The organism is Bacillus salipaludis, from assembly GCF_004358205.1.
Genome location: NZ_SMYO01000026.1, coordinates 1 through 46,678, shown reverse-complemented (window position 1 = coordinate 46,678; position 46,678 = coordinate 1). Strand labels below are relative to the sequence as shown.

The following is a 46,678-nucleotide window of genomic DNA, read 5'->3' as shown; positions in this document are numbered from 1 at the left end:
ATTATACAAGTAGGGGGTGGACAGTTTACTTGACGGGTTCAAGACCCACGGGTGCTACGTCCTCCCCCGACTACCGATATAATAAAACCAATTAAAAAAAGGTCAACCAGAAAAATCTGGCTAACCTTATATTACGAACGGGTGCAAGAGTTGTAGATCAAGCTGTCATTGTGGCAGCTTTTTCTTATTGCACTAAAGGGGCAGTTTAGTTGAACAATCGCCATTAGCTTTTTTTCAACAATCGGGCCATTATGTGGAGTAAAAGTCGAAAGGGACTGGACAATTATGGTAAAATATAAGAATATAGGAGCCCCCAAAAATACCTTTAATGTGAGGTGTGATAATGAATTTATTAACCAGTTTCTGTATAGCTGCCGTCTTCTTAATTATTTCTTATTTAATTTGGAAAAAGAAAATGCTTTTTCTTATTATCGGATATAGTGACAATAATTTTTTTGGCGATAAGGACAAATTGGCAAAAAGAGTCGGTATCATTACTGCTATAATTGGTGTCTTATCTCTATTTTTTCCTATTTTGATAACGATATTTGGTTCTTTTGTAATATATGTTTATGTAGGTGTTGTAGTTTTTTTAGCTGTTTTAGGCTCCCTTTTTCATACCCTTCCTTATTTTCAGATTAAGTGATAAGAAGATTCTTTTTCCAGAAAAGGGCGCATTTCTAGAATAAGAAATGCGCTCTTCTTAATGAATTGGGCCATTTAGTTCAAGAAGGAATTTTATTTACAAAGTGTTATCTGTATATTAGAATGTAATGCATTAAATCTTGGAGGAAAAAAATGGGTGAAATTGCTTTAATTATTATAGATGTACAAAAAGCATTTGATGATAAAAAATGGGGAGAACGAAATAATCTAAACGCAGAAAAAAATATTAGCAATATATTAAAGTTTTGGAGAGAAAAAAATTGGAGAGTTATTTACATACAGCATATGTCTGATACCCCTTCTTCGGTTTTTTACCCTAAGAATGAGGGATTTGAATTTAAAGAAATGGTTAAACCTATTAATGGAGAAGTAATTATAACTAAGAAAGTAAATAGTAGTTTTATTGGTACTAATTTAGAAGAGTATTTAAGAGAAAATCAAATATCAACAGTAGTTATAACTGGTTTAACTACACCTCATTGTGTATCTACAACCACTCGAATGAGCGGAAATTTAGGTTTCAAAACTTACCTGATTTCAGATGCAACTGCAGCCTTTGGTATGAAGGACCAAAATAACACTTATTATAATGCTGAAACTATCCATAATGTATCTTTAGCTACATTACATAATGAATTTGCTACGGTACTTACAACAGAGAAATTAATTAATAAATTTAGTAACTAAACGTCTTAAACGAGGGCATTACTTCAATAATGGGGAATGCCGTTTTCTTATTCAAGTAAAGGGCAGAATTGTTGAAGAGTTAATTCCAAATGGTTGTCGAATTTAGTATTATTAAGAATTAAATTTCTAAAGGGGAAAAAGCATGAAAATAGGTCAATTAGAAGTTTTTAATCTTCATAAATTAATCCAAGACAAAACTGAATATACAAATTTTATCGTAAGTGAAGTTAATGATCACGCACTTAGAATAGCCGTTATAAATGGGGAATTTCATTGGCATAAGCACGAGGATTGTGATGAATTATTTTATGTATTAGAAGGTGAACTATTTATAGACTTAGAAAACAATGAAACAGTATCATTAAAACCAGGTGAAATATTTACTGTTCCTGCTAATACAATGCATCGAACTAGTTCAAATGAACGAACAGTTAACTTATGTTTTGAAAAGTCCAGTACTAATATTAACGGATAGCTAACTGCAAATACTACGTATTTATTTCATTAACGGGTCAAGAGCAAAAAATCAGCTGCCATTTTTTCGATGCTTTTTTATTGAAGTCAATACAGAAGTTATAAAGTGTACTGATGGTGCAAATATTTTAATTCCCTTATTCAACAATCGGGCGCTTTTCTTTAGTAAGAAGGCGTCTTTTTTATATGCTCTTACACAAAACATTGTGAAGATTTTCACTTAAACTATAGGGTGCAAGAGTTAAATAAGATTGGGCTGCTGCGGTAGCCTTTTTTGCTTGTTCCACTAACGGGCAGGATAGTTGAAGAAGCAACCTTGTTTTTTGTTAAAATAAAATCAATAAATATGTTCGTTAGAGGGGAATGCTTTAATGGATATAAACGAACGCAAGGAAAAGATTAAGTTACTTCAAATGAAGAGTAAAAGAAATAATATAATTAAAGATATGAAAACTAAAGAAATTCATTTAAATCTTGATTCATTTATTGAACCTCAATATTCCTATGATTTACTTAGAAAATTATTTAACAAAATAGATAACCTTGGTGAAAATAAAGAGGAATCTAAGTTTGAACATAGCACCTATAAAGCTGTAAATCAGCTAAGAATACTATGTAAGAAAATTCCTAAACAGCTTCAAGAGAACCAAGTTATTTTGTTTCATTTAAATTATCTTGATACAGGTGCAATTATTTTAAGTTTAGAAGACATCTTTAGAGATATTAATTGGATAGTTAATTTTAGTGGATATTCAAATGGTGAATTTGATTTTGTCGTTGTTGAACCGACATTTAATTTTGGAATTTGTATTGAAGGGTTTGAATATTGGGATATCCTTACTATATGGGGTTTGTTCAAATAATGGTGGCAAAAGTTGTAAAAGGAGTTGCTTTGGCGACAACTCCTTTCTTATTGAACAAACGGGGCAGGTTACTTAAAGAAGGATTATTTTACTGAGACGGTACTGGTGCGAACTTATTTGTTTTTTTACCTGACGGTTAGATAGTCGTTGATGATAAAATTGATGAAACAAAAAGTATTGGGGATATTTTAATGAGTGTATCAGAAGAAAACAAAATACTTGCACAAACAGCTGTTAAAGCATTTGAAGGAAAGCCTAATGTTTTTAAATATTATGATGATAACCATAAGAGTTCAGTCGATATTCTTTCTTGTGAAGACAAAAATTTTGAAAGTATCTTATCTTATTCTACGCTTGGTTTATCCGATTTTTCTATTGGCTACGAGGGAAACAGGTTACCTTTAAGGGTTGAATTGGTGGGGGCAAGTGATTTTGAATGCTTCCCCAATATTTTAGCAACTTGTGCATTCAATATTATTAATTCTAAATTTGAATGTTCATTTGGAACGATTTTTAAGAACGTAATTGATATGTATCTGCCTGATAGTCCTATGAAACATATTTTATTTTTATCTCCTTTTCTTTGGGAAGATACGTTGAAAACAATAAAGTTCAAGAAAAAACAAGTGGCTTGGTTAATGGCAATTCCAATTTCGGAAGAAGAAAAACAATTTGCGGATAATAACGGGATGAAGGCTTTAGAACAGCTATTTGAAGAATATCAAATAAATGTATTTGATTTGGAAAGGACTTCAGTAATATAAATCTTATTGTGCTTATGATAAAGATGGGGATGACTGTTGACGGTCCCTTTTCTTATTCGACTAACGGGGCAGTTTACTTCAAGAAGGTTTCGCCATTTTTTATTAAACAATCTTTTCAGATTAGCATAGAAGGAAAACACTTCATATATGGAGAAGTAATTATAAATGGCTGCATTGGCAGCCTTTTTTGTATTTTTCAGAGAAAAGTCTTGTATTAAAATAAAAAATTATTATAAGTTAAACCATTTTGTATAAATAAAAAACAGTCTAATAAAAGCATATAATGACAGGTTTTATTTACATTTAATTATTATTATTTAACTAAGGAGGAGCTATATGGAGTGGATTGAATCTTTACAAAAGGCAATAGATTTTATGGAAGAACACTTATTAGAGGAGATTTCAATTGGAGATATAGCAAAGGAGGCCAAAGCATCTGTTTTTCATTTTCAACGAACTTTTACGATTTTAACTGATATTTCAGTTGGTGAATATTTACGACGAAGACGTTTAACCTTAGCTGCACAGGAACTTTCTAATACAAATAACAAAATCATTGATATTGCCTTCAAATATGGCTATGAAACTCCTGAAGCATTTTCAAAAGCATTTCGCAGGCAGCACGGGATAACACCCAGAGAAGCACGGTCTAATAAAGGAATCCTTAATTCTTATAACCGCCTGGTAATCCAGGTGAGTCTGAAAGGGGCAGAGCCGATGAAGTATAAAATTGTGGAAAGAGAAAGTTTTCAGGTAGTGGGTGTAAAAAAAGAGTTTTCTACCTTGAATGATGACAACATAAAAGGAATACCTAAAATGTGGGGTGAAGTCCATAAAGACGGAACAAATGAATTATTATTTAAGATAAACAACGGAAAAATAGAGGGTATCCTTGGTGTGTGTGTTACTAAAAAGGAGTACCAAGGTGACCAATTAATTGATTATTGGATAGCTACGGAATACGTAGGTGAAACACCTGACGGTTTAGAAATCCTTGACATTCCATCTTCCAAGTGGGCAGTTTTTGAGGTCCACGGGCCAATGCCAGATGCTATGCCTAGAGTCTGGAAGCAGATTTATCAAGAGTGGTTTCCATCTAATGCGTATGAGCACGCTGGAACCCCTGAATTAGAAGTGTATTCAGATGAAGACCCTTCAAGTGAGGACTTATATTCTGAGATATGGATTCCTTTAAAGCAAAGGTAAATTAAATGTCCAATAATAGGTGAATAATAAAGGGTTGCCAAGGCACCTTTCTTGTAAAATTCGCGGTAAATACTGAGTAGATTCAGGTATGGAAAGTTACGAAGAATCAACGGATTTAAAGCGAGAAGATAAGTGTTTGTGAAGTATTTCACTTAAACTATAGGGTGCAAGAGTTAAAGATTGGGATGGCTGAGGCGATCCTTTTTTCTTGTGGCACTAAAAGGGCAGGGAGTTGAAGAAGGAAATAACTACTTTATATTGAAATTATCCCTTAAATTAAAAAGTTAATTAAAGATATACCCCTCACTAATGAAGGGTATATCTTATTTATCTTGTGCAAGTTCTTTTCTATTGGGAGCAAGTGGTGGCTGTTCTAACCACTTGTTTTTCACCATAATATCGAACCAGTTTTTTGTCAATGCTAATGTTTTTAGAATTGATTTTTCATAAACTACAGCTAGGTCTGTTCGCATGGCTGATGCTAGACCTGTCCCGTAATATACTTGTGCAGTTTGAGCCAAGAAACCCATATGATACAACATTAATTTATCTGAAAAAGGAGAGTCTTTTGACGTTGTAACCTCTGATTCCCACGACATTGGTATTGGCAAATTATCCTTGTGCATAATTTTTGACAGGGCTTGTATGTTTTCATCTGCCTTTTTTTCTAATTCCTCAAAAAACTTTCTTATTTCTTCCGATTCAGTGACTTGACTGAATCCGATTGAAAGAGTTTTTGCCATAATGCTCTTTTTAATGTTAAGAGAAATACTGATTATTTCTGTAGCAGATAATACTCTCCCTTTTCCGAAGAATCCATCAGTAAAATCTTTGGTAGATATAAATTCAGGGCTTTCGTTAGGATAAAAATAGGGGTCTCTTTGGAATTTTCCTTTTTTAAGCAATAACTCAATGGTTAAATCGTACATACTTTTTGCATCATTATCACATGAATTGTAAAATTCCCGTAGGTCCTTTCTGACAGAAACACTAAAAGCAGTTGTATGACCCAACAAACCATGTATAGTCATAATATGTAAATAATTTAAGCAGAATGTGTCAGAAAACAATCTCTTTGCACCTTTATTAAGGTCGGACTCAGTAAATCCAATAGGAACTGGAAATCCCTCTTTCTCAATGAAGGAAACAAGATTCTTCTTTTGCTTTTCCCATGTCTCAATGGCAATTTCAAAAACTTTTTTTATTGATTCGTCTTCCAAAATAGAAATCATATACCTATTTACTATCTCGGTCATAGTTCCGTTAACATACTCCCCCCATAGTGTTCCTATTTCGGAAGATGTAAGTTTTAAATTATCATTTTCCATTTGTTCTCACCTCTTCCGTATTTTTTACTGACACAGAAATAGATATGCGTTTCCTTGAACTTAAACCTTTTAGATGATAATAGTTGAGAAGTTTCTTGTTGAACTAACGGGTGCAAGAGTTGAAGATCTGCTGCCATTTTTGGTGGCTTTTTCTTTTTCAGCTAACGGAGCAGCTTAGTGAAAGAAGGAAGTGGGCAATCTCTGCGGTGAATGGTATCAAAATATATCCTCAGCATGCAAAGGGGATTATTTACCATAGGCTAAAGTCACGGCAATTTCTTTATGTTTTTGGACCCTCTTGCTATAATAAATACTACAGTTGTAAAAGTAGGAGGGCTATCATGAAAGATATTCCACAAATATCAGAAGCAGAATATGAAGTGATGAAGGTTATATGGAACTTTGAGCCAATTTCGACTCCTGAGGTAGTGGAGAAATTATCGAATAAGAGTGATTGGAAGCCAAATACCATCCACACCATGCTGGCGCGCCTAGTTAAGAAAAGGGCTTTACACGCAAGAAAAGATGGCCGAGTGTTTATTTATTCTTCACTGGTTGAAAAGCACGAATATGTTGAGCAAAAAAGTAAATCCTTTCTGCAGCAGTTTTTCGGCGGCACGTTAAATTCAATGATATTAAATTTTATTGAAAATGATAAGTTATCTAATGAAGATATTTCGGAATTAAAGAAAATATTATCCATGAGAGACAAGAAAGGGGAAAAATAATGGATACCATGTTGCTGCGGATTTTAGTTAGTACAATCGTGGTATCCCTCCTTATTGTCATCATTCTGTTAATCAAAAAGCTATTAAACAATCATATGACGGTGAAAGCACATTATCATATTTGGTATTTTCTTTGCATTCCAATCCTTGCTACCTTTATACCTTGGAATTATTTTCGCCTTGGAGAAGGAACGCGCTATTTTAAAAGCTTACTTTTTTTTCATAGAGACGCGCCATCGAAGAGTGAAAGAATTAATGGAGTGGATGCCTCTCAGGCGCCAAACAGCGATTTATTACATGATTTCACGGTATCGGTAAACAAGTCAACGCCCGATTTCGTCTACCATACATTTTTTACAGTTTGGGTCATTGGAGTGGTTCTTTTTGTTGGGACTGCTGTTTATTCAAACTATCAAATCTATCAGATGAAAAAGTCAGCTGCGGCTGTTCATAACCAAAAGTTAAATGAACTATTAGAAGCGTGCAAAGAGTTGGTTGGGGTGAAAAGAAACATAAGGCTGCAGGAGACCTCTCTTATTACCTCGCCTATCACGGTGGGGATTTTTCAACCCTATATTTTTTTACCAAGCAAAACGGGAGAAGCATTCTCGTTAAATGAATTAAAGTACGTGTTTTTGCACGAGCTGCACCATCATAAAAGCAAGGATCTGTTCGTGAATTACGTCATGTGGTTGTTTCGTATTATTTATTGGTTTAACCCGTTCGTTTGGTATGCCTTAAAAAGGATTCGATTCGATCGGGAATTAGCCTGTGATGCTTCCGTTTTAGATCTCTTGGATGAGATCGGATATATCGAATATGGGCATACCATCATTCGGTTTGCAGATAAAAAATATGATCGTACCCTTGAACATTTTGCTCCAGGTATAGGTGGCACAAAAAAACAAATCACACAAAGAATCCAGTGCATTGCAAGCTTCTCTAGTGATTCTCTATTATTGAAATGGAAAAGCAAGGTCATCTTCGCTGTTTTAGGAATTGTTGTGCTATTGCTTGCTCCAATCACTACCGTTATTGCCAGCCCAGATAATGTGTATCGATTTAGCGGCAATAATACGGTCTATGAAAATCTAAGCTCCTATTTTAAGGGCTACAAGGGAAGCTTTGTTTTATATGATCCCTCTAAAAACCAATATCAAATTTATAATCGAGAGATGAGTAAACAGAGGATTTCTCCTGATAGTACCTATAAAATATATTCTGCCTTATTTGCATTGGAATCCAATGTGATTTCCGCGAATAACAATGAACAGGTTTGGGACGGGAAAATTTATCCCTATTCAGAATGGAATCAAAATCAAAATTTAGCGACTGCCTTAAGCCGTTCAGTTAATTGGTATTTCCAAAATACCGATCGGGAGGTAGGGAGAAAGCAGCTGCAAGATTATTTTCACAAAATAAAATACGGGAATGAGGATCTTTCAGGGAATTTGGATAGTTACTGGATGGAATCTTCCTTAAAAATATCACCCATTGAACAAGTCCAATTATTATCCCAATTAGTAGAAAATCAATGGGATTTTAAAGCGGAAAATATCAAAGCGGTAAAAAAGGCAATTTTAATCGATGTCCAAAAGAATGGACGGTTGTATGGTAAAACGGGAACCGGCATGATTAATGGAAAGAATGTAAATGGCTGGTTTGTTGGCTTTGTCGATAAAGGTGATGAAAGTTTTTATTTTGCCATTAATATTCAAAATATGAATGGACAGGCTCTAGGAAGCAAGGCAGCGGAGATTGCCAAGCAGATCCTGCATCATAAAAAGATATATTAATAATTAACCCCAGAAAGGATTACCCCACCTTTTTGGGACTTTTTTGGACCAAATACTACGATTGTAATATTTTAATGACCTTGTACACAAACTTCCCAATATGAAAGGGCTGATGCGTTTTGAAATCTTTCTTTTGCTGGTTATGCTCCATTCAATGATCCCGAGATTGCCATTGCCGTTATTGTACCAAATGCCTACCGTGATGGTTATGCTCAGCCACACAGTGCAGCTAATATCATCAGCCAGCGGGTTTTTCGGGCATATTTTGACCTTAATGAAAAAGGACAGCTAACTATAAAATGATATTGACATCTTTTTATTACACGTGTAGTATTACATGCGTAACCAAATACTACATATGTAGTACTTTGTGTGTAATCTAATCTTACACATGTTTCAAATTGAAGAAAGGAGGAAATTCTCCCCCAGCATTTCGGGGCAGAATAAGGTTATGAAAATGATATTGAAGATGGTTAAATAAGCTGCTAACGGAATAAATTTTTCGTTGCATAAATAATGGAATTGAATCTGAGTGTAATACACAATTTTTAGAATCTGTTGGTTAATAGCCGATCGGTGTTAATTAAAACATAATGATTAAACCCGCTTATTCTATTTTCAGGACATCTAATTTTAATAGAAAGAGGTTAAGATCTTGAGGAAAACAAATGATATTTTCAGCAAAAATAATTTTATATTTGCCCTGCTTTTGCTAGTGGTTGCAATTGTACCCCTCACCGGTTGGTCGATGAGCACCCATAACCTTTCTGACAAGTCCGAAAAGGCAGTCACAAAAACACCAGCGCACCAAACACACCGTGAGTTTGCAGAACTCGAGAACAAATATGATGCCCGGGTCGGAGTCTACGCTATTGATACAGGTACAAATAGGAAAGTCTCCTATCGATCTCAAGAGCGGTTCGCTTTTGCATCTACTTACAAAGCTCTAGCCGCAGGTGCATTGCTGCAGCATTACTCAATTGGTCAACTCGACGAGCTAGTCACATACAATAGCGAGGACATAGTTCCATATTCACCCATCACACAGCTTCACATAGATACCGGGATGACTCTTCGGGAAGTTATTGAGGCTGCTGTTCGACATAGCGACAACACCGCAGGGAACCTTTTATTAGAGAAACTGGGAGGCCCTGAGGGATTTGAAACAGCATTGAGGAAGATTGGAGATAACGTTACCCAAGTTGATCGGTACGAGACGGATTTGAACTCAGCTGTTCCAGGAGATACACGTGACACAAGCACACCAAAAGCGCTTGCTACGAGCCTCAAGGCTTTCGCAGTTAGCGACTTGCTCCCTGCTGAAAAACGTAAGATCCTGACAGATTGGATGCGGGGAAATACCACTGGAAATGCATTGATTCGTGCTGGCGCACCAACAGGTTGGGAAGTCGATGATAAGAGCGGGGCAGGAAGCTATGGAACGCGGAATGACATTGCGATTGTTTGGCCGCCGAATAGAGCTCCCATTGTCATCGCAGTTCTATCTAGCCGCGATACACAGAATGCCACCTATGACAATACGCTTATTGCAGAAGCTGCCAAGGTCGCACTTAACGCTCTGAAGTGAAGAGATAAATAAATTTACTCATCATTAATTCTCGATTGCATCAGTGAACAGGCTTATCATCAGTCATCATATACAATCATTAGAAAGGTTAGTATGTGATGACTGATATTTTTGCTTTACAATAATAGAAATATGACATCATTTAAGCAAGGGCTGTATACTCTCTTTTGCCCCCTTTTACTCTTTAGAGAAGGATTTATCATGATGCACAAATAGCGTTGAAATATATCCAACCAGATGAAATCCTGACATACAATATTTTTTCACCAGTAGAAGAATTCGCAAAAAAATATGTAGAAATGGAAGGCGAGCCGTTGTCCGATTTTAACAAAGGGAATGTGAAGGCACGGATGCGCATGATCGCTCAATATGCAATATGCGGAATGCACGGTTTATTAGTGATTGGCACGGATCACGCTGCAAAAGCGGTTACAGGTTTCTTCACGAAATTCGGTGACGGCGGAGCCGATATCCTCCCTTTAAGCGGTTTGACAAAGCGTCAAGGAAAAGCACTTTTGAAAGAATTAAAAGCTCCAGAAAAGCTGTATTTGAAAAAACCGACGGCAGACCTTTTGGATGGTACGCCTCAGCAAGAAGACGAAACGGAACTAGACATCACTTATGAAGAATTGGATGATTATCTGGAAGGAAAGAGCGTTTCAAAAGGGATAGAGGAGAAAATCGAGAATCGATATCTCGCTACCGAACACAAACGAAGACTCCCAGTGTCGATGTTTGATACTTGGTGGAAATGAATAAAAAGCAAATTGTAGTGGATATTATGAGCACTAATCCAAAATCATCATAATCTCAAAAACAAGGAAACAATCGAAGAACAGGACTCTTTATCTGCTTCTTTCAAAATACGATAAAAAATTTGTACAAATAAATCTTTATTCTTGTAACGAAGTTTGTAATCTTTACTTTAAAGCTACGATTTTAAAAGCAGATATATTGATTTAAATTAGACAATTCGGTTCCTTGAATATGCAGTCTTTAGGGGTAAACCAACATCTATTCATTTGAAGCTGTAAATTTAGTAGAATCAAAAGCAATAAAAAACTCTAGCCATGATTCGGTTAGAGTTTTCTTTATAGCTCCTTCTTTTTTACTCTTTAATATCAAAATATTTATTAATATATATGGCTAAGTATATTTCGATTTTACTATATATAATGTTATATATTGCATTAATAAACAACATATATAATATCATGTATTTATTTATGATATATATACAATACCTGCAATTTTCCAAGAGCCGAAAACCTTTAATACGTTGGCTCCTCGCCCAAACCCAGCCAACGGTAGCCCGTCAGTCCTTTCAACGTAACCGTTCCGTTGACCGGAATCCCGTTGAGATAATTAAAAAGCCGAAGTGGAATTGCAATCAATATAACAATGCCAGTCAATATGATTCTGAGAGCAAGAAGCAATTGCTTACATAGATTAATCATTGCCGTCGCTACCTTGAAAAAAAGGGGTATGCAATATCAAGGAAAAACATTAAATGGATTGTAATTCAAAAAGTCCAGACTAGAACATTCGTTTGGGTATTTCTACATGGTTCCATTCTACGGTAAACCCACTATAATCCTTTATCAATTGCAGAAATTCCTGTCCTTCTTCCCCCTCTAAACACTAAAAAGAAGATGAAGGGAGGTGCTAGTAATAGAACATGGATATTAACAAATTCAGTGCTGACACGGCTGCGGGCCACATTCAGCGAAACTTCAATATGACTCTACACCATTTATATAAAAAGTAAACTTTCGTACCTTACATGGAATGTTTTAACATCTTATAATAATACTCAAACAAAGCTAAGGAGGATGAAACATGGAACAAGATAATCACTTGCTTAACAGCCAGGAGCCTTACGTAAAGATTCCCGGAAGTGAGCGAAAACCGTTACCCTATGCCGTAAAATCAACTCCCATCCATCCTGATGAAGAAATATCTGCAACCTTGCTTATCCGCCGTCCGCCAGTTACCAGTTTCTTAGAAAAGAAAAGCACTTCTCCGTTAACACCGATACAGCATCTTAGCCATGAACAATTTATGGCGACTCATGGTGCTGACCAAGAGGATTTAAACAAAGTTGAAAAATTCGCTGCAAACAATGGACTTACCATTAAAGAAGTGAATGCTGCCGCTGGGACTGTATTGATTGCCGGGCCTGCGTCAGCCTTTAATAAAGCCTTTAAAGTACAGCTTGCCATCTACGAACATCAAAACTTTACTTATCGGGGCCGTACCGGGCCGGTCCATATCCCACAAGATCTCTCCGATATTGTCGAAGCGGTTATTGGATTGGACAACCGTCCGCAGCTGCGGCCGCATTTTCGTATTTTGGAGGAAAAGAGTGAACCACATAGAAATCAAGTAGCTACAAAATCCTTTACTCCTGATCAAATAGCAAGCCTTTATCATTTTCCACAGAATATTGATGTCAGTAACCAATGTATTGCGATTATTGAATTAGGCGGAGGCTATCACCCCGATGAAATGAAACAATATTTTTCATCCCTCGGAGTAGCCCAAGCCGTCTTAACCGACGTGACAGTGAGTGAAGCAGCCAATCAGCCGACGGGAGATCCAAACGGTCCGGATGGTGAAGTGGCATTGGACATTGAGGTAGCAGGAGCGGTTGCCCCCGGCGTGAAAATTGCTGTTTACTTTGCGCCCAACACAGATGCAGGTTTCCTTAATGCCATTACAACGGCGATTCACGATACGGTAAATAAGCCTTCTGTTATTTCGATTAGCTGGGGTGCACCGGAAAATCAATGGACAAGCCAGGCAATGCAAGCGATGGACCGCGCCTTTCAGGATGCCGCTGCTCTCGGTGTCACCATCTGTTGTGCCGCTGGTGACCGCGGTTCATCCGATGGTGTGACCGATGGGACTGTTCATGTAGATTTCCCTGCTTCCAGCCCTCATGTTCTTGGATGCGGAGGAACAAAGCTTTTTGGCTCTGGACAAACTATTACACGAGAGGTTGTGTGGAATGAAGGACCTGACAGCAGTACTGGAGGAGGAGTAAGTGACGTATTTACTCTGCCTTCCTGGCAGACAGCTGCTCATGTCCCTCCTTCGGCAGACCCTCAAACCAATAATGGCCGTGGGGTACCTGACGTTGCCGGAGACGCTGATCCAGCTACTGGTTATCAGGTTCTTGTTGACGGGCAGCAAGCTGTGTTTGGAGGAACAAGTGCAGTGGCTCCACTTTGGGCCGGGTTGATCGCATTAATTAATCAGCAGCTCGGCCATCCGGTAGGGTTTTTGAATCCAACCCTATATAATCTACCGGCCAGCAGTAAAGCGTTTCATGATATTAAAACCGGAAATAATATATCCAGTAATGAACGGGACGCCTATAAGGCAAAAAAAGGATGGGATCCTGTGTCTGGGCTGGGAAGCCCAAACGGAATAAACTTGCTTAATGCACTTATGGGTTTGCAAAGTCCCTAAACAACTATGTTTAAGAAGAAGGCCATGTCCTAGACATGGCCTTTACTTGCAGGTACACAAGTACGTTGAATGGACGCCACCTTTTTTGAAAATTTATATTAAATGAACCCTTGGGCACAGTATACAGTTCTGACTAAGCGGGACATAAAATCTTCGTTATTGCTACATACTATATTTATCAAAATATTTTAATGAATTGAGGTTTTTGAAAGTGGATGAAATGAGAACAACTAATCAAGTGGAAGAAGTAAATAAACACCTTAAAGAAATTCCTAAGGAAGTCGAAGCAAGAAGCATTGAAAATCAGCCTCAAACTGGTAAAAACGAGAAAGCCATCGAGCCTTTTTAAGCAAATAAGACCTGTAGGAAAACCGGAGGTCTGATCTGGTATGGAGAACAATAGAAACAGAGTATGGGAAATTTCCTATACTCTGCTTTTATTTTATGGAATTGTTTGCTTTCCTATAAATCCATTAATGATAAAATCACCACAGAACTTCAAATGTCCGATGCAGTGGTCAATAAAGATTTATTACGGTTCTATACACCAAAAGGATTTAAACCGATTGATCTTAATAATTACCAATCTCTAGGTCCTAGTGGAATTACGAAACAACCTAAGGTTCAAACAACTGGGGCTGAATAGCAGTCACAAGAGAGAAATAAGCCAAATGATATAAAACCAATCGGAAAAGAAATCGTATTTATTATAGAGCCCATCTTGAAAAATGATGGGCTCTTTTCTTGGGTAAGATGTTTAAGGGAGCGAAGGATGGTACGCTGTTAGAATACAGATAATTTATGTTGAAATCTTTCAAAAGAGTGGAATGTTATTTTTTATCTTATTTAGGCGGAGGCGCATGTAAATGAAATGGTCTGAAGCACGTAAGCATATTCCAGAACGTTGTGTCTTAGTAGGAGCATTAAAATCAGTAACAATAGGTAAATAAAGAGTCATTGGAAAAGTGTCGTTTATCGATGACTTTGAAAACGGCAATGGAGTATGGAAAGTATATAAAAAACTCCATTCAGTAAACTGCGTTTTCAATGTATGCTCTGAGAAGGCATCAAATACCTTATCTTAGATAATAAGGGCTTGAGAACGCCCTATTGTGTGTGGTATTCGCCTTCAAGGCTACTAACCGTTGTGAATTTGATGATGGAAAGGCTCGTTATCAAGACAAATACTTCAGTATAGATAACCGAATTTTGTTGGCGGTACCCCGTTAACCAATGTCTAATCCAAGGGTTTAACATTATTAAATAAAGAACAAAAAGAAGAAACACACTGAAATCTCAGTGTGCTTCTTTAAAAATGGAGTCTTTATGATCTAAATATCCTTATCCCTTTCCTTATTTTCGGTATTTTCCCCGTATTTCTTTGTTTTTACGCAGATGATGACCCCAGAATCCGTTATGAGCTTTCTGGCAGCAAACACCGCAAGCGAAGAATTATCCAATTTCGGCGATATTTCTACCACATCAAATCCAATGATCGGCAGTTCAAACAAATCGTACAATAAGTCAAGGAGTTCACGGCTATCTAACCCGCCAAATTGAGGAGTTCCGGTACCCGGGGCATAAGCGGGTCAAGCGAATCGATATCAATAGTAATATAAATATTCTCAAAACGGGCCATTTTTTCCTTAATGGTTTCTAGTGCTTTGTCAACACCATCATGGCGAACTTCTAAGGCTTTAATAATGTTCATCTTATTTTGCTGAATAAATTGAAGTTCTTCCGATTCCACCGAACGGATTCCAACAAAAAAGATACTCTCCGTATCCGGGACATTTTCTAATTCTAACGCACGGCGTTCAGTAGAACCATGGGACAAATGATCTCCTCCCATTTCGTTGCACAAATCAAAGTGGGCATCAATATGAATAATTCCAAAAGGCTTATTCAAGGCTCGGTTAATCCCTCGCATAACCGGTATGGTAGTTGAATGATCTCCTCTTATCATGGTTAACATCTTTCCTGCTTTTATGATAGAAAAGGCTGTTTCTTCAGCTTGTTGAAACATTTTTTCACGGTTTTCACCATTGATATCACCGACTTCTAGAATACGTAGTGAGGAGAGATCTTCCCATCTTTCCGTTGTCGGAGGAATGGTATATGTGATTTCGCGGACGGCCCGGGGACCTTCTTTTGCTCCAGATCGGAAGCTGAGGCCTCCGTCATAGGGAATCCCATAAAAAACAACATCGGCATCATCGAAATTCATATCAGGTCGATTCAGTCCGGCCCAGATTGCAAGAAATAGGTGTTAAAAAGACCACTTTTTATAAGTTAGTTAAGGAGTACGAAAGAGAAGCGAAAAGTATCAGTATATATATAGAAGAAACTCGTCAAAATAATCTTTTTTAGCAAAAGCAAAGGCCTTTTCAAATCAAGGAATTCAACAAACTGGCCAGATTGTAATGGCGTTTGGGAAAAAGATGTGGGTTGGATGGAAAGCGTGGCCATCAGTGGTATCAATCGTAGGATGGGGCAAATATTAGGGTAGGAGCTAAAAGGCTCTTTTTATTTTGTCTTTTTTAGTATATTACAACAAAAAAACACTCTTAAGAGTGTTTTAACGAAGCTTTAGCTTTAAAGATATTAAAAAGGTATCCCAAAAATGATATGCCTTATCGTGACTAAAGTGTTCAAGGAAAAAATTAAGCCATTAGCATAAATTCTTCCACGAACTGAAATGCGGTTTGCTGGTGGTACCCCAATATATGTTTATTTGGCTTGCTCTTTTTTGATAATACCGAGTATGTAGCTACTCAAGAGGAAACCTGCAGCTGCAAATGCAGCCATGATTAGGAAAATAGTTTTGTATCCGGATAAACCAGGCATATTGTCTAGAATGCTACCATACACGGTGTAGAGGAATGCTCCAGGCAAATAGCCGATAAATGCGCCTAAAGACATTGCAGAGCCAGTAATTTCACGGGGTACATTTATCTCTTCCATAGGTGCAAAGAATACCGCACGCATACTGAATACACAAGCGCCAATGCTAAGAGTCGAAACTACACCAACATATACATTGATACTTCTGTGTGGCAGAAAAGCAAACACGACCAGTGCCACACCTGTAATCACAAAAACAATGCGCATGAACCTAGTTGGAGAATGTAGTACCTTATCTGTAATAAGGCCACCTATTGGACCGCCAAGCATTTTAAGACCGTATTGGTTGATAATCCCATAAGCTCCAATAAGTACGACAGGAAGTGCATAGACTTCTTTTAGGAAAGGAATGAAATAAGTAAGACCACAGTATACACTGTAAACTGAAAATACGTTGAATGCCACTAGCCAAATGTTCTTATTCCTCAGTGCACGCATCATGCCACCAAGAGCAATTTTGTTCTTGCCAATCTTTTCACCTTTTGCGTTAGTATCGGAGATTACATCTGGCTCTAATAAAATATAAGAAATTAAACCTATGACAAATGGAACAGCAGAGTAGAAAAGGATAGCAGCCTTTAAGCCTGATTCATTGCTTCCAAAAGCGGCAAAAACGCCCAGAGCGCCAAAGGCAGTAATGGTATCTATGAGTCCGCGTCCGCCTTCCAGAATACCGAACATACGCCCCTGTTCATACTCGTTTCCAAGAAGACGTACTGATTTTAGCATTGTTGGCCAGAACAACATATCAGCACACACAGCCAACAAACAGTAGATAACAAGGAACATACTATAACTAGGAAAAGTAGACAATGTCAAGCCTAGCAATCCTGTACCTACTAGAGAAAGTGGAATCATAATTTTTTTTGAAATCCGGTCGGTAAGATAAATAGACGCTAAAAAGCCAAAAGTGGAAATGAGGCCAGCAACGCTCATTGCAACGCCGATTTGTGTGTTGGAAAGTCCCATAAATTCCTGCATGGGCACATAGAAAGCATCTTTCAAGGCACCCAACTTGTAAATAGTGCCTGCCCCCAACATTAAAGTACCAAAGGAAAGCCATTTTACAGAACTTTTCTTTTCCAAATTCGTCTCAACCACAGCCATAGACTCACTCTCCATTTAATAATTTTTGCAGCAATATTACTTGACCACATTATATATGCGTTTGTGTGTTAATTCAAGTCTTTTTGTGTTTTTTTGTGTGTTTATGTGTTAATGTGTGTATATTTTTGTGTTTTTGGGTGAATAAAATTGAGTTATCATGTTATCCTGTGGTATTATAAGATACGAAGTCAACTTCTATTTACCAAAATGAAAGATGGTGCAAGTATGCTGGTAGAACAACGATATCGCGAAATACTCAATTTGATGAAAGAAACCGGCAGTATCAAAACTTCTACACTTAAAGAAAAACTTGATGTGTCTTCTGAAACAATAAGGCGAGATCTTGAAAACATGGAATCTCAAGGACTTTTGCAGCGTACACATGGAGGGGCCATACTTTTGGAGCAGGATTCAAGAGACAGTATAATAAGCAGTAACATATATGAACCTTTCCACCAACGTGGGGAGCAAAACATAAAAAGCAAAATAGAGGTTGCAGAGTTGGCAGCTCAGTATATTAAAGAGGGGCAGTCTGTAGCGCTCGACTCCGGCACTACTTCATACCAATTAGCAAGAGTAATAAAGAGAAAATTCCATTCATTGACTATTGTTACAAACTCCTTGGCTATAGCTAACGAGCTATCCGATGCCCATGGAATTACATTAGTTCTTACAGGCGGTATATTCAAACCGGATGAAGCTGCTTTTACATCAGATATCGCAACTTTAATTTTCGCAAAGCTAAGAATCAACACATTTTTCCTTACTACTTGTGGCATTTCCGTTGAACATGGTGTCACCTACCAACGTGTGGATGAGATTGAAGTACAAGGGAAAATGATGGAGTGCTCCGATAAAACAATTGTAATAGCTGACAGCAGTAAGTTAGGTGTTAATTCACTTATAAAAATGTGCGATGTAAACAGAATTAGCCAAATTATAACGGATTCTTATGCCACAGAGCTACAGATGGGCCCCTTTGAAGATGCACATATTCCAATTGTACGTCCATGACAAATTAATCTAAAAGAACTGGGATCTATGTGTCATAGCATCCCAGTTCTTTTAGTATCCATTGACGCATTGAAACCTAAATTTGTTTTTGAGCAGGTAAAGTCATGACCACAGTTCAACGGGTGGTTATAAATAATTGTGCAAAATTCTCTTGCATCCCACCGATAATGGCAAATGCGATTGGAAGCCCTAGCATTCCTCCCTGTACAGCTGATTGTGGGTTACCGCCGCTTGCGACCTTTATGCTTGCGGAATAATGTTACCAATACTTTGTTTCAGAACCAAAATTATTTTTTAATCTTTGCTAAATATCGATAAACACTTGGTTCTGACATCCCGATTCTTTTAGCAACTTCAGTAATTCCACCTTTAAGTAGAAAAACACCTTTTTCATTTAACTCAGAAATAATTTTATTCTTTTGTCGAGGACTCAATTCATTTATATCGGTATTATAATTTTCTAATACTTCTTCAATCAGTGAATTCATTAATTCTTCAAGATTTTGCCCAAGAGTTTCATCTTGTTTTGTAGATGGGCTATTAGATAGGTCAATAAATTTAGTTAATTCATTTAAGTGAATTAACTCATCTATCTTATTTCGAATATCCAATAAAGGAGATACTAAAATATTAATACACAATATCCCAATTAAATTACTTTGTGAGTCTTTTATAAAAAAAGTAGAAGATCGACAAACCCTTCCGTCACTGGTTATCGATTTATAATTTGTAACGTGGTCCTCCGTTAAGTACCTTTTACTTTTTAGTATTTTTAAAGCCATATCTGTTAGGGGGCCACCTAGGCAGCGTCCACTCAAGTTACCAGATAAAGCAATAATGGAAGAATCCGGTTTATTAATATCATGAAGAATAACTTCACAATTAGGTCCAGTGATTTCATAAATAAATTTCACCATTGGTTTATATTTCTCTAAAGTTTCTTTGTTTGGCATCTTAATAATAGTCCTTTCAAATTAAAATGTGTATTTTAATTTTGTAAATATTGCGTCTTGTCTTTTGTCTCATTTAACAGTATACTATATCCTAAGTGATAATAAATTATTATTATTGATAATTTTTTATTATTATGTAAGCGTTTTTAAATTTATTTGGGGGTGATGTTTATAGAAGTAGCAAAGACGCAGGTTAAAAAATGGTTTACCTTATGTATTTTAATTTTGGGTGGAGGAACAATATATAAATTATCATCCTTAAAAGATGCTTTTTACATTCCAATGCAAAAATATTTTCACCTTTCACATACGCAAATAGGTTTTGCAATATCTGTATATGCTATTGTACAAGCAATTGGTTATGCATCCTCCATTTACATCGCTGGTAGGTTTTCTAAAAGGACGTTAATTCCGATTGGATTGGTTGGCGTGGGTGTAACTGGGATTTATTTATCTACTTTTCCTGGTTATTATGGAATTTTAGCTTCTTGGGGAGTAATGGCTTTATTTACAGAGACTGCTTTTTGGCCTGTGTTGATAAAATCCGTTAAATTACTTGGAGAGTCCGATCAACAAGGCAGGATGTTTGGATTTCTTGAAGCTGGCCGAGGTATTGTAGATACAATCGTTGCATTTTCTGCCTTAGGTATATTTATATGTTTAGGGTCTAAGTCATTAGGTTTCAGAGCTGCAATTTTATTTTTTGCCTTGATTATAATTATTGTCGGTATTATAAGTTATTTCTTTTTAGAGGACGATATAATTCTTCAAACATTTGATAAGGGTGGAGAAGAAATTAGTAAAAATAAAGTAGCTTTGAAAGGTGCGATTCAAGCAATTAAAAATCCCATTCTGTGGTTTGCCTCATTTACAATATTTTGCGTTTATACGGTTTACGCAGGTTTAACTTACTTTATTCCGTTTCTGAAAGAAGTTTATGGGATGCCGGTAGCATTAGTTGGTGTATACGGAATCATAAATCAATACGGATTAAAAATAATAGGAGGTCCCATCGGTGGATTCTTAGCGGATAAAAAATTTAAATCGGCGACAAAATACCTTAGATTTGCTTTTCTCTTATCCATTATTGCAATGGCAATTTTTATTATGCTTCCACATGGAAAAATGAATATTTATATAGGAGTGATAACAACACTTGGCTTTGGAGCGATTGTATTTACTCAACGGGCTGTGTTTTTTGCCCCATTAGATGAAATTGATATTCCGAAAGAAATAAGCGGTGCTGCCGCTTCAGTAGCTTGTTTAGTTGGTTATGCTCCTCAAATTTTCGCCTTTACCATGTATGGTTATATTCTGGATCACAAACCTGGAATTGCCGGATATAGATATGTATTTTTGATAATGATTGCTTTTGCAGGTATGGGTTTTATTATTAGTAACCATTTGGTTAAAATTGTAAACAAGAAAAAACACAATATCCAAAATTAGGATAATAGTCAAATGAATTCTTAATTTTTTATTACTAGAAAAATATTATAGATAAAAAGGAGTTTTTATTATGAAAGAAGCAGTTTTAACAAGTAATGCACCACAACCTATTGGGCCATATTCCCAAGCGGTACTATCAAAAGGGAATCTCTATATTTCGGGGCAACTCCCTTTAAATCCTAATACTAATAAATTAGCTATAGGCATTGAAGATCAAGCAAGACAATGTTTAGAAAATTTAAAGCATATTTTAATAGAAAAAGATCTTGAAATGAATTCAGTTTTGAAAACAACTATATTTGTAACTGATTTATCTGATTTTCAAACTGTAAATAAAATTTATGCTGAATATTTTTCGGAGCCTTTTCCAGCTAGGAGTACCATTCAGGTAGCAAAATTACCTATGAATGCAATGATTGAAATTGAATTGATTGCTGAGGCAAAAAGTTGATCTATTATTCTTTTTTTGAGAAGGATTGTGTTTAGTTGTTTTGTTGCTAGTTCTTCCCCAATTTAAGAGCTTTTATAAATTAACATAAAGGTGTGTGAAACATGAAAATTGGATTAGAAACAGAAACCTTTCACTTGCAGTTTATTACGGGCCGAATGAATATTTTCGATTTTATCAGAAAAACTGCTGAATTAGGATTAGACGGAGTCATGATCAATATTATTCCATGGCCGGGGTTACCAGGGTGGGGTACTTTAGAATCACTTGATCCCGAGTATTTAGAGAAAGTAAGAAAAGAAATTCAAAAGTATGGATTTTTCGCTGAAATCGATACAAATGGATTCGATCCGGAACATTTAACTACGGTCATTGAAGCAGCCCATCGAATTGGCGCGGATGTAATTCGTACATATGTCTGCATGGGAGAGTATGATCAGGAAAGACTGAGGAGAGCACCTGAAGATATTAAAAAAATCGTACCGTTGTTAAAGAAATATAGAATCAAGCTTGCTGTGGAAAATCATGAGGAGGAAACATCAGATGAAGTGATTCAAATGATTAAGGAGGTCAACAGTTCTTGGGTTGGTGCTCATTGTGATTTCGGGAACGCAATGATGGCATGGGAGGACCCGGTTGAAGCTGTAAGAAAATTAGCACCATATGCTTTTACAACTCATTTTAAAGATCATATTATCGTCCATGATGGCGAAGAATACAGGGTATGTGGCGTACCTGCTGGGACAGGCAATATCGATCTGGAAGAAAGTTTTAAAATATTGGTTGAGAATTCAATGTTAACTAGAATCAACGTTGAAATGTGCTTCCCGTATGCCATCCATTTTAAGAGAGAACTTGGTACAGGTGGAGTCTTTGCAGTTGGCGAAGGAGCATTTAAAGTGCAACAACCTCCTTATGATTTAAATGTAATTAAACCATTAGATTACTATTATCCACCAGAAGAACTTTTAGAACAAATGATTGAGGATCAAGAAAAAGGTGCAGAACAATCTGTTAGGTATGCTCTTGCATTAAGAGATAAATATTGCCGCTAAAGACTAAAAAGGGAGAGGTTCTTTCGGGAATCTCCCTTTTTGGGGTAGTACCAGCGAAGCTGTCACCACCCGCAATAAGAAGACATCAAAGATCTTACTGAAGAACGCTAATGCTACATAACGGACACCGACATACAATGTAGCAATATGCTAAATATTAATACAGATAAGGGAAGGATGTTTTTTTTATGAAAAAATCAAAATTTAAACTGTTATTTAGTAGTATAGTATTGAGTTTAGTTCTTTTATTATCAGTAGCTAATCCTTTCGCACTAGCTATTGCCTCAGATACTAACAGATCTTCAGCAATTACCTACCATGGACAAGTTTTAGACAGTGGCAAATGGGCACCAAATACATATAAAGCTATTAATAATTTAATCCAGGAAAATCGCACGCATAATAGTAAGAGAAAACCATACGCTGTTTTTGACTGGGATAATACCTCTATTTTTCAAGATACAACAGATAACGTTTTAAACTATCAAATTAACAATTTGAAATATAAAATGACACCGGAACAATTCGAATATTCTTTTACGCATGGAGACAATAAGCCTATTCCTCAAGAAAATTTTGTAGAGCCCTACAAGAATGTAAATGGTCAATCTGTCAATATTTATAAACTTTCTATAGATGTTGTTTCCGATTATAAATATTTTTGGGCCCATTATAAAGGATTAAATCCTAATGCTGATGGTACATTATCAGATATTGCAGCTGTTCAAGCGACAGATCAATTTAAAGACTTTAAGGCGAAAATATGGTTTGCTTATTCTGCTCTTATAGACACATTTGGTGAGGATGTTGCATATACATGGCAGCTTAACATGTTTGTGGGTTATACTCCTGATGAATTAATACAATTATGCAACGAAGGCATTGCTTATTACTTAGCAGAAAAAATACAAAACGTGTATTTTGACAGTCCTGCAACGCTGCCTGGTATAGCAGGGGAAGTTAAAAATAGTGTAATAGGCAACTATTTTACACAAGGACTTCGTATTATCCCTGAAATGTCAAACTTAATGAATACTTTACGCAAAAATGGGATTGATGTCTATATCTCTACTGCTGCCATGGATACAGTAGTTAGATCCTTTGCTTCAAATCCATTGTATGGCTACAATGTACCTGAAGCAAATGTGCTTGGCTTGCGTTTAAAAGTAGATAATGCAGGTCGATATAAAGCAGAAATTCCAGATAAGAAGGATTATGCTATTAATGTTAAACACGGAAAAGCATATAATATTAACAAATATTTAGTTCCGAAGTACCGAGCAAATCCTATTTTGATTTGTGGTGATAGCAGTGGTGATTATGAAATGATGACAGAGCTTTCAGGATTTAATAATGTTAAAATGATTAATGATAAAGAACCCGTAAAAATGGTGCTTATTTCGAATCGTATCAAAGGTGAAGGTTTAGGGGAACTTAGTAAAATAGCTGTATCTCAATTGGGTACTCCTAATCCTTCCATTGTTCTTCAAGGAAGGAATGAAAATACCGGTTTGTGGATACCTGATGAACGAACTTTAAGACTTGGCAAAACCTCTTTACAATTAACAAAATAAGTTTTTTAAGAGTTGAAAAATGTTTATTTTAGCTTGAAAATAGTAACTATCCACTGGGCCACGATAAAAAACAATTCGCAACGATCTTCTGAAGAACGTTGCGACTAATAGATTCTTTCATTACAAAGAGATTCCTATCATGGAATCTCTTTGTTTTTTTAGGCATTGGATTAGGGAGATATGAAAACTGGGTGAACATTGTCAAATGTGCTGACTATAAAATATAGAACTTTATGACAACATCGGGCGTGTATTTTATGCTTCTGTTTCTTTACAACTTTCAAAACTGATGGAAGCAGCATGATTTATACTGCAGTGAGGAAATAGGGATCTAGGTTGCTGATAATCTTCAGCTGTTTCAGGTAGATATCGACACCTGTAGCTAATTTAGGAGTAAGTCCGCATGCCTATCAAGCTAAAACACATCAATACCCAAAAGGCGAGAAAAACAGGCTATCCTATGTGAAAAGAAAGTAGCTCGAATGGCGCAGCTTTTCGGCTGTAACGTAATTGTAAATAGCCAAATATGAATAGTTTTGTGGACTGTTAGGTTTTTATTTGTTTTAAAGACAATGATATTAAAAATGATGATTGCAATAATGAGTCCGATTATAACGTTCACTTTTTTCTAAAACCATTTTATAATTTTGGACCCCAAAAAGTTAGAATTTCACTCTAACTTTTGGGGTGCAGTACATTCACTCAGTATTAAAATAGAGAAATTGGGCTTTTTTCGTTTCACCAATAAGTGCCCTTTAATGGAATATAAAATGATTATTGTAAATGACTGATTTTATTTGTTTTTTAATTAATGCAGGAGTTACGCCTTTTAATGTCAAATTAAGACAAAAGACAATAATTTACGCCAAACATTTACATATTGTGAAATATTTACACTAAACTTGGATAAGACAGAAGGGATTAATATATCATGAAGCATTCTTTTTTAACAAAAGGTAAAATCCTTTTATTCCTTACACTCATCTTTATTGCCGGATGTGCCGCCAACACCACCCAGCAATCATCGGCCACTTCTTCGCCAAAAAAGAGAAAACAATTAGAACTAATAAAACAAATAGAACAAAAAGTACATAAAGAACACCTATTAGCAAAGGCTAAAGCCTCAGCCCAACAATATGATTATCAAAAAGCTTTAACACTTTTAAAAAAATCAAGTATTTTAAAAGATGAAGACATTCAAAATGCAATAGATACATACGAAAAACAAAAGAAAAACCTTGTGACATGGCCAGACAATAGCAAGATTCCTCATTTATTTTTTCACTCATTAATCGTTGACCCATCCAAAGCATTTGACGGGGATGACATGGCCCAAGGTTATCAAGATTACATGGTAACGATCGCTGAATTTAAAAATATTTTAAATCAATTATACGAGAAAGGGTTTGTCCTAGTGAGTATTCAGGATATAGCGAAACTTAACAAAAATGGGAAAATGGTTTATCAAAATATTAAATTGCCATCAAATAAAAAACCATTGGTATTGTCTCAGGATGATGTTAGCTATTATGAATACATGAAAAATGACGGATTTGCCAAAAACTTAACACTTGATGCCAATGGAAATCTTACAAATACCTACATAAATAAAAAAGGGAAAGTCGTTCAAGGAGCATACGATTTAGTTCCTATCTTGGATCATTTTGTTGACAAACACCCAGATTTTTCTTATAAGGGAGCAAAAGGAATTATTTCGTTAACGGGGTATAACGGAGTGTTGGGATATCGAACGTCGGAGAGTCAATATGGCCCAAATAGTGATAAACCAAATCCAAATATCAAAAAGGATCGGCAGCAAGCGAAAAAAGTAGCCGATGCTATGAAACAAGAAGGATGGGAATTTGCCTCTCATACTTGGGGACACCTAAATGCAGAAAAAGTATCCCTAGATCTTTTAAAAAAAGATACCTCTAAATGGAAACAAGAGGTGGAGCCGATTGTCGGACCCACGGAAACCATTATTTTCGCTTTTGGCAGTGATATTGGAGACTGGAGGCAATATTCTAATAATAAATATCATTATTTGAAAAGCCAGGGCTTTGATTACTATGCCAACGTTGACGCATCAAAAATTACCTGGTCTCAATTAGGTCTAAATTACTTCCGACAATCCCGTATTAATGTGGATGGCTTAAGGATGCGTGGAGCATTGACCGGAGAAAACGAGGTATTAGAACATTTTTTTAATGTCAAACTTGTTTTTGATTCCTCACGACCAAATGCTAAAACATTAATTCATTAAGGTCTCACTGTAGGCATAGGCAAGAATTTATTCTTATTTGAACCATTCACAAAAAACAATTGTCGTAACGATTAAAAAGAATACAAAGAAAATTTAAAGCCATTCTTGTATAGAATGGCTATTTATTTAATAATCAAAAGGTCTAAATTTGACCACAATGTTTGTTTTTGTTGTACAATCGCGCCAGTTTGTTTTTAGATTTAGTGTATATAATTAAGAATATGTATATATATGTATGTTGAAAAATTTATAACCATAAAACTAACTATATTTTCAACAAATAAGTTAACATATATAATATCATATATTTGTATTACATTAATATTGATATATGTATATAATAGGTGAACGATTTTCCAATTTTATAAAAATATCATTATATAACTACTTAATTTCAATAAGGAGATGTCAGAAGTTCATTTGCCATGAACAAAAAACGGTTTACCATTTGGGTAATTTTTAAGCGAGTTTTAATGACTAAACTTAAAATAGTAGTTCCTTTTCTTAACGTTTTTATGAATTTTCAATTAAATCCACCCTTTTCCTTTTCATTCCACGACCTATATTCATATAAAATTCTTCCCCTTTTGTTTCATGCCGTCCACAAAGCATTAAGGCTACGACTTTTTTCAGAATTTAACATTTTAAAATTTAAAACTAGGTCCAAAGAATATCGAACTTCTTTTAGGCGGCAGCACTACGGACTGATCAGAAAGGAAAAAGCACCCTTTCTGTCATTCCGTACATGTCGCTTCGGCATTAAATGGACCGATAACCACGGACTGTACGGCTCGCACCTACATTCCGTAGGTTCCTGTTCCATTTACGGCTAACGCCGCCATACCGAACGAGCTGAAAACCAAAATCAAAAGATTGAAAGAATAAAAGAATAAAGAACAAATGGAGAGCAGCCGTATTGGCTGCTTTTATTGTTGATTTTTCCCTTTTGCCTTCCGAATCGTAAAACAGCGCAAACTTTCTAACCTTCCAGCCGGTAGGACACCCGAACCTTTCCGGCTAGAAACTAAGAAAGCAAGTCAATCGGTCAAGGGGCAAAAAACTTTTTTGCTTAAAGACACTGTCGCAACAGCAAAAAACTTTTTGTGCTAAGAACGCCCTTGACCCATTGCCTATGCGTGTTTTTCGTTCTACTTGCAAAAGGGGAAAAATCATCCCCTTTTGGGGACGTTATTCGCCTCTCAAGGCAAAAGAAAAATGGAAAAACGAAAAACAAGAAGGAAAGGGAGTTTAGAGAAATGGAATTCATGTCAATCTTTGAAGTTGTGCGAATCAAGCAGGAAATTAAGGAGTCGCAGGAACCGTTTGTAAAATATCTATCCGTTCACCTGAAGATGCTCATCAATTAGCGGCCTCTTACATTGCAGATGAAGACAGGGAAGTACTCCTTGTGTTAATGCTTAATACGAAAAATCAGGTAGTGGGGTTACATAGAGCTCATATTGGGAGTTTAAATGCCAGTATTGTTCATCCTAGAGAGGTGATGAAATGCGCTATTCTCAATAATGCTGCCTCTATTATTGTCAGCCATCAACATCCAAGCGGAGACCCCACCCCGAGTAGGGAGGATATAGATATAACTAAACGTCTTGCAGAAGCGGGTAAAATTCTAGGTATTGAAGTTCTTGACCATGTTATTGTTACTCATACCGGGAACCATGTAAGTTTAAGGGAAAAAGGACATCTATAAAAATACTAATTATCAGGAGGAGTAAGATTTCAGATTTCATAAAGATATGAAAGTAGAAACAATTGAAATGGGAGACTTTATTATTAGAAAAATGAACCAGCATCGGATGGATCACCACCAATGTTGGTTCACGAATAGATAAAAAACAGATGTTTTTTCTTGATTATAGAACGCAGGCATCGAGCCTGCTTGACGGTTGCTGATGCAACTTTTTGCAGGATGACTCAGAGTAGAAAGGAAACCATTTGCTGAAGCAAATGGTCATTACCATAGTTAAGTATGCAACGGGTGAGAATAGACCCAAGTGAATAATCTTCACTTGGGTGGTGCTTTAAGTCGCGATAGAGATCTTGTTCATTAAAATATAAGAATATTTTTGTGAATTCTTACAGAAATAAAATAACCTTGGTACGTGTGGAATGGATATGTTAAATTGAATTAATAAAATAAAGTTTCGATTAGATTATAAATTTACTTAATATTGTAAGGGTTTACGTTTTTTTGTGAGGGGGGCTGATATGTTTTTTTCCTTACGGAATCGTTTATTTATCGTATTTACTTGTTTATTAACCATACCATTAATCATACTTTCTATTATTATCCCAAGCTGGTTTACTTCCATAATTGAAGAACAGACTCAGGAGTTAACTGTGGAGGCAATGGACCAATATTCGCTTTTTATTGACTCGATCACCACACAAGCGAAAGATCTAGGGAAACAGGTACTTGTGAACCAGACGACACAAAAATGGCTAAAACAGGAAAGTGAAAATGCAAATATACCTGAGGTACAGAGATTGTTACAGAAGAATCAATTAAAAATGCTGTTATCTTCAATGATGGTTAACAATTCAAATGGAATGTCTATTTCAGTTGTTCTTAATGATGGTACGAGTACTTGGGGGAATATTCCTAATTTAAATCAAGTGGATTGGTATAAGGACTTTACTCAAAATAAGCAGCAATTTATTAGGTCACATATTGATTCATTTCAGCCAACTCAAGGTAATATTAATAGCTATATTTTGCCCCTCTTTGATATGAATACATTTGTTCCATATGGGATTATAAAGGTGAATTTTCCATCGGATTTGCTTAAAACACCTTTAAATAAAACCAAGATTGGCAGAAACGGCCATGCCTATTTGATCAATCAAAATGGAGAGAGTATATTGCCGGGAAAGATACGTACACCTAAGAAGGTCTTAAAACAAACCTTAGTCAAAATAAATAATGATAAAAATCAAAAGGGATTAATTGAAACGAATAATAATGGAGAAAAATACTTAGTTTTTTATAAAAAGTTAGGAGTGGGCGATTGGATTTTAATTAGTGAAGTGACTAAATCGGAATTGTTCGCCAAAGTTACACATTTACAAAGGAACCTGCTATTAACAAGTGCCATCGTGTTTTTAATAACGATTCTAGCATCATACATGATTTCTTCCAATATTGTTAGTCCATTGGGTAAACTGGCAAAAGCAATGAGATATATAGAAAGTGGTGATTTTTCCGGCGCTAAACGCTTTATGCCGACTATAAAATCAGCTAAAAACGAAGTTGGTTACCTTATAACGGTATTCAATCAGACGATTGATCGGTTAAAAAACTTGATTGAAACCGAATATGAAGCCAATTTACGCCGGAAAGATGCCGAATACAAAGCTCTATTGCTGCAAATTAATCCTCACTTTTTAAATAATACGCTTGAAATTATTGGCGGTTTAGCTATGCAAGAGAAAAATAAACAAGTGATGGATGTTAGCATTCACTTAGGTAAGATGATGAGATATTCTCTAAATACCCAAAGTGACGTAGTGAATTTGGGAGAAGAGTTAAAATATATCCGAAGTTACACTGAAATATTAAAGGTTAGATATGAAGATGCAATTACCATTGATATTGAAGAGGATATAGGGACAAGAAATCTTCCCATTATTAAATTTGTTTTGCAGCCGCTCGTAGAAAATGCTGTGAAATATAGTTTTATAGAAAAGACATCAGCAGAAATTTTTATCAAAACCAAACAAAGTAATCATTTGGTATTTATTGTTATTGAGGATAAGGGCATCGGAATGTCTGAGGAATTGATTTCGGATCTGATGAGTATGGAAACGAAAAATGACATCAAAAATGTACTTATGAGTAAAGGAAGCAGCATCGGCCTTAGAAATGTCATCGGTCGTTTGAAACTTTACTATGGTTCAAATTTCACTTACAGCATTGAATCTGAAAGGAATTCAGGAACACGGATTACGTTATGTATGAATGTTGATCGGGGTGAAGGACATGATGAAGGTGATCATAACGGATGACGAGGTACAAATTCGTAAAGGTTTACGAATGAAGGTGAATTGGGAAGAAGAAGGGTTTCAAATAGCAGGGGAGGCATCCAATGGGGTGGAAGCACTTGAATTGCTCCGTTCTTTGGATATCGATGTAGTTATTACGGATATGAGAATGCCGATTATGGATGGGATTGAATTTGCAAAACGCTGTCAACTGGAATTTCCAAACGTAAAAGTGGTTGTTTTATCTGGTTATTCGGATTTTGAATATGTAAGAGGATCGCTGAAGGAAGGGGTAAAAGATTACCTGTTAAAACCAGTTGCCCCGGATGAATTAATAGAGATACTAACTAAGATTCGTAAAGAAATAGAGGTAGAGAAGAGGAATCAAGCCGAATCAGCTCGATTGCAAAGGCTTGTACATTCCCAGCTCCAGGAAGTCCAGGAGCAATTTCTGCTTTATTTAGTAAAAGAGGAATGGCTGGAGTTAGGCATGGTAACAGAGAGATTGCGTCAATTACGGTTGGAAGAACTTGTGAATGAAAATACAGAAGTACAATTTGTTACGGTTGAAATTAGAGAGAATACAGGTAATCCGAATAGATTAAAGGAACTTTGGCTCACCTTTCAGATGGTTTGTAAGGAAATTGCGAAGGGACATTTCAGAACGTATTCTTTTTATGACCCCAGTTATGCAAATATGATTCACTTTATATTACTTCTTGATTCAGAAAAGGAAAATAGTCCTGTAAGTTTAGTAAAAAAATTACAAAGGTCTGTAAAAGAACTTTTGAATTTGGAAACTGTTATTGGAATTGGTAATGTAACCAGTGGAATTGCAAATTATAAGACAGGTTATATTTCTAGTTTACTAGCTTGGAGTCAGAGTCAACTTGGTTCACAATCACAGGTGATGGATGGGTCGAATGTAAAAAAGGAAGTATTTGAATTTTCACCTGATATGGAAAGAAAGTTAACAAATGGAATTGAAAGTGTTAATTATGATGCGTTTAAAGAAAATATTCACATTTTATTAGGCGGAGACCGGAATCTCTCGATTATGTCCTTTACATTTGCAGCTAATCGCGTGTTATTTTTGTTAGGATCGCTCGCAAGAAAATATAATATTGAAACAATCGATTTTCAAAATTTAATGTGGAAGTGCCAGCAAAGTATTTGGGAGCTCAATTCGCATAATAAAGTGATTGAGTATCTCCTACAATTAGCAAAGCTAATTATAGAAAAGGTGCAAATGGCCCGCTTTTCTAATGGAAAACTAATTGTTGCTAGTGTTCAGCAATATTTGGACCAGCATTATGCAAGTGAAATTTCCCTTTCCTTGTTATCAGAACTTTTCCATATCAATAGTGCTCATTTATCTGAAACATTTAAAAATACGGTTGGACAGAATTTTAGTGATTATCTTGTTCAATTAAGATTAGAGAAAGCCAGGGATTTCCTGAAAGATAGACAGCTTAAAATCATTGATGTAGCGAACTTAGCAGGCTTTTCAAACTCAGGCTATTTTAGTACCGTCTTTAAAAAATATTTTGGACAAACACCTGTGGAATTCAGGAATTCAATAGATTCATAAGTTTTATTTTTAAAAGCAGGAAGATGAGGGTATGTAAATGAAAAAGTGGATATTTTTGATTATTTTTGCCTTCATACTTATAGGCAGTTTCCTGTATGCGCTATCTTTTTTGGATACATTCTCAAAAAGTAAAGCTGGACATGGTAAAAAAACAAATAAAACGAATCAAATCCATCTGACCTTCTGGCGTAATAACGGAAACGCAGCGGAAAATAAAGCATATGAAGAATTAGTTTCTTCTTTTGAAGCAGTCAATCCTAATATAAAAGTTCATATGAGGTCATTCCCATATGGTGATTATGAAGTAAGGCTGAGAACCGAGCTAGCTACTGGAAACCCTCCCGATATTATGACGATTGACAGTCCAACCTTGGCCCTTTATGCCAATACAGGTTCATTATTATCAATCGATTCCTATATGAGAAAAGAGGGAAAGATTGAAGACATCCCCGAATCGACACTAAAAGGAATGAGTTTTCAGAATAAAATTTACTTGGCCCCAATTGTTGAATCCAGTATAGCCCTATTTTATAATAAGCACCTTTTTAAGAATGCAGGTATCCCATTTCCTTCTGGAGACCCCAATGAACCAATGACATGGGAGGAAGTGCTAAAGATTGCCAAAAAACTTACCAAACCAAAAAAGGGAGTGTATGGAATTGATCCCGCACAAGGGTTTAATGATGGCGAGTCTCCTGCCTATTTTAAAATGCCGCTTTTATGGCAGTTTGGGGCGGATGTTTTAAGTCCAGATGGATCAACCGCAAGTGGATATTTGGATTCAAAAGAGGCATTAAAGGCATTGCAATTTTACCAGGATTTATACCAGAAAGATAAAGTTGCAGCTTATGAATTGCCACCAGACCCATTTGTATCGGGTAAAGTCGCGATGACTGTCCTTGGCTCTTGGACATTAGCAGAACTGGAGAATAATGATTCTACATTTAAGTTAGGGAGAGATGTAGGAGTTGCCCCATTGCCTAGGGAAAGGTTTCAGGTCGTTCCAAATGGAGGATGGGCACTCGGGATCTCCTCCAAGACAAAATATTCAAAAGAAGCATGGGAGTTTATCAAGTATGTTACGAGTTATGAAGGGATCAAAACATATGTGAAAGAAACTGGTGACATACCTGCCAGATACTCTGTAGCTAAAGATTTTCCTGAATTTAATCAATATCCTAAAAATATTTTCTTACAGCAAGCACAAAAATTTTCAAAAAATCGCCCTATTACTCCCGCATATCCTGTAATCAGTGACGCAATAAAGACCTTATTTGAAGAAGTTGGTCTTGGTGGATATGATGTAGGAGTTGCTGCAAAGGAAGCAGTGGAGAAAATTAACATAGGTTTAAAACAAATACAGAAGCCATAAAAATGAAATCCTCTAGTTAAAGACTAGGGGATTTTTTTATCCTTAAAAATAGCTTCACTATGGCCGCATGCATATCAAGCTTGTTGTATAAAGGGTGAAAACGATTTCAAATGCCGAAAATATTAAATGCTCCAAACCAAAAAAATTGAAATATTCTTTTCAGTCTCTTTGTTAAAGTAAAGCCAGAAGAAATAAATCAAGAGAGGAGGAAGCATTGTGGAACAGGTATACGAAAAATTAGAGAAGCGTCCAAACGAAGTTAGGAAAGCAAAAGTAGGAAGTAAGATGTCGAAAAACTTAAAGTATATAAAGAACAATTATCAATTATACCTTCTTGTTCTTCCCGCATTGATCCTACTTATTATTTTTAAATACGTACCGATGTACGGTGCCATTATTGCATTCAAGGATTTTAATCCATTGCAAGGAATTATGGGAAGCCCGTGGATTGGGTTTAAGAATTTTGAGAAGTTTATGAGCACTCCCGATTTTATGAATCTATTAAAGAACACTTTAAAACTGAGTGCATTTGGATTAATTTTTGGCTTTCCAGTACCGATTATTCTAGCACTTATGATGCATCGAATTAAAAGAGTAGCTATTAAGAAAAATATCCAATTGATATTATATGCACCAAATTTTATCTCAGTGGTAGTTGTCGTCGGTATCGTGTTTATCTTTCTATCTCCCGTTGGACCAATTAACCGTTTAATCACTTTTTTTGGTGGAGAGAGCATCTCCTTCATGACAGAACCTGGTTATTTCAGGACCCTTTATATTATTAGTGATATTTGGCAATTTTCTGGATGGGCCTCTGTTGTTTACTTAGCTGCGCTTTCCAATGTAAGCCAAGACCTCATTGATGCAGCGAAAATAGACGGAGCGAATATTTTACAGCAAATATTTCATATTGATTTGCCAACCATTAAACCGATTATGGTGATTCAATTTATTTTAGCTGCCGGGAATATCATGAGCATTGGTTTTGAAAAAGCCTATTTATTGCAAACCTCGATGAACCTTCCTGCATCTGAAATATTGCCAACCTATGTATATAAAATTGGCTTGCAAATGGGGGATTATGGTTACTCAACAGCAATAGGACTCTTCAACGCATTGATCAATGTAATCTTACTGATCAGTGTGAACCAAATAGTAAAACGGTTAAACGAAGGAGAAGGTATATAAATCTAATGGATGGAGGTGAATAAAATGTTCAAGCATCAAACGAGGGTTGATAAAGTAATCCTAACGACAAACGGAATCATTTTGACATTTGTTGTGCTTGCTATTTTAATCCCATTAATTTATGTCATTATGGCATCGTTTACAGACCCAGCTACATTATTAAACAGTGGAATCACTCTTAATCCAGCTAAATGGACACTTCAGGGATATTCACGATTGTTTAAAGATGGATCAATATTAATCGGCTTTAGGAATTCGCTCTTTTATTCAACAGCTTTTTCTATTATTTCAGTTACGATCACGTTGTTCGCTGCTTATCCATTATCGAGGAAGGATTTTGTTGGCAGAAAAGTGATTATGACCCTCTTTATCATTACGATGTTTTTTGGTGGGGGATTAATTCCAACATATCTTCTAGTAAAAAACCTAAATATGCTAGACACTATTTGGGCCATTTTATTACCAGGTGCTGTAAATGTATGGAACATCATTTTAGCAAGAGCTTATTTTCAAGGAGTTCCTAATGAATTACGGGAAGCAGCAATGGTGGACGGAACATCTGAAATCCAGTTTTTCTTTAAAATTTTACTTCCATTAAGTAAACCTATCATAGCCGTATTAGTATTATACCAATTTGTGGCACAATGGAATTCGTATTTTGATGCTATGATCTACCTGAAAAGTGATAACTTGCAGCCCTTACAGATTGTCCTTCGTTCAATCCTAGTTCAAATGCAACCTAGACCAGGAATGATCCAAGACGCTCAAAATACAGCACAGTTACAGCAAATAGCTGAAATGGTCAAGTACTCTTGTATTGTAATTTCCAGTTTGCCACTAATTATCATCTATCCATTCTTCCAAAAGTACTTTGAAAAGGGAGTAATGGTGGGGTCAATTAAGGGATAAAAAATGAACAAAGACAACTAAAGGGGGTTAAGAGAAAATGAAGAAAAAGAGAAAAATGAGGTTTTTAGTAACAGCAGCACTCCTTACAAGTTTACTAGCTTCAGGTTGTACGAATTCCGCCAGTTCGGGGAATAAGGCAGAAGGGGATAATTCATCTCCAAAATATGAACTGAAAGCTATGAAATTTCCATTAGACAAAAAGGTAACTTTAAAATTCTTAACACAAAGCTCGCCAATTGCACCAAAGGACCCAAATGATAAATTAATCTGGCAAAGGGTAGAAAAAGATACAAATGTTCATATCGATTGGACGAATTATCCTTGGGAGCAATTTGCGGATAAACGGAATTTAGAACTTGCAAGTGGAGATTTGCCGGATGCAGTTTTTCATGCTGGCTTAAGTGATAATGATATCTTGAGATATGCAAAACAAGGAGTTATTGTTCCGGTTGAAGATCTAATAGATAAATATATGCCTAATTTAAAGAAAGTCCTGGATGCCCGTCCGGAATATAGAAAATTAATTACTGCGTCTGATGGGCACATTTATTCCTTCCCATGGATTGAGGAGCTTGGAAAAGGAAAAGAGGCGATTCAAGCGTTAGATGACATTCCATGGATTAATAAGAAATGGCTAGATGAGTTAGGATTAAAGATGCCGACAACCACCGAGGAATTAGAAAAGGTGTTAATTGCTTTTAAAGAAAAGAAACCAGAGGGAAGAACAGACATCATTCCTATGTCATTCATGATCAACCATGGCGGGGAAGATCCAGCAATGCTCTTAGGTGCCTTTGGGTTAGGGGATAACTCGGATCATTATGTGGTATCAGAAGATAAGAAAGTTGTATATACAGCCAATCAAGAGGGATATAAAAAAGGAATTGAATGGCTTCACCAGCTGCAACAGGAAGGCTTAATCGATAAGGAGGCCTTTACACAAGATTGGAATACGTATGTAGCAAAAGGGAAGAACGGACGCTATGGACTATACTTTACTTGGGACCGAGCCAATATTTCTGGAAATAATGAAGATTACGTTCCACTGCCTCCATTAAAAGGACCAGACGGACGAATTTATGTAGCACGGACAAATGGGTATGGTTTTGATAGAGGTAGAATGGTCATTACGAGTGCAAATAAGAATCTTGAACTAACAGCTAAGTGGATTGATAAAGCTTATGAACCGATTCAATCTGTACAAAATAACTGGGGAACTTATGGAGATAAAAAACAGCAAAACATTTTTGAGCTAACTGGTAATGGTTCACTAAAACATTTACCACTTGGAAACACCTCTCCTTGGGATTTAAGGCAGAAGACCAATGTTGATGGACCTTTGGCTGTCTTGGATGATTACTATGGAAAAGTAACGACAATGCCAGATGATGCTGCTTGGAGATTAAATGTTTTGCATAAAATATATGTTCCATATATGAAAGCTACCTATAACTATCCTCCGATTTTCTTAAATAAAGAGGAACAAGATCAATTAACACAACTCGATTCAGTGATTAAACCATTTGTTGAAAGAAAGAAAGCGGAATGGATCCTAAAAGGTGGAATTGATAAACAATGGGATGCTTACTTAAAACAATTAGACAAAAGCGGGTTGCCTAAATTCCTTGATATTAAACAAAAAGCATTAGATAAATATAATGCCGGAGAATAGGTTAGGAATCTCGTAAAAATGAATTGATACTATTTAAGCCGAAACAGAATTTCGTTTCTGATCGGCTTATTTTTCTAAAAAAATAAGATTTGTATTTAAAAGGAGAACCGAATCAAATGAATCAAATTAATGTGAAAGAAAAGTTTCGTCCGCAGTTTCACTTTTCACCGGAATCGAATTGGATGAATGATCCAAATGGAATGGTCTATTATGCCGGAGAGTACCATCTGTTTTATCAGCACCATCCTTATGGTACGACATGGGGCCCGATGCATTGGGGACATGCTGTAAGCAAGGATTTAATTCATTGGGATCATCTTCCCATCGCCTTGGCACCTGATGAGCATGGAGATATATTTTCCGGTTGCGTAGTGGTCGATTGGAAAGATTCAACAGGATTTTTTAATGGTGCCTCTGGTCTTGTAGCGATTTTTACGCATGCTGATCAATATCCGGAATCGGGCCGTCCAAGACAGAGACAAAGTCTTGCATACAGTACTGATTATGGACGTACTTGGATTAAATATGAAGGAAATCCCGTATTAGTAGAGGACTCCATAACTGATTTTCGTGATCCGAAAGTATTTTGGCATGAAGAAACGAATAGATGGGTTATGATTCTTGCTGCGGGGAACCATATTCGGTTTTATACCTCACATAACCTAATGTCTTGGGAGTTTACAAGTGAATTTGGTGCAGAGTCTGGTTCACATGCTGGTGTCTGGGAGTGTCCTGACATTTTTAAATTACCAGTTGATGGAGATTTAAATTCAAACAAGTGGGTTATGATTGTTAGTATTGGCAATGATTCCGCTTATGTCGAGGGTTCTAGAACTCAGTACTTTATTGGTCAATTTGATGGTGTCTCGTTTACCAATGAGAACTCAGATGAAACAGTACTCTGGCTAGACCACGGAAGAGATAATTATGCCGGCGTTACATGGTCAGATATCTTAAAAGAAGATGGACGGCGGATTTTTATTGGTTGGATGAGTAATTGGAAATATGCAAATGAAACTCCAACCATTGATTGGAGAAGTGCTATGACACTTCCTAGGGAATTAACATTAAAAGAAACATCTGATGGAGTAAGATTGGTTCAAACTCCAGTGGCTGAGTTTGAGTCAATTCGTGGAGAAAAACAATCCTGGGATAATATTACCTTCGAGCCAGAGGAAAATATATTGGCTGATGTTTCAGGTGATCAGGTAGATATTATCGCTGAATTCGAGTTTCAATCCGCAACAGAATTTGGTTTTAAAATTAGAAAATCGGCTGATGAAGAAACCACTATCGGTTATGATGCTATAAAGAATTTTTTATTTATTGATCGTAATCGATCTGGGGTTTCGAATTTTAACAAATATTTTCCTTGTAAACATGGTGCCTCACTATTAAAAAGCGATAATCGAATAAAAATGCGAATTTTAGTGGACCGTTCTTCTGTGGAGGTATTTGCAAACGACGGGGAAGTGGTTCTGACGGATTTAATCTTCCCTCATCCAGAGAGTAATGGATTGGAGATTTATACAAAAGGTGGAAGTGTAAACCTAGTATCCTTATCTATTTATCAACTAAGTTCAATTTATCATGTGTAGCCTTTTAGGGATGCCTGTACTATTATTCAATTTTGCAAGAATAACAGGAAATCCCTAATTTTGTTTTGTTAATGCGTTTTGTTAAATCAATTTTATTCTGGAAACGAGGTCAATGGATGAAACCAAATTTAATAAAATGGAATTCTGTAATTTTGTCAATTGTACTGGTTACTTCCTCATTGGGAATGGTTTTTGTTCATCCGGCGAAAGGCAATGCAGCTGAATCAAATGAAATGGGGGAGGGGTCGACCATTTTTAAAAATGTAGCCAAAGCAAATACGAATCTAACAGACTGGCTAATTAGAGGGAAAGGCACCTTAGAAGATACTGAACAAGGACTGTTGCTTACTTCAGAACCAAAAGAGAATGTAATGGCAATATCAGGTGTTACATCTGAAAATTTTATATATGAAGCAGATGTAAAAATTATAGACAAAAATGCGGATGCCACCTTAGTATTCCGTTCTAATAAAGATGGATGGGACTCCTACTTGCTGCAAATCGTTCCAAATGCGGGAATCATTCGTCTTCGTGATGCACGCGATGAAAGGGAATTAAAAGAGGAACGCCAAGTTAAGGTACAAGAAGGTGGAATCTATCATCTAAAGGTGAAAGTGGTAAACGATAATATCAAAGTTTATTGGGAGAATAAGTATGCTCCGATTATTGATGTTAAGAATTCTACATACAAGAAGGGCTTTCTTGGTCTTAATGTATGGGATGGTGCAGCATTATTTCAAAATGTAAAAGTTAGCGAACTTTCAACAAATCTTGGCCCATCCCTATATAAGGAAGGAAGATGGGAACCAGCGATCAAAGGTTTGAAGGGAATTGCTATTGATGGTGTGAAAGCGAAACAAGTTTTCAATAAGAGTGCCAGTGACTTTGTACTAGAAGGAAATGTTTCTTTTGATCAAGATTCATCGGAAGCCGCACTTTTATTTCGTACAAATGATCAAGGAACAACAGGTTACCAGGCTGCACTTATTAAAGAAGGGAGTACTGTCAAAGCACAATTGAAGAAGGCGGATGGTACAGTTCTCAAAACATCCGAACGCTCCTATAAAACCCAAGAAGGTACCAAACATCATCTTGAAATTATAACAAACGGCAATCAAATCGAACTTTATGTTGACGGGTATTCTGAGGCAGCTATAAAAGTGGCGGATAGGAGTTACAGTACTGGATTTGCAGGATTTACTGTAACATCCGGTTCTGCTTACTTCCAGGATATTTATCTTGTTCCAGCATCGAACTATTATAATGAAAAATATAGACCCGATTATCATTATACTCCAGCTCGAGGCTCTGTCAGTGATCCGAATGGGTTAGTATACTTTGAAGGCGAATATCATTTGTTCCATCAAGATGGCGGGACTTGGGCACATGCAGTAAGTAATGATATGGTACATTGGAAACGCCTCCCAATAGCTTTGCCATGGAATGATAACGGACATGTATGGTCAGGATCTGCTGTAGCAGATACCAATAATGCTTCTGGATTATTCAATAATTCCGGTGGTAAAGGGCTGATTGCGTACTACACTTCCTTTAATCCCGATAAACCAAATGGTAATCAGCGTATTGGTCTAGCCTACAGTACTGATCAGGGGCGTACTTGGGAGTATTCAACCGAGCATCCAATTGTTATTGAGAACCCGGGCAAGAATGGAGAAGATCCTGGAGGCTGGGACTTCCGTGATACTAAAGTTGTCCGAGATGATGCGAACAATCGATGGGTCATGGTTGTATCTGGAGGGGATCATATCCGCTTCTTTACTTCCACTAACCTAATTGATTGGAAGCTCACAGATAATTTTGGTTATGGAAATTATGTTCGTGGCGGTGTATGGGAATGCCCTGACCTCTTTGAACTTCAGGTAGACGGTACAAAAGAGAAAAAATGGGTTCTAATGATAAGTACAGGGGCAAATCCAAAGACGCAAGGATCCGATGCGGAATATTTTATTGGTGATTTAACTTCTGAGGGTAAATACATTAATGACAATCCTGCGGGTAAAGTGCTGAAAACGGATTACGGAAAGGAGTTTTATGCGTCTACCTCCTTCTCCAATATGCCGAATAACCGCCGTGTGATGATGGCATGGATGACCAACTGGGATTATCCATTCGCTTTCCCAACAACGGGCTGGAAGGGTGAATTGACGATTCCAAGAGAAGTAAGATTGGTGAAAACAGATGATGGGATAAAACTTGCACAAACCCCAATTAAGGAGCTTCAAACAATTCGTAGTACCATTTTCCAGACCGAGAATAAGGTTGTAAATCCGTCGAATTTTTCAAACTTGTTGAAAGGAATCTCTTCAGGAGCCTTTGAAATTGAAGCTGAAATTGAAATTCCTTCTTCCTCCAATGAATTAACAGAATTTGGTTTACAAGTTCGTGAAGGGACTGACCAAAAAACAGTTGTTGGATACAAACCAGCAGATAATCAAATATTTGTCGATCGTGCTATGTCAGGAGAGACTGATTTCTCAAGTCTTTTTTCCACTCTGCATGAAGCTCCTTTAAAACCGGATAATAAACGGATCAAAATGAATATATTTGTTGATGATTCGTCCATTGAAGTATTTGCAAATGATGGAAAAGTTGTTTTATCTGATGTGATTTTTCCTGATCCTTCAAGGCGTAGTATGAACTTCTACACAAAGGGAGGAGAAGTGAAGGTTATTTCATTAAAAGTACATTCACTAGAAAATATTTGGAATCAAAAAGCAGATGAAGAAACAAGTATTGTAATGGATACAAATCAAAGAGAGATGAATATTGGTGATAATCTATATCTGTTTGCTTCCGTAGAGAACGGAAAAGGAAAGGGAACGCAGCCAATTAAATGGACATCTAGTGATTCGAATGTGGTGAAGGTTGACTCGTCTAAAAACTCCAAAGCAGTAATAAAGGCGGTAAGTAAAGGAGAATCGGTAATTACAGCCTCTACACCAGATGGTAAGGCTTCTACAAGTGTAGTTGTAAGAGTGTATGATGGTGAATTCTTTACAAATCTGACTGGATGGAAACCAGATCTTTCTGCCTCCCAATGGATTATTACAGAAAATGGAATCCGTGGTACGTATATAAGTGATGCAAACTATATCGCCAAGGAAACTGCAGGAAATTTTACTTACGAAGCAGAGATGACGCTGGGGAAAAATGGAGGAGCAGGTTCCATTCTGTTCCGGGCAAGTGAAGACGGTAGAAATGGCTACTACTTCAATCTTGACCCAAATATGAAGGCTTTTCGTCTTTTTTACAAGATTGACGGTGGTTTTGAAGACCGGATGGTAATAGCGAAAGTCCCTGCTTTTATTCAACCTGGAAGGACATATAAGGTGAAAATTGAAGCGAAAGGACCTCACATCCAGATTTATGTGGATGATCAGAAAATCATCGATTTACAGGATGGAACCTTTGCAGAAGGCCATTTTGGTTTAAATGTATTTGGAGGTCAAACAACCTATCAAAATGTGAATGTTAGCAATCTGTCAGAAGCTAAATTAACTGTTACTAGCTTTACGAATCCATCAACTGGCAAAGCGATTTATACTGCTATGTCTCAAAACGGTGAGCCCGTGACTGTAGCTGATACAGAAAATGCGACAAAATGGATCTTAATTCCAACTGGTGATGAGTATGGTACATATTCTATACGTACCGAGGGCGGCAAAGCGCTTGATCTGGATACAGGGCAAAATAAAATTCAACTGTACACCTACCTTGGTTATAATAATCAGCGCTGGATAATTACAAAAAATGATAATGGAACTGTAAGAATCACATCTGTGCATAACGGAAAGGCACTTGAAATATCAAAAGAGGGAAATTTGAAACTAAATGATGTGAATCCGGATTCAGAACGTCAGCAGTGGACACTTTCGTCAGATTTATAAAGGAAAAAACTGAGTAAAGGCAGGTTTAACGAAATGGATACAAAATCATCGATTATTTGTATTGGAGAATTACTAATCGATTTTTTCTGCACCGATGTGGATATGGATTTAATCGAAGGTCGAAAATTTGAAAAACAGGCAGGTGGAGCTCCTGCTAATGTTTGTGCAACGATTGTGAAATTGGGGGGCAGTGCTTCTTTCAGTGGTAAAGTTGGCAATGATCCGTTTGGACACTTTTTAAAAAAAACATTAGATAAAGTAAAAGTCGATACCTCCCTTCTTGCGATGGATGATGAACATCCTACAACCATAGCTTTCGTTTCGTTAAAGGCAAATGGTGAAAGGGATTTTGTTTTTAACCGTGGAGCAGATGCTTATTTGACGGTGAACGATCTTGATCAAAAAAGAATAAAAGAATCCACTATTATCCATTTTGGTTCAGCCACTGCTCTATTAGGTGATCCTTTTCGAGTAACCTATTTACAAGTGATGCAAGAAACTAAGGCTGATGGTAAATTTATTTCATTTGATCCTAACTTTAGACAAGACCTTTGGAAGGGAAGAAAAGGAGAGTTTATAGACCTAGTGAAAAAGGGAATCGCAATTGCTGATTTTGTCAAAGTCAGTGAGGAGGAATTAAAGATTATCTCCGGGACAACCAATTTAACGGATGGAGCCTTATTTCTTCATCAATTGGGAGCAAAAGCAGTAGCGGTGACGTTAGGGAATAAAGGAACATTGATCTCTAATGGCCAACATATGGAAACGGTTCCTAGTATTTTGGTTGAATCAATTGATTCTACAGGTGCCGGGGATGCATTCATAGGCGCAATGCTTTTCCAGTTAGTGAAAGAAGGAGATCCAAAAAGAGTATTGGATGACTTCGTACAACTAACAAAAATCATATCCTTCAGTAATAAAGTGGGTGCGATGGTCTGCACCAAGGTAGGGGCGATTTCGGCATTACCGACCCTGGAAGAGGTTGTCCATTTTAAAGAAATGCAAATTTAATGGTCTTTAGATTTGTAAATCATAACTTTTAAAGGAGGGTGGGTTCTATGAAACTAGGTTATATCGGTTGTGGGATTATATCCATTTCCCATCTTGAAGGCTTGGAAGTATTAAAGAAAGATGGGAGAGAAACATATAAATTAACAGCAGTTTGGGACATTCAGTAGTAAAGGGCTGAAGAGTTTGCTTCCGAGGTAGAAAAAAGATTAGGTAAACTGATGTATAACAAATTAGCAGATGATGCCGTATCATACACGTGGTTTATTTCATCAATAATTAATACCTTTTATACTTGGAAAAACAAAGAAACGAGGCTATAGGCATGTTGGGAGCTATGCTTCCTAATTTCTAAAGAGCCTGATACAAATAAAAAATCCATCCTCTAAAGAGACTTGAAACAACCTCTAAGGATGGTTTTTTCTTTATCTACAAAGACTTCTACTTTAATAAAAAATCCCCCAATAATTCCCTCGGAGACTTTCTCCGAGGAGAAAAGGTATTTATCGACTGAATGGGCACAGCAAAACCCGGAAAGTGGTTTCCAAAATACCTACGGCGATATCTCTTTAAAACTACGATTCCTTTTGGCAAGCTTTGAGTGTTGTTACGTATCAACATCTATTCGTTCGCCATGTCAAAGTCTCAAAACCAAGTGCGGAGCAAGGGTATTAGGAATACCGACTACGCTGGCGGTAAATTTATCTTTTCTCGTGAAGGTGCAGATAAATTAATGCAGGAAATTGAAGAATCATTAAAACTAGCGAAATCATAAAAAACTCCACCCCTGGCGGTTGGAGTTTTTTAGATGTTTGAATTATACGTATACCGTACAAATTAGGTTCCTTGGTCGTAAGAGAGGAAATAAGTCTAAGGAAGCTTTCGTGTTCTAGTGGAATCAGCGATTGGAAAAATACAGGAGGTTAAAAAGTACCTATTCCTATCGGGTTTGTCTTTTCTTACTCCCTTTTTTAAATTAAAATAATTGTGACGATAAACAGGAAGAAGGAAACAAGATGTTTTTCCTAAATATCATGTTTAGCTTAATTTTAAGCGTAAGCGGCGGCATTTTACTTCAAAAACATGGATATGTTTGGGGAGGTTCATTGCTAACAGTTGGGATACTTTTCCTCATCTATACGATTATCTATTATTCTAGAAAAAACAAAAGAATTGATTCGAGAAATAAAAAAAGAATAGAAAAAAAAGATAATGATTGGAGTATTTTTATTGATTGTATCGATTGCGTCGATGGAGACATGATAAATTGTGGACACGGACATGACTGCGGAGGGTTCGATTGTGGTACGTGAACTTTTCTACGACATCATAACGCTTCAGTTTGTCCCATGCCATCGAAGAAAGGACCGGACCATTTGCATTAACGGAAAATACTTACCCATTTGCAGTCGCTGCATGTCCATTCTGCTTGGTTATTTGTTCCTTATCCCTTTATTATTATTTCATATTCATGTAGCGTTTTGGTTAGGAATGGTACTGAATATACCTATGGTTGTCGATGGATACACACAATGGAAAAGATGGCGTACAAGCAACAATACACTTCGGGTGATAACAGGTTTATCCACTGGGATCGGTCAAAGCATGATCATTATTTTTCTTTCATTCCTTTTGATTCATTTATTAACAAAAGCATAAAAGTATAGTTTTACAAAAACAATCTTTAGTAAATTACAGAGTGTTAATTTCATGTGAAAAATTGGTAATTCCTTAATCTTAACTGCGCCTCAAAGGCGTTTTTTTGTGGAGATGCCAACTTGAGAGTCCCAAAAAGCTAGGTCGATCAGAGGTTCCTCGAAGTTGTTCTTCTGTAAGAGGTAGTTTTTTATTAATTTCGTGTGCATCAGGTAATTTTTATTGAAAAAATCCCTCAAATTCTAGGTTATCTTTGCTCATTCGATTTCACCGTGATGAATGGCTATAATTAAATAGTACAGAAATTTGATGAATTAGTGCTCGAAAGGACTCCCTCTCGAGCACTTTTTCTTCTTCGCCGTTTTAACACTTCACTTCCTTTCTCCATCTAGATAGCCGTAATATGATACGATCTTCTGATGTGGTTAAGCTATTAGTATTCCAATCCACCTTAAGGACGATTGTTTAGAAGGATTTAATGAATAGGGTCGAAATTTCGAATTTTTATTTTTAAAATATTTAGTAATTAAATATGAGCGGTTCTAGTTAGAGCGTACGGAGAAGGGTTAATCCTTCTCCTTTTTTTGTGGAGAAAATCAATCGATATGAATGACTTAGCATGCCTTAAGAGGGGGCATTTTTAAAAAAAGAAAAATGATGAAGATTCTTTTATTGGCGGCAGCACGACAGCTTGTAAAAAAGCAAAAAACGCTTTTTAACAAGCTGTAACGTGTCGCTGTGGCACTAAATGGATCGATAACCACGGACTGTACGGCTAACGCCTACATTCCGTAGGTTCCTGATCCATTTGCCTAACGGCCGTACCCCACGAGCCGAGAATCGTAAAAGCCATAACCAAAAGGAAAATTCCCGGTTTACTCCGGGAATCGTGTCGCTTTGCTCCTAATGATTTAATTTGCCCTTTTGCCTTCCGAATCGTAAAACAGCGCAATCCTTCTAAACTTCCAACCGGTAGGACACCCGAACCTTTCCGGCTGGAAGCTAAGAAGGCTAGTCAATCAGTCAAGGGGCAAAAAACTTTTTTGAATAAAAACGCTACGCAACATCAAAAAACTTTTTGTGCTAATCCCTTGACCAATTGCCTATGCATGTTTTTCGTTCTCCATGCCAAAAGGGAAAAATTAATCCCCTTTTGGGAACTAATCTGTTTCGGAAGACAAAGAAGCAAATCAAAAGGAGGAGAAACCAAATGAAAAAAAGCATTTACGAGATTGTAACAGAGCAGGTCATTGAGCAATTGGAAAAAGGAGTGGTGCCGTGGCTTTTGTTATCAAGACCTAATTTGTAAAAAGTAAAAAAAATAAAGGGCAATACATATTATACATGACTAATATGTATCACCCTTTTAATTCTTGCCCAACAATCGCGCCCGATTGTTGAATAACAAAAATATGAAAAATAGGCGTCAAAATTGG

At 36.5% G+C, this 46,678-nt stretch carries 36 protein-coding genes and 2 pseudogenes; 33 read left to right on the top strand and 5 right to left on the bottom strand.

Annotated elements, in window-relative coordinates; translation table 11 throughout:
- The first annotated feature begins 343 nt into the window (after nucleotides 1-343).
- The 6 genes from E2K98_RS27475 (at nucleotide 344) to E2K98_RS27450 (ending at nucleotide 4,660) form a co-directional block, all read left to right on the top strand.
- Entirely contained in the window at nucleotides 344-646 is a 303-nt protein-coding gene (locus E2K98_RS27475) for a DUF3784 domain-containing protein (RefSeq protein WP_133339811.1), read from the top strand.
- Nucleotides 647-798: 152 nt separating this feature from the next.
- Entirely contained in the window at nucleotides 799-1,353 is a 555-nt protein-coding gene (locus E2K98_RS27470; RefSeq protein ID WP_133339809.1) for a cysteine hydrolase family protein, read from the top strand.
- 142 nt (nucleotides 1,354-1,495) lie between these two features.
- The gene (locus E2K98_RS27465; protein ID WP_133339807.1) at nucleotides 1,496-1,828 is read left to right on the top strand and encodes a cupin domain-containing protein; all 333 of its coding nucleotides are present in this window, start codon (nucleotides 1,496-1,498) and stop codon (nucleotides 1,826-1,828) included.
- A 370-nt stretch (nucleotides 1,829-2,198) separates the two neighbouring features.
- Nucleotides 2,199-2,690, top strand: coding sequence for a YxiF family protein (locus tag E2K98_RS27460; RefSeq protein WP_133339805.1), 492 nt, complete (start codon nucleotides 2,199-2,201; stop codon nucleotides 2,688-2,690).
- Between the two features lie 191 nt (nucleotides 2,691-2,881).
- Nucleotides 2,882-3,454, top strand: a complete 573-nt coding sequence (locus E2K98_RS27455; RefSeq protein WP_133339804.1) for a suppressor of fused domain protein — start codon at nucleotides 2,882-2,884, stop codon at nucleotides 3,452-3,454.
- A gap of 336 nt (nucleotides 3,455-3,790) precedes the next feature.
- A complete protein-coding gene (locus E2K98_RS27450) occupies nucleotides 3,791-4,660 on the top strand; it encodes an AraC family transcriptional regulator (protein WP_133339802.1) in 870 nt (289 codons plus the stop codon).
- Nucleotides 4,661-4,983: 323 nt separating this feature from the next.
- On the opposite strand, the gene E2K98_RS27445 is transcribed toward E2K98_RS27450, so the two are convergent.
- On the bottom strand, nucleotides 4,984-5,988 hold the full coding sequence (locus E2K98_RS27445; protein WP_133339800.1) for a DUF3231 family protein: 1,005 nt from the start codon (nucleotides 5,986-5,988) through the stop codon (nucleotides 4,984-4,986).
- A 341-nt stretch (nucleotides 5,989-6,329) separates the two neighbouring features.
- Here E2K98_RS27445 and E2K98_RS27440 point away from each other — a divergent pair, with 341 nt between their 5' ends.
- The 4 genes and pseudogenes from E2K98_RS27440 to nadE form a co-directional block, all read left to right on the top strand.
- Nucleotides 6,330-6,716: a BlaI/MecI/CopY family transcriptional regulator gene (locus E2K98_RS27440; RefSeq protein WP_133339798.1), complete on the top strand. Its 387-nt coding sequence runs from the start codon at nucleotides 6,330-6,332 to the stop codon at nucleotides 6,714-6,716.
- Nucleotides 6,716-8,512 (top strand): BlaR1 family beta-lactam sensor/signal transducer, encoded by a 1,797-nt coding sequence (locus tag E2K98_RS27435; protein ID WP_133339796.1) that lies wholly within the window; start codon nucleotides 6,716-6,718, stop codon nucleotides 8,510-8,512. Before E2K98_RS27440 ends, E2K98_RS27435 begins: the two co-directional genes overlap by 1 nt.
- Nucleotides 8,513-9,185: 673 nt before the next feature.
- Nucleotides 9,186-10,100 (top strand): class A beta-lactamase, encoded by a 915-nt coding sequence (gene bla / locus E2K98_RS27425; RefSeq protein WP_372512771.1) that lies wholly within the window; start codon nucleotides 9,186-9,188, stop codon nucleotides 10,098-10,100.
- Between the two features lie 203 nt (nucleotides 10,101-10,303).
- Nucleotides 10,304-10,855: pseudogene (gene nadE, locus E2K98_RS27420) on the top strand (ammonia-dependent NAD(+) synthetase); the annotation flags it as partial.
- 516 nt (nucleotides 10,856-11,371) lie between these two features.
- Here the strand turns inward: nadE and E2K98_RS27415 are convergent.
- Nucleotides 11,372-11,557, bottom strand: coding sequence for a hypothetical protein (locus tag E2K98_RS27415; protein ID WP_133339790.1), 186 nt, complete (start codon nucleotides 11,555-11,557; stop codon nucleotides 11,372-11,374).
- A gap of 382 nt (nucleotides 11,558-11,939) precedes the next feature.
- Here E2K98_RS27415 and E2K98_RS27410 point away from each other — a divergent pair, with 382 nt between their 5' ends.
- From E2K98_RS27410 to E2K98_RS27405, 3 genes are all read left to right on the top strand, one after another.
- On the top strand, nucleotides 11,940-13,574 hold the full coding sequence (locus tag E2K98_RS27410) for a S53 family peptidase (RefSeq protein ID WP_133339788.1): 1,635 nt from the start codon (nucleotides 11,940-11,942) through the stop codon (nucleotides 13,572-13,574).
- A 211-nt stretch (nucleotides 13,575-13,785) separates the two neighbouring features.
- The gene (locus tag E2K98_RS31300; RefSeq protein ID WP_165976406.1) at nucleotides 13,786-13,923 is read left to right on the top strand and encodes a hypothetical protein; all 138 of its coding nucleotides are present in this window, start codon (nucleotides 13,786-13,788) and stop codon (nucleotides 13,921-13,923) included.
- A gap of 63 nt (nucleotides 13,924-13,986) precedes the next feature.
- Nucleotides 13,987-14,220 (top strand): hypothetical protein, encoded by a 234-nt coding sequence (locus E2K98_RS27405; RefSeq protein WP_133339786.1) that lies wholly within the window; start codon nucleotides 13,987-13,989, stop codon nucleotides 14,218-14,220.
- A 685-nt stretch (nucleotides 14,221-14,905) separates the two neighbouring features.
- Here the strand turns inward: E2K98_RS27405 and speB are convergent.
- Both speB and E2K98_RS27390 read right to left on the bottom strand, forming a co-directional pair.
- Nucleotides 14,906-15,801 (bottom strand): annotated as a pseudogene (gene speB, locus E2K98_RS27395) (agmatinase).
- 503 nt (nucleotides 15,802-16,304) lie between these two features.
- Nucleotides 16,305-17,585: an MFS transporter gene (locus E2K98_RS27390; RefSeq protein ID WP_133339784.1), complete on the bottom strand. Its 1,281-nt coding sequence runs from the start codon at nucleotides 17,583-17,585 to the stop codon at nucleotides 16,305-16,307.
- Nucleotides 17,586-17,810: 225 nt separating this feature from the next.
- Between E2K98_RS27390 and E2K98_RS27385 the strand changes: the two genes are divergently transcribed.
- A complete protein-coding gene (locus E2K98_RS27385) occupies nucleotides 17,811-18,599 on the top strand; it encodes a DeoR/GlpR family DNA-binding transcription regulator (protein ID WP_133339821.1) in 789 nt (262 codons plus the stop codon).
- A gap of 104 nt (nucleotides 18,600-18,703) precedes the next feature.
- Nucleotides 18,704-18,856, top strand: coding sequence for a hypothetical protein (locus E2K98_RS31295; protein ID WP_165976405.1), 153 nt, complete (start codon nucleotides 18,704-18,706; stop codon nucleotides 18,854-18,856).
- Between the two features lie 30 nt (nucleotides 18,857-18,886).
- Here E2K98_RS31295 and E2K98_RS27375 read toward each other — a convergent pair whose 3' ends face one another.
- Nucleotides 18,887-19,552, bottom strand: coding sequence for a helix-turn-helix transcriptional regulator (locus E2K98_RS27375; RefSeq protein WP_133339782.1), 666 nt, complete (start codon nucleotides 19,550-19,552; stop codon nucleotides 18,887-18,889).
- 165 nt (nucleotides 19,553-19,717) lie between these two features.
- On the opposite strand from E2K98_RS27375, the gene E2K98_RS27370 reads away from it, so the two are divergent.
- The 18 genes from E2K98_RS27370 (at nucleotide 19,718) to E2K98_RS31860 (ending at nucleotide 46,551) form a co-directional block, all read left to right on the top strand.
- Nucleotides 19,718-21,001, top strand: coding sequence for an MFS transporter (locus E2K98_RS27370; protein ID WP_133339780.1), 1,284 nt, complete (start codon nucleotides 19,718-19,720; stop codon nucleotides 20,999-21,001).
- 70 nt (nucleotides 21,002-21,071) lie between these two features.
- Nucleotides 21,072-21,452, top strand: a complete 381-nt coding sequence (locus E2K98_RS27365; protein WP_133339778.1) for a RidA family protein — start codon at nucleotides 21,072-21,074, stop codon at nucleotides 21,450-21,452.
- Between the two features lie 101 nt (nucleotides 21,453-21,553).
- On the top strand, nucleotides 21,554-22,504 hold the full coding sequence (locus E2K98_RS27360; RefSeq protein WP_133339777.1) for a sugar phosphate isomerase/epimerase family protein: 951 nt from the start codon (nucleotides 21,554-21,556) through the stop codon (nucleotides 22,502-22,504).
- A 188-nt stretch (nucleotides 22,505-22,692) separates the two neighbouring features.
- Nucleotides 22,693-24,078 (top strand): HAD family hydrolase, encoded by a 1,386-nt coding sequence (locus tag E2K98_RS27355; protein ID WP_133339775.1) that lies wholly within the window; start codon nucleotides 22,693-22,695, stop codon nucleotides 24,076-24,078.
- A gap of 931 nt (nucleotides 24,079-25,009) precedes the next feature.
- Nucleotides 25,010-26,341, top strand: a complete 1,332-nt coding sequence (locus E2K98_RS27350) for a polysaccharide deacetylase family protein (protein ID WP_133339773.1) — start codon at nucleotides 25,010-25,012, stop codon at nucleotides 26,339-26,341.
- Between the two features lie 1,330 nt (nucleotides 26,342-27,671).
- Nucleotides 27,672-28,049 (top strand): JAB domain-containing protein, encoded by a 378-nt coding sequence (locus E2K98_RS27345; protein ID WP_133339771.1) that lies wholly within the window; start codon nucleotides 27,672-27,674, stop codon nucleotides 28,047-28,049.
- 518 nt (nucleotides 28,050-28,567) lie between these two features.
- Nucleotides 28,568-30,364, top strand: coding sequence for a sensor histidine kinase (locus tag E2K98_RS27340; protein ID WP_133339769.1), 1,797 nt, complete (start codon nucleotides 28,568-28,570; stop codon nucleotides 30,362-30,364).
- Nucleotides 30,339-31,931, top strand: coding sequence for a response regulator transcription factor (locus tag E2K98_RS27335; protein WP_235824949.1), 1,593 nt, complete (start codon nucleotides 30,339-30,341; stop codon nucleotides 31,929-31,931). The genes E2K98_RS27340 and E2K98_RS27335 overlap by 26 nt, the downstream gene beginning before the upstream one ends.
- Before the next feature lie 37 nt (nucleotides 31,932-31,968).
- Nucleotides 31,969-33,303, top strand: coding sequence for an ABC transporter substrate-binding protein (locus tag E2K98_RS27330; protein ID WP_133339768.1), 1,335 nt, complete (start codon nucleotides 31,969-31,971; stop codon nucleotides 33,301-33,303).
- A 285-nt stretch (nucleotides 33,304-33,588) separates the two neighbouring features.
- The gene (locus E2K98_RS27325) at nucleotides 33,589-34,491 is read left to right on the top strand and encodes an ABC transporter permease (RefSeq protein ID WP_133339817.1); all 903 of its coding nucleotides are present in this window, start codon (nucleotides 33,589-33,591) and stop codon (nucleotides 34,489-34,491) included.
- Between the two features lie 24 nt (nucleotides 34,492-34,515).
- Nucleotides 34,516-35,400, top strand: coding sequence for a carbohydrate ABC transporter permease (locus E2K98_RS27320; protein ID WP_208025435.1), 885 nt, complete (start codon nucleotides 34,516-34,518; stop codon nucleotides 35,398-35,400).
- A gap of 37 nt (nucleotides 35,401-35,437) precedes the next feature.
- Nucleotides 35,438-37,072 carry an ABC transporter substrate-binding protein gene (locus E2K98_RS27315; protein WP_133339764.1) on the top strand — a complete coding sequence of 545 codons (1,635 nt, stop codon included), beginning with the start codon at nucleotides 35,438-35,440 and terminating at the stop codon, nucleotides 37,070-37,072.
- A gap of 116 nt (nucleotides 37,073-37,188) precedes the next feature.
- Nucleotides 37,189-38,670 (top strand): glycoside hydrolase family 32 protein, encoded by a 1,482-nt coding sequence (locus E2K98_RS27310; protein WP_133339762.1) that lies wholly within the window; start codon nucleotides 37,189-37,191, stop codon nucleotides 38,668-38,670.
- A gap of 116 nt (nucleotides 38,671-38,786) precedes the next feature.
- The gene (locus tag E2K98_RS27305) at nucleotides 38,787-42,578 is read left to right on the top strand and encodes a GH32 C-terminal domain-containing protein (protein WP_208025434.1); all 3,792 of its coding nucleotides are present in this window, start codon (nucleotides 38,787-38,789) and stop codon (nucleotides 42,576-42,578) included.
- Between the two features lie 33 nt (nucleotides 42,579-42,611).
- Nucleotides 42,612-43,589, top strand: coding sequence for a carbohydrate kinase family protein (locus E2K98_RS27300; RefSeq protein WP_133339760.1), 978 nt, complete (start codon nucleotides 42,612-42,614; stop codon nucleotides 43,587-43,589).
- Between the two features lie 1,013 nt (nucleotides 43,590-44,602).
- Complete coding sequence (locus tag E2K98_RS31290; protein WP_165976404.1) at nucleotides 44,603-44,899, top strand: hypothetical protein; 297 nt, start codon at nucleotides 44,603-44,605, stop codon at nucleotides 44,897-44,899.
- Complete coding sequence (locus tag E2K98_RS27295) at nucleotides 44,889-45,245, top strand: DUF2085 domain-containing protein (protein WP_235824948.1); 357 nt, start codon at nucleotides 44,889-44,891, stop codon at nucleotides 45,243-45,245. Before E2K98_RS31290 ends, E2K98_RS27295 begins: the two co-directional genes overlap by 11 nt.
- A 1,207-nt stretch (nucleotides 45,246-46,452) precedes the next feature.
- Nucleotides 46,453-46,551: an ArdC family protein gene (locus E2K98_RS31860; RefSeq protein ID WP_165976403.1), complete on the top strand. Its 99-nt coding sequence runs from the start codon at nucleotides 46,453-46,455 to the stop codon at nucleotides 46,549-46,551.
- The last annotated feature ends 127 nt before the right edge of the window (nucleotides 46,552-46,678 follow it).

What these genes read in the sequence shown, in the direction of transcription:
- E2K98_RS27475 (WP_133339811.1), top strand. Translation starts at nt 344, where the DNA reads ATGAATTTATTAACCAGTTTCTGTATAGCTGCCGTCTTCTTAATTATT.
- E2K98_RS27470 (WP_133339809.1), top strand. Translation starts at nt 799, where the DNA reads ATGGGTGAAATTGCTTTAATTATTATAGATGTACAAAAAGCATTTGAT.
- E2K98_RS27465 (WP_133339807.1), top strand. Translation starts at nt 1,496, where the DNA reads ATGAAAATAGGTCAATTAGAAGTTTTTAATCTTCATAAATTAATCCAA.
- E2K98_RS27460 (WP_133339805.1), top strand. Translation starts at nt 2,199, where the DNA reads ATGGATATAAACGAACGCAAGGAAAAGATTAAGTTACTTCAAATGAAG.
- E2K98_RS27455 (WP_133339804.1), top strand. Translation starts at nt 2,882, where the DNA reads ATGAGTGTATCAGAAGAAAACAAAATACTTGCACAAACAGCTGTTAAA.
- E2K98_RS27450 (WP_133339802.1), top strand. Translation starts at nt 3,791, where the DNA reads ATGGAGTGGATTGAATCTTTACAAAAGGCAATAGATTTTATGGAAGAA.
- E2K98_RS27445 (WP_133339800.1), bottom strand. Translation starts at nt 5,988, where the DNA reads ATGGAAAATGATAATTTAAAACTTACATCTTCCGAAATAGGAACACTA.
- E2K98_RS27440 (WP_133339798.1), top strand. Translation starts at nt 6,330, where the DNA reads ATGAAAGATATTCCACAAATATCAGAAGCAGAATATGAAGTGATGAAG.
- E2K98_RS27435 (WP_133339796.1), top strand. Translation starts at nt 6,716, where the DNA reads ATGGATACCATGTTGCTGCGGATTTTAGTTAGTACAATCGTGGTATCC.
- E2K98_RS27415 (WP_133339790.1), bottom strand. Translation starts at nt 11,557, where the DNA reads ATGATTAATCTATGTAAGCAATTGCTTCTTGCTCTCAGAATCATATTG.
- E2K98_RS27410 (WP_133339788.1), top strand. Translation starts at nt 11,940, where the DNA reads ATGGAACAAGATAATCACTTGCTTAACAGCCAGGAGCCTTACGTAAAG.
- E2K98_RS27405 (WP_133339786.1), top strand. Translation starts at nt 13,987, where the DNA reads ATGGGAAATTTCCTATACTCTGCTTTTATTTTATGGAATTGTTTGCTT.
- E2K98_RS27390 (WP_133339784.1), bottom strand. Translation starts at nt 17,585, where the DNA reads ATGGCTGTGGTTGAGACGAATTTGGAAAAGAAAAGTTCTGTAAAATGG.
- E2K98_RS27385 (WP_133339821.1), top strand. Translation starts at nt 17,811, where the DNA reads ATGCTGGTAGAACAACGATATCGCGAAATACTCAATTTGATGAAAGAA.
- E2K98_RS31295 (WP_165976405.1), top strand. Translation starts at nt 18,704, where the DNA reads ATGACCACAGTTCAACGGGTGGTTATAAATAATTGTGCAAAATTCTCT.
- E2K98_RS27375 (WP_133339782.1), bottom strand. Translation starts at nt 19,552, where the DNA reads ATGCCAAACAAAGAAACTTTAGAGAAATATAAACCAATGGTGAAATTT.
- E2K98_RS27370 (WP_133339780.1), top strand. Translation starts at nt 19,718, where the DNA reads ATGTTTATAGAAGTAGCAAAGACGCAGGTTAAAAAATGGTTTACCTTA.
- E2K98_RS27365 (WP_133339778.1), top strand. Translation starts at nt 21,072, where the DNA reads ATGAAAGAAGCAGTTTTAACAAGTAATGCACCACAACCTATTGGGCCA.
- E2K98_RS27360 (WP_133339777.1), top strand. Translation starts at nt 21,554, where the DNA reads ATGAAAATTGGATTAGAAACAGAAACCTTTCACTTGCAGTTTATTACG.
- E2K98_RS27355 (WP_133339775.1), top strand. Translation starts at nt 22,693, where the DNA reads ATGAAAAAATCAAAATTTAAACTGTTATTTAGTAGTATAGTATTGAGT.
- E2K98_RS27350 (WP_133339773.1), top strand. Translation starts at nt 25,010, where the DNA reads ATGAAGCATTCTTTTTTAACAAAAGGTAAAATCCTTTTATTCCTTACA.
- E2K98_RS27340 (WP_133339769.1), top strand. Translation starts at nt 28,568, where the DNA reads ATGTTTTTTTCCTTACGGAATCGTTTATTTATCGTATTTACTTGTTTA.
- E2K98_RS27335 (WP_235824949.1), top strand. Translation starts at nt 30,339, where the DNA reads ATGATGAAGGTGATCATAACGGATGACGAGGTACAAATTCGTAAAGGT.
- E2K98_RS27330 (WP_133339768.1), top strand. Translation starts at nt 31,969, where the DNA reads ATGAAAAAGTGGATATTTTTGATTATTTTTGCCTTCATACTTATAGGC.
- E2K98_RS27325 (WP_133339817.1), top strand. Translation starts at nt 33,589, where the DNA reads ATGTCGAAAAACTTAAAGTATATAAAGAACAATTATCAATTATACCTT.
- E2K98_RS27320 (WP_208025435.1), top strand. Translation starts at nt 34,516, where the DNA reads ATGTTCAAGCATCAAACGAGGGTTGATAAAGTAATCCTAACGACAAAC.
- E2K98_RS27315 (WP_133339764.1), top strand. Translation starts at nt 35,438, where the DNA reads ATGAAGAAAAAGAGAAAAATGAGGTTTTTAGTAACAGCAGCACTCCTT.
- E2K98_RS27310 (WP_133339762.1), top strand. Translation starts at nt 37,189, where the DNA reads ATGAATCAAATTAATGTGAAAGAAAAGTTTCGTCCGCAGTTTCACTTT.
- E2K98_RS27305 (WP_208025434.1), top strand. Translation starts at nt 38,787, where the DNA reads ATGAAACCAAATTTAATAAAATGGAATTCTGTAATTTTGTCAATTGTA.
- E2K98_RS27300 (WP_133339760.1), top strand. Translation starts at nt 42,612, where the DNA reads ATGGATACAAAATCATCGATTATTTGTATTGGAGAATTACTAATCGAT.
- E2K98_RS31290 (WP_165976404.1), top strand. Translation starts at nt 44,603, where the DNA reads ATGTTTTTCCTAAATATCATGTTTAGCTTAATTTTAAGCGTAAGCGGC.
- E2K98_RS31860 (WP_165976403.1), top strand. Translation starts at nt 46,453, where the DNA reads ATGAAAAAAAGCATTTACGAGATTGTAACAGAGCAGGTCATTGAGCAA.